Origin of the sequence: Paenibacillus lactis (assembly GCF_017873605.1) — a bacterium.
Taxonomy (GTDB): domain Bacteria; phylum Bacillota; class Bacilli; order Paenibacillales; family Paenibacillaceae; genus Paenibacillus_AQ; species Paenibacillus_AQ lactis.
The window spans coordinates 1-57,671 of sequence record NZ_JAGGKI010000020.1 but is presented as its reverse complement, the minus strand read 5'-3'; the positions used below and the strand labels follow the sequence as shown (position 1 = coordinate 57,671).

Sequence of the window (57,671 nt, the reverse complement as noted above, 5' to 3'; positions counted from 1 at the left end):
TCCCCGTTTATTCGTCTTAGATTGAATCCCGTCCCGTCAATCCCGTCTGACGCTCGCTCCATTCCCACAGCCTAGCCGCAAGCTGCGGATCGCCGGCCTTCTCTGTCGTTCGAACCGGCTTGCACTTGACGAAATATTCGCCCGTCACCTGCTCCACCTCCGGAGCCGAAGCCAAATATACTGCGGTTTTGGCGCCTTCATCCGGCGTAAGGAAGAACGGCCGGAGCACCCGATGCACCGCCTTGCCGAACCCCGTCTCCCTGTTTACGCCGATGCTCGTGCTGACCGCGCCAGGATGAAGCGCATTGGCCGTCACCCCCGTCCCGGACAGGCGGCGCGCCAGCTCTTTCGTAAACAGGATATTAGCCAGCTTGGACTGGGCATACCCCTTCGCTACATGAAAGCCTTTGGACAGATTCGGATCCTCCCAATGAATTCTTCCGATTTTGTGCGCGCCGGAGGATACGTTGACGATCCTCCCCTGCTGCGCCTGTTTCAACGGACCGAGAAGCAGGTTCGTGAGCAGAAAATGGCCCAGATGGTTGACCCCAAGCATCGCTTCATATCCGTCGGCCGTCGTCTCCCGTTTGATCGTGACGACGCCCGCATTGTTCAGCAGGACGTCAAGGCGGTCATACTGTGCTTGGTACTCGGATGCGAACTGCCGGATGCTTGAGAATGAACCCAAATCAAGCTGCATCAGACGGATGTCACCGCATCCGTTACATGCCTGTTTCGCCTGCTCAAGCGCCGCCTCCCCTCTCGCCTGACTTCGGCAAGCCATAATCACATGCGCCCCCATACGGGCAAGCGCAATCGTGGATGCGAGCCCCATACCCGAGTTGGCCCCCGTAATGATCGCTATTTTCCCTGACATATCGCTCATCCTTGTTCCCCTCCTTCGTTCAATAGGCCTGATCCGACAGCAGGTTAGTTTCGTACCGTTCAATGCTATCTGCTTCTGACGGGCGTATTGGCTTCGTATCTTTGATAGCGAGAAAAACGTCTATCGACGCGCTCTCAAAGAAGGCAGACCGCGTTTAACGGTAGTTCCTGCTATATCAGGCTGCAGATCCGACGATGCTTATACCTTCGGATATCTAAAAAAATCCCGCCGCCAGCTTTGGAGACGAGATTCTTGGAATGTTATATGACCTATTCGCTGCTCTTATGCTTGGTCGCTGTTATGCGCCTAGGCACCGGCTTCATTCAAAGCCAGGATGATCGCCGTAAGGCCGAAGCACAGATTCAGAAGGCAGAGGAAAACCAGCGTCTGCTTCTGGTTAAGCCCGGTTGCGAGCAGGCGATAGTGCGCCTGCGAGGCATCCGCCTGGTAGATCGGCTTCGACTGCAGCATTCTGCGAATAACGACGATCACGTTATCGATGATCGGCACGCCCAGGGCAAAGATCGGGATGAACAACGAAGCCAGCGTCGCTCCCTTGAATGCCCCGTCCAAGGCGATAATGCCGAGGATGAATCCGAGGAAGGTAGCGCCCGCATCCCCCATAAACACCCGGGCTGGCGGCTTGTTATAGCGCAGGTATCCGAGCGCGGCGCCCACCAGAATTACAGCCAGCAAAGCGGATTCGCTCTGCCCCATCGTCATGGCGACAACAAACAGCGTTCCGCCCGAAATGGCGGACAGCCCGCCGGCTAGACCGTCAATGCCGTCCGAGAAATTAATAACCGTCGTAACGCCGAAAATCCAGAAAATGGTCAAAATCAGCTGCAGCCATTCCGGCAGGTTGATGTAATGGCCGGTGAACGGGTTGTTGAAGCCCTCGAATTGGATGCCGTAGCTGTATACAATGACGGCGGCGGAGATTTGAACGATCAGCTTCGGCAGGGAGGCGAGCTCTTTCCCCTGCGATTTGTACCAGTCATCGACAAGCCCGATGCCGAGAATCAGGACGCTCCCGATAAAAATCCCCACCGCTTCCCTGGAGATCGTACCGGTCAGTGCAAAATACGTAATGAAAAATCCGATGAAAATGGCGATTCCCGCAGTCAGCGGAATCGGTTCGCGGTGAATTTTCCGCTCGGAGTCAGGTCTTGGCTTGTCCACAAAGTCAATTTTGATCGCCAGCTTCCGAAACGGCGGAATCAGCACGAGAACCAGCACCATCGATATGACAAACGCTGTTAGATATAGCATGATTTCCTCCCAATAAATGATGAATGATGGAGAACATTGCAACCTCAGTATATGACTTTCGTCCAACTCTATCAACCTATCGACATAAGATTCTCTTAAGAAAATGCAATGAATTTTTTCATTTCTGTGGTAGGGTTCCCTTCCCAGCCGCAGTTATTCCTCCGTGCCAAGACACAGGGACATGAAAAAAAAGCCGCCGCCAGCACAGCAACTCTCTGCCTGGCGACAGCTCCTTCGGACCGGCGGACTAAGATTGTTTCTTATTCACCGCAAGCCCGATGATCATAATGATAAGTCCAAGCAAAGCAATCAACTGATCAATGGTCATGGCACAAGCCTCCCTCATCCAAGGTTGGCTCTTGACCGGCGATCTGCCTCTCCCATAAGCGTTGCTTTACCTTTCCCCATTATCATTCTATGAGGGGTATCAGCTGAAATATGACCCTTTTTTCATGCACAAAAAGCCCGCCCCTTCTCTTGCGCATCAAGGGACAGGCATAAGCTTGCTTGTTCTTCCGTTAAATGAAGGTAATCGCTAGCCCGGCATCACCGAATGGCTGTCGTTACCAAGCGCAGTGCACCCGAACGGCTCGAGAAATCCCGATTATTCCGTTACAATGTCGTACACCAGAACCGGTGCATCGGCATGATCGTCAATCCGGATGCTCTCATACAGCTTCTGCTTCACGTCTTCCACGTCTTCGCGGTTCGCGTGGATCGTCACGAGCGATTCGCCCTTCTTGACCGTATCGCCGACCTTCTTGTTAAGCATCAGGCCGACAGCCAGATCGATCTCGGATTCCTTCGTCGCGCGTCCGGCGCCGAGCCACATTGCCGCCGTGCCGATTTCGTCCGCGACGAGCTCGGCCACGACGCCGTCCCGCTGAGCCGGAAGCTCGATCAGATACTTCGCCTTCGGCAGCCGGTCCGGATCATCCACCACGGACGGGTCACCGCCCTGGTTCTGGATGAATTCCTTGAACTTCTCCAGTGCTTTGCCGTTGCGGATGACCTCTCTCAGCATCTCCTCCGCCTCTTCCAGCGACTCCGCCTTACGGGCGAGATAGACCATCTGTCGGCCTAATGCAAGGCACAGCTCCTCCAGATCCTTCGGACCTTCGCCGCGAAGGGCCAAGATCGCCTCCTGCACCTCCAGCGAATTGCCGATGGCAACGCCCAGCGGCTGGCTCATGTCCGAGATGACCGCCATCGTCTTGCGGCCGACATTGTTGCCGATGCTCACCATGGCATGCGCAAGCTCCTTCGCATCCTCCACCGTTTTCATGAAGGCGCCCGCGCCGGTCTTGACGTCCAGCACGATGGCGTCGGAGCCGGCAGCGATTTTCTTGCTCATGATCGAGCTTGCAATCAGCGGGATGGAATTGACGGTAGCCGTGACATCCCGAAGGGCATACAGCTTCTTGTCGGCCGGAGTGAGGTTCCCCGTCTGCCCGATGACCGCGATTTTATGCTGATTGACCAGGTTCACAAACTCTTCCTTGCTGATCTCCACATGGAAGCCCGGAATCGACTCCAGCTTGTCAATCGTGCCTCCGGTATGGCCGAGCCCGCGCCCGGACATCTTCGCCACGGGGATATCGAGTGCGGCCACGAGCGGTGCCAGGACAAGCGTCGTCGTATCGCCGACCCCTCCGGTGGAGTGCTTGTCGACCTTGATTCCCTCAATTGCGGACAGATCAATCGTTTCTCCGGAGTTCACCATCGCCATCGTCAAATCGGCCCGTTCCCGGTCCGACATGTCTTGGAAATAAATCGCCATATTCATGGCGCTGACCTGGTAATCGGGAATATCTCCCTTCGTGTATCCTTCGATAAAGAAATTGATCTCTTCAGTTGTCAGTTCCTTGCCGTCGCGTTTCTTCGCAATCAAATCAACCATTCTCATCGTACATTCTCCTCACTCTTATGCGATGATCGTAACTCCTTCATCCGTCAGCCTCGCTGTATGCATTGCAGCGAAACCAGCATACCGTGCCGTTCCAAACCGTAGGCGCGCCGTCCGGGCATCCGCGGCGATCATCGTGCTGCAGCCTCGTTACGGCGCGCCCTTGGCTTTAAAGCTGTCTTCCCCTTGCCTCGGGCCTTATTTATAAGGATATCGCCGTATCCAGCGCGACTTCCATCATGTCGTTAAACGTCGTTTGGCGCTCCTCGGAGGACGTCTCTTCCCCAGTCAGCAGATGGTCGCTTACCGTCAGAATCGTCAAGGCATTGACGCCGTATCTTGCGGCAATCGTGTAGAGCGCCGTCGTCTCCATCTCCACGCCAAGCACGCCATGCTGCATCAGCTTCTCAACGACCGATTTGTCCTCGCGGTAGAACACATCCGATGTAAAAATATTGCCGACATGCATATTGAGCCCTTTTTCCTTTCCGCGCTCATACGCTCCGAGCAGCAGCGGGAAGCTGGCAATCGGCGAATAATCGTAGCCGTTAAAGTGGTGGCGGTTCATGCCGGAATCCGAGCACGCCGCCTGGGCGAGAATGACGTCGCGGACGTGGACATGCTCCTGCATTGCGCCGCAAGTACCGACCCGAAACAGGTTTTTGACGCCGTACTCCCGGATCAGCTCGTTCACGTAAATCGCAATGGACGGCACACCCATGCCGGTGCCTTGGACCGATACGCGTTTGCCTTTATAAGTGCCCGTAAATCCGAGCATCCCCCGTACTTCGTTGTAGCAGATCACATCTTCCAGGTACGTGTCGGCGATGTATTTAGCCCGCAGCGGGTCCCCCGGCAGCAGGATGGATTCCGCAATCTCGCCCGGTTTCGCTCCAATATGTGTACTCATGTCCCATTCCTCCACTCATTCAATTGGTTTGCAGTTCGTTCAAAAAGCTGGTGCCGTGGTCCGGAAGCTTCACGCCGAAGTTGTCCGCTACGGTAGCCCCGATATCGGCAAAGGTACGGCGAAGCGGCAGCTCCCCGCCCCGTTCAAAGCGCGGCGAATATACGAGAAGCGGCACGTATTCGCGCGTGTGGTCCGTTCCCTTATAGGTCGGGTCGTTGCCGTGATCGGCCGTAATGATCAGCAGATCCTCCTCCGTCATCTTATCGAACACTTCAGGAAGCCGCTTGTCATAATCCTCCAGAGCCTGGCCGTAACCTTTCGGGTCGCGGCGGTGACCGTACACCGCATCGAAATCGACCAGATTGAGGAAGCTGAGGCCGGTAAACTCCTCGTCCATGGTTTGGATCATTTTATCCATTCCGTCCATATTGGACACCGTCCGCACGGCCTTGGTGATGCCTTCGCCATCATAAATATCCGAGATTTTGCCGAGGGCGATCACATCGAAGCCCGCATCCTTCAGCTCGTTCATCGTCGTTCTGCCGAACGGCTTAAGGGCATAGTCATGACGATTGGCGGTGCGCTTGAAGCTGCCAGCCTCTCCGACGAACGGACGGGCGATAATGCGGCCCAGCATATAAGGATCCTCCAGCGTGATCTCGCGGCAAAATTCGCAGATTTCATACAGCTCTTTAAGCGGAACGACGTCCTCGTGAGCGGCGATTTGGAGCACGGAATCCGCGGAGGTGTAAATGATCAAAGCACCGGTCTTGACATGCTCTTCGCCGAGCTCGGCAATGATTTCGGTGCCGCTGGCCGGTTTGTTGCCGATCACTTTGCGGCCGGTTTTCTGCTCAATGCGCTGAATGAGCTCATCCGGAAACCCTTCCGGGAACACGCGGAACGGGGTATCGATGTACAGGCCCATGATCTCCCAGTGGCCGGTCATCGTATCCTTGCCGTTTGAAGCCTCCTGCATCTTGGTATAAAATGCCCGCGGCTGATCGGCTGCGGGAATGCCTTCGATCTCACGAATGTTGGACAGGCCGAGCGAAGCCATATTCGGCATGTTCAGTCCTTTGCACTCCCGGGCGATATGACCAAGCGTATCGGAACCGACATCATCGAAGTCGGCCGCATCCGGCGCTTCGCCGATCCCGACGGAGTCAAGCACGATCAGGTGAATTCGTTTGAAACGTTCCATATCCAAGCTCCCCCTTAACATAATTGATGTTCCATCAAAAGTCATACGGTTACGGTGCTTCCCATGGTTTTGTTTGTGACGGTCCTACAGGAACAGGCCCGCAATGGTAGCGGAGAGCACGCTGACCAAGGTCGCACCATACAGCAGCTTCAAGCCGAAGCGCGCAACCACATTTCCCTGCTTCTCGTTCAAGCCCTTGACGGCTCCGGCAATAATGCCGATCGAGGAGAAGTTCGCGAAGGAAACGAGGAATACCGATACGATACCGATTGTACGCTCGGACAGGTTCGTAAAGTTGCCCAGATCAAGCATCGCCACAAATTCGTTGGATACCAGCTTGGTAGCCATGATGCTGCCCGCATCCACGGCTTCTGTCCAAGGTACGCCCATAACGAAGGCGATCGGAGCGAAAATAAATCCAAGCAGCTGCTGGAACGTAATCCCGAAGATGAGGTTGAAGATCCCGTTAATCATGGCGATGAGCGCAACGAATCCGAGAAGCATCGCCGCAACCGTGATGGCGACCTTAAAGCCGTCCATGATGTACTCGCCCAGCATTTCGAAGAAGGACTGCTTCTCTTCCTCCTGAACTTCCAGGATATCTTCATCTTTATCCACCTTATAAGGGTTGACGATCGATGCAATAATAAATCCGCCAAACAGGTTCAACACAATCGCCGTTACGACGTAGCGCGGCTCGATCATCGTCATGTATGCACCGACGATGGACATCGACACGGTGGACATGGCCGATGCGCAAAGCGTATACATCCGATGCTTCGGAATACGCGCAATCTGCTTCTTGACCGAAATAAACACCTCGGATTGCCCAAGGATCGCCGACGCTACCGCATTATAGGATTCCAGCTTTCCCATACCGTTGATTTTGCTTAAGATCAAACCGATATATCGTACGATAAACGGAAGCACCTTAATATATTGAAGTATACCAATCAACGCGGAAATAAACACGATCGGTAGCAGCACATTGAGGAAGAAAGGTCCGGCACCTTCATTGGCAATCCCGCCGAACACGAATTCAATCCCTTCCCCTGCATATCCAAGCAGCGCCTCGAAGGTATTGGCGATCCCTCTAACAAGATACTCACCGACGCCCGTATTCAGCAAAATAAATCCGAGAATCAGTTGAAGCAGAATCATGACGGCCAGCGGACGATAGCGGATGTTCCGCTTATCGTTGCTTATGATGAACGCCAGACCGAAAACGACCAGCAAGCCCAATATGGCGATTAAATATTTCATCCTCGTTGTTCCCCCATAGGTGATTTTTTTTGTAGAACATTACAGATTGCCTGAAACACCAATTCTAGCAGCTGATCCTTAATAGAACGTGTTCAATAAGTCGAGTTTTCAGCGGAAGGTCCGGCAGAGTTCAAGATTCGATGCCGAGTTACTTCTTGATTCATTTCGTGATCTAAAGACTTTTAGAACAACCTCTAATAGGATGACGTCGATTGTCCGCCCTCCATAATTTTAACGCCCGAGCTCGCGCCGATGCGCGTTGCGCCCGCTTCAATCATTCGCTCCATGTCTTCTCTGCTGCGAACGCCGCCGGAAGCTTTGACGCCTGTGCTCTCGCCCACCGTTTTCCGCATCAGAGCCACGTCCTCCGGTGTCGCGCCGCCGGTCGAGAAGCCGGTCGAGGTCTTCACATAATCCGCGCCGGCTTTAACCGCCAGCTCGCATGCCCGCACCTTTTCTTCATCCGTGAGCAGGCTTGTCTCGATAATGACCTTGACCAGCGCCTTGCCTGCCGCCGCATCCACCACGGATTGAATGTCGCTCTGCACCAATTCGTAATTGCCGTCCTTCAGCGCGCCGATGTTAATTACCATGTCCACTTCAGTGGCTCCGTTGGCAATCGCATCCTTCGTTTCAAAAGCCTTGACGGCCGAAGTTGTCGCACCCAGCGGGAATCCGATGACGGTGCATACCTTTACCTTCGTTCCTGCCAGCTGCTCGGCGCAAAATTTAACCCAGCCGGGGTTGACGCATACCGAAGCAAATTCATACTTCTTGGCCTCTTCCGTTATTCTCCGAATCTCTGTCTCGGTTGCGTCCGCCTTGAGCAGCGTATGATCAATCATTCCTGCAATATTCATTGCTGAAAACACTCCTTTTCGTCATCATTTCCAACCCTCTGTAAAGCGCTATCATTCTATCAAAAACCTATCAACGGGAACCATCATATCACAGCTCTGAACATATGTAAAACACCTTATGAAATTATGTTCATGCCGATTTATGGCAATGATCTTTATCATTGTTCGCCACTCGATGATCATTCCATACAGGAATTTTCTTACACAGGAGTCTGCTTATTATGCTCTATACCCTGTTCGGGTAAACATAATCAGACTAACCACCGCTTGATCAAATGGAAGGCGCCAGACGCAGCAAAAAACCTTATGAACCGGAGCTTAGCCGCATAAGCCTTCTTCCCCGTTCATAAGGTTTTCTTTACGAGCTATTCATTTAACGAGCTTCCCTATCGTTCAATCCGTTCCGAGCAGCGCCTGCGCCGTAAATTGATCCGTGACGAGCGTGTTCGCGTAGCCTCCGACCAGCGCCGCCCGAATCGCGGCCAGCTTCTTCCTTCCGCCGGCGACAAGGATGGATCTCTCCTTGTCCCGAAGAGCCTCCAGATCGATCCCCACCGTCCGGTTGTTGATCTCTTCGCTGCATATCCGGCCCTTCGCATCAAAGAAGCGGGAGCAGATATCCCCGGCGCCGACGCGCGCAAGCAGCTGCTGCTCCTCCTCGCTAAGATAGCCGAGCCGGAAGAGAAGCGCATCCTCATGGACGGTGCCGACCGTAAAGATCGCGATATTCGCCTGTTTGCCAAGCTGAATGATACGCTGAATATGACGGTCCCTCTCCACCATTTCCTTCAGCTCCACGCTGTCGAAAATGACCGGAAGCGGTAAATACCGGGCCAGCGTATGATACGCCTCAGCAAACAGATGAACCGTCTCGGCGGCATACGTATTGACCTGCGAATGGCTCACGCCGCCCTTCAGCTGCACTACCTCGACACCGCGGACCGGCTTGTCCCGCAGCTGAAGCGCGACCGCGTGCATCGTCGTTCCCCAGGTCACGCCGATAATGTCCGAGTCCTTCACGATTTCATGCAAATAGTCGGCGGCTTTCCTGCTGATATGCTTCTGAATCTCCCGGTATTCATTGATCGGCGAATAGCTCACCAGCACCTGATCCAGCTTGTACCGCTTCTTGACGCGTTCGCCCAGCGCATCCAGATCCTCCTGCGGATCCACGATCGATATCTGCACATATCCCTGCTCCTTGGCATGCTGTAGCAGCCTGGAGACCGTCGGACGGGAGACGCCCAATCTTGCCGCAATGTCCTGCTGGCTGTAATCCGATAAATAATATAATCTTGCCGCCTCGATGCTGAGGCGCTGCTTGTCCTGTTCCATGCTCCAACCCACTTTGCTCGTGTCGTTTACGAATTTTCGTACATTATACAGCGTTCCGGAGCAAATATCGATATCGGTTTATCTTAAGTGCATGAATGATTAATGACGTAAATCCGAATAGTTCCATCAATCGACCCTATTGCAGACAAGAATAAAGCACCTGGCGGGGGCCTTATTCACCGGGATGCCCGAGAAAATAACGCGCCTTAGCAGGTGCCTCTGCATATTCATTAGATCCATTGGATTTTGGCTGCTGGATGTTATGTCGTATGGCTGTATTCCAGCGGCGATACACGCCCGTAGGAGGTTTTCGACCCTTGCAGCGGCGCCGCCCAATGCACGGCATTGGTGATCACCTGCTGAATTTCCGGCTGATAGTAGGTCGGGAACGCCTCATGACCCGGCCGGAAATAGAACAGCTTGCCGCGCCCTCGTTTATAGCAGCAGCCGCTGCGGAACACCTCGCCGCCTTCGAACCAGGAGACAAAGACGAGCTCATCCGGAGCCGGAATTTCAAAGCGCTCGCCGTACATCTCCTCCTTAGGAATCTCGATATATTCCCCAAGTCCGCTGACGATCGGATGGCTCGGATCGATCACCCACAGCCGCTCCTTCTCCCCGTCATCCCGCCATTTGAGCGCCCCGGTATTCGTGCCGAGCAGACGCTGGAAGATCTTCGATGCATGGCCCGAATGAAGGACGATCAGCCCCATGCCGTCCAAGACGCGCTGGCGCACCTTCTCCACAATGTCGTCGCTCACTTCCCCATGGGCCACGTGGCCCCACCAGAGCAGGACATCCGTTGACGCCAGCACGTCATCCGTCAGTCCATGCTCGGGATCGTCGAGGACGGCCGTGCGCACCTTCAGCTCACCGTCCTTCTCCAGAAAATCCGCGATCGCCTGATGAATCCCCTTCGGGTAAATGCTTGCGATCGCCTCATTATGCCGTTCATGTCTGAATTCATTCCATACCGTTACGTTGATATTAGCCAATTGCTGAAACCTCCTTGGTTATCGGTATCCACCGTTCCTCCGTGAAGGACTGGATGATCGCGTCGATCGTTCTCTGATTGATGTATCCGTCCGTCATCGTCGCGTCCAATCCGTCTCCCTTCCCGTTCACGACATTGAAAAATGCCTGCATCTGATCCGCCTGATATTCCCTTGGAATGTCGACCTTCCGGAAGCCGGTATCCCCTTCATCCGCCAGATTCACGTATAAGCTGTCCGCTTCCTCCAGGTTATAGACCAGAGCTCCCTTCTCGCCATAAATCTCAAGCTGCTGGTAATTGCCCCGGCCGTAAGCGAATCTGGAGATCGTCATCGTCGAGGAGATGCCTCCTTCCATACGGGCAAGGACGTGGCAGTAATCATCGACGTCGACCGGGCCTTGTCCCCCGCCTTCCGGAAGCTCCCTCTGCCGGATGATCGTGCCGGCATCGGAGAACACCCGCTCCACATCCCCGACAAGGAACCGCTCCATATCGAGTATATGCGATCCCAAATCGCCTAAAGCACCCGATCCGGAAAATGCCTTCCGAAACCGCCACACCAGCGGCAGCTGCTCCGGGATCGCCCAGCTCTGCAAGTATTGGCTGTACACATGGCGGATCGCGCCAAGCTTGCCCTGCTCGATCAGAAACTTGGCATAGCGGACGGCGGCCTTATACCGGTAGGAGAAGCAAATCATATGCGGCAGTTCGTCCTGAAGGAGCAAATCCTTAAGCATCGCCGCTTCCCTGGTGTCCAAAGCGACGGGCTTTTCGAGCGCAAACGGCTTCCGGTGCTTGATCGCCGCATAAGCGATCGTATAATGATTGTGATTCGGCGTTCCGATCGTAACGGCATCCACGTTCGGATCGGCCAGCAGCGCTTCATGATGCAGATACCGGCGCGACTCCGGCACGCCGAGCTGGTCGCCCTTCGCCTGAAGCGCCTCCTCGCTGCTGTCGCAGATCGCCCACACTTCGGCATCAGGACTGGCCAGAATACCGGCGATATGGGCGCCTGAGATTCCGCCTAAACCGATCACGCCTATTCTGAGTGTCACGGTGAACCATCCTCCTGTACGTCCTTCGTTTCATTCACCATGAGTATAGGCTGTGTTACAATGAACGGGAATGTGTGAAAGTTACTCTTTTTGTACAAAAACGACTTCGCGTCATTGGAAAGGGTGCATTTCCATGCTGGTGATGAATGCCGATTACGTGCCGAGAATCAAGCTGATGGGCTTTGTCTCATACAAAAATCCCTGGATCCATTTCAAACGGAACACGCATGAATACATCCTTTATTTCATCAAGAAGGGCGAGCTTCATATTCGGGAGAACGGAATCCCTTACATCCTGCGAAAAGGCGATTTGCTCGTGCTGGAGCCGCATGTCGACCATGAAGGAATCGAGAAGCATACATGCGATTACTACTATATCCACTTCGAGCATCCCTGCATCGAGGCCGTGCCGGAGCAGCCGCTTTCGCTGCTGGCCGAGCAGTGGATCATGACAAACAGCCAGGCCCCTGGCGGCGGAAACGGGAGCAGGAAGCTATATTTTCCGAAGAACTGCTCCTTGACGCAGAAGAAGAGTCTCCATCATATGGTTCACGCGCTGGGAGAAATGCTGCAGCTCTATCGGCGGAAGCATTTTAACCGCACCATGACCGCCTTGAAATTCATGGAGATGCTGATCGAGCTGTCGCGCCACAGCCTGTTCGATGAGCTGGAGCAGAACAGTCCGTATACCAAAACCTACATGAAAGTGCATGCCCTTCTGGATTATATTCATGAGCACTACGCCGAGAAAATCACGAGCGCCGACATCGAGCAGCGTTTTGAATGCAACTACGACTATATGAACCGAGTATTTGCGAAGCTCACGGGCCATACGATCATGCGCTACGTGAACCAGGTCCGCATCAACCATGCTAAGGAACTGATCGAGGCCACCCATCTGAGCTTCGGGGAGATCGGATATTTAACCGGCCTGGACGACCCGTTCTATTTCAGCAAAGTATTCAAAAAATATGTAGGGATCTCCCCGAACCAATATTACAAGCAGGTGCATGAGGCGGAATGACAAGCGAGGATGGGGATAACTTTCTGGGCGAGCCGCCCATTCGCTTTGTTATCCTTGCACTTTTCCACATTTGTTCACAAATCCGGGATAACTCCCCCCTCTAATAGCGCCTGGGCGCTCAAATATCCATAGCATCCGTGGATGATGTTCATAACTCTGTGTATAACGAACTTTTTAGCGATGTTATGCACAGCGGAATTCAAGTTCCTCTCCGCGAGGCGCAACGTTTATCCACATACTGTGGCATGGATTTTTTCGCATCATACGCCGTGACGGCCATTGGGCCGATGGAGTATCCGTGTTGGAACGATGAGACGGCTGCAGAAAAACAAAAACTTGGGATGCGGCAGTTCTCTTGTATCTGATCCAGCTGTTCCGAATATGAGCATATCTATATAAAAAAGCCAAGGACAGCTATCCCCTGCCCTTGGCTTCCTTAAATCAATCCCGCATGCCGCAGCCCATGGCGAATGCCGCCTTCGTTCACATGCTTGGTGACGAAATCGGCCAGCGGCTTCACCTCTTCGTGCGCATTGCCCATGGCGATGCCGAGCCCGACGTACGCCAGCATTTCTTTATCGTTCAACCCGTCCCCGAACGCTACGGCTTCGGCCGGGGTAATTCCAAGATGCTTCAGCACCGCTTCAATCCCCTTCGCTTTCGAGCCGCCTCCCGGAATGACGTCCATCGCCACCCGATGCCAACGCACGAAGTTCAGGTTACCGAACGGAGCTTCGGCCGACGTGTACAGCGATTCCTCGTGAGCTTCGCAATACAGCAGCGCTTGGTACACCTTCGCCTCCTTCCAGTAGCTGCTTCTGTAGCCGGGCACCTCGACCCGCAGATCATGGAACGATTCGGCAACGAACGGATGCTCCTCGTAGTTGGCATACCCTGCTTCAGCCCCCTGCATCACGATTGGATGGTTGTTCGCAAGCGCGGTGCTTTCCAGCAATTCCAGCGTTTTTTCCGGAATCGGGTGCTCATGCACGACTTTTCCTTTGTACACGACATAAGAGCCGTTAAAGCTGACAAAGGAATCGATGCCGAGCGGCTTCGCATAGTGCTGAAAATAATAAGGCGCCCGCCCGGTTGCAATAAATACATCGATGCCGCTCTCCTTCAGCTGTGCAATCGCCTCGATCGTATCCTGCGGAATTTCCTTCTCTTCATTAACAAGTGTTCCGTCAATGTCGAAAAAAACGGCTTTATACTTCATTGTATGGCCTCCTCCTGATGTCTCTATTTATTTACGCCCGTAGTCGGCTTTAATTTCTCCCCAGCTCTTGGTCTGCCACTTGAGCAGCTTGTTGGAATACGTATTGTTACGCAGCCAGCTTTCGGCGCGATCCACCAGATCCCAGATTTCCTTGGTGGAGGCGTCCCTCGGCAGCGTCGACACCACCTTCTTCTGCTTCACCCATTTGATCGCGTTCAGGGAATCGCTGTACACCGTCTTGCTGCTGCCGATCTTCTTCAGATAGGCCAGGGCGTGGACGATCGCCAGAAACTCGCCGAGATTATTGGTGCCCTTCGCAATCGGCCCGCAGGAGAAGAGGATGTCCCCCGTTCGGGTATCTACGCCTTTATATTCGACCGGTCCGGGATTACCCCGTGTTCCCACATCAACCGAGATGCTGTCATAGTCGATCTCGCCCGGATCCTCCGCCGCCATGGAGCGGCTGCGCTTATATCCCGCGCTTCCTCCGGCTCCCGCGCTTCCCTGTCCGGCCGAGGATTGTCCCCAGTAGTTTTTATATCCTGCGGCAAAGGCCTGCTCCGCTTCGCTTCTAGATTCGAACGCCTTGAACTTTGCGCCCGTATATTGATTCACCTGCTGCTGGCACTCGGCCCAGCTTGTATAAATGCCGGGAACTTTGCCGACCCAGACCACGTAATATTTTTGCTTTGCCATGCTAAACCTCCATCCTGCTTGCTAACCTCTCTAGCGTACTATACCACAACCCGTAACCCAATAAAAAAAAAGCGCCATCGTCTCCGATCCGCTTTTTATGCTTGATCTTATTCAGCTGCTCCTGCTTGCCCGGCTTCACTCTCACATGCTGGGACAGTGCGCCGAAATCCTCGTTTGTCTTTCTCATCATGACGGCACTCCATGTGCCTGCGCGTTCCGCCTTGCGGCGCGCCTTCTGCGTCTTGGTACGGGCCATGCGCGTTCACACTCCTTGGTCTTATCTGCTTGCACCTTTATTGTACGTGAAATCCGTGCGGATTGGAATCATCCAACATGTTTACAACCTTGCTATGATATAATACGGAATCATTGGAGAATGAATCCGCATTCTCTTGAAAGGATGGTCTCATGAAGCTGGAACGGCTCATATCGATGATCTACATGCTCCTTAATAACGAAATTTTATCGGCGTCCGCCCTGGCTGAAAAATATAACGTATCCCAGCGGACCATATACCGGGACATTGACGCCATCTGCGCGGCCGGCATTCCGGTCGTATCGTACCAAGGCGTGAATGGCGGCTACGGCATCATGGAGCAGTACAAGATGGATAAAAGCCTGCTCGGTTCCTATGACGTCAGCGCCCTGATCACCATCCTGCACAGCATGTCGACCGTGTTCGAGGATGAGCGTGCGCTGGATACGATCCAACGGCTGCAAACGATCGATCGTTCCGGAAACACAGGGCCCCAGGGGCTTTCGATGGACATCGGCAGCTGGCGCACCCATAACGAATCGCTGAGGCTCCTTCGCGGCGCCATCACCAACCGGCAGACCGTGGCCTTCCAGTACATCAGCGCCAAGAACGAGCGCATCCACCGCAAGGTGGAGCCTCTGCGCCTCATGTATAAATTCGGTGCCTGGTACCTGTATGGATACTGCCGGACGCGGCAGGACTATCGGGAGTTCCGCATTTCCAGAATGTCGGAGCTGACCTCCTCGGCGGAGCCGTTTCAGCGCAACCATGCGGAGGAACACACGCAGGGACCGGGTCGTCAGGCTTCGTCAAGGGACGAAGAACGCCGCGCCTGGGAATCATCGCCCGATGCCCGGGAGGTCGTGCTGCATGTATCGCCTAACGCCCTCGCCAGAGCCATGGATCAATTCTATGACGTGCACCGTGAATTTCTGGAGGACGGTACGCTCCGCCTGACGTTCAAAGTTGAACAGCCGGAATCCTGGTGGTTCTGGTCAACCCTAATGAGCTTCGGGGACGATATCGAGATTATCGAGCCTGCCGAGCTTAGAAGCATGATGAAATCCAAATTGCAAAAAATGCTGCAACGCTACTCGTAAAGTATGACAGTCCGCTGTCATACTTTTTTGTTTACACTGGATTCAAGAACGAAACCCAAGCGTTAAAGGAGAGATGATTGAAATGACATATCCCGTAAAAATGTATCAATACCATGCATGGGCGAACCAAGCGATTTTCAACCGGCTGTTGGAGCTGCCCGGCGAGCTGTACAACCAAAAGATCCACAGCGTCTTCCCGTCCGTAGCCGCCGCATTGATTCATATCTATACCGTCGACTTCAGCTGGCTGAAGGTTTTGACAGGCTCGGATATGAAGGATGCGTTGACGGAAGCCCATCAGATGGGCGGAGAGCTGGAAGACCTCGGCGCCGAGGAGCTGCAGCTGCGGTTCATCGAGCTGTCCGATGGTTATCTGTCTTTTTTCCGCGGCCATTCGGATCTGGAGCAGGTCATCACCTTGGATAATCCGTATGCAGGCATTCGGGACACCCGCCTGTCCGAAATCGTGCTGCATGTAGTGAATCACGGCACGTATCATCGCGGCAATATTGCGGCCATGCTGCGCCAGCTCGGGAGCTCCTCCACCATGACGGATTACGCGTTTTTCTGGTATCAGGATGAGGAAGCGGTTCCCCCGCCGTTTGCTAAACGCTGACTTAGTGGAAAGAGACGACTAGCCTATCCGCAAAAGCCAGATAAATACCTATAGATTCCGCAGGGACACCAAGGGCTCGTTACTCGATATTTGCCGCCCGGCTGCAGCATCCCCCAACCTATCGCCCTTCCCAAAAGAAAAGCCCGCTTTTTGGAATTTCGGATTCCAGAAAGCGAGCTTTTCGCTATGAAGCACGTACCCTCTTCGGACCTCATTAATTACTGTCTCCGTCCCTCGGTCAATCTCACCCAGAAGCCGCCCTTAAAGTTCTTCGGTTCATGGGAAATGATAAAGGCCTGCGGCGAAAGCTTGTTCAGCGTCTCCATCAAGCGCCGCTCATTCTTTCGCTTCACGAGTACCTGCAGCACCAGACGTTTGCCATCCTTGCCGTCCGCCTCCCAGGAGGTGACGCCGTAGCCCTTCTCTCTCAGCTTCATTGCCAAATCCGTCTCCAGGGAGTTGACGATGACTTGAACGACAAGGTAGCCAAGGGCTAAGTATTCCTCGATCCGGCTTCCGATATAAACGCCAAGGCCAAAGCCGAGACAGTACGCTGCCATGTTAAAGGGATTGTCTACATTTTGAAGGACCAGGTTCAGACCAAGCAGATAGACAAAAACCTCCAGCATGGCCAGAAGAGAGGCAATCCCTCTTCTGCCTTTGATCATCAGGATCAGCCGCAGCGAAAAGATCGAGACATACACTACGTTGATGCCGATGATCGAGCCTATGAGAGACAGGTTGATCATAAATGATCACGTGCGGCGATATACTCCGGTCCAGGCTCCGCATGCTGCCTCGAAGGGGAAAGATCCATTTCCTTATCCCGTAAGGTCAATTCTTGGTTGTAGCTCATCACTTATCATCTCCTTAGTCCGTTAGCCCGTAATCGAGGATAATAGTGTGGTACATGCATTCTACGTCATGCACTTCGTAAGCGCCGCCTCCATGATGATGATTGCCGCCGGGAGCGGTAACCCGCTTCCGGGATCATCCGGCAGTTTCTCCATATATGCCATCGTGTCCAGGTCTTCATTAAAGTATCCGTCTTACGGCATATATCCCGAATGGCTCACACCGATAAAGCAAGCCTCAGAAAACCCTCCAACAACCACCCTGAACAGATCAGCCACTTATCATAAATTAACCAATATGGATGGTCCGCTACACTCTGAAATCAAGGACTCATCCAAGAAAAAAGCGAAATCCCCCCGCTTACCGTCATATGCATGCCGGAAACTTTGCATTCTCTGCATCATTCATACGGTTAACCTTCCGCTGAGAAAGGCGGCAAGAAGACTTCGTACCAGCCCCGAAAATTTCTTGTCATGCGCCGGATCACTTCCTAATGCTTGTCTTTATCCCCGTTCATTTCAGCCCGCGTCAGGCCTGTCTCAGACGGAATCGGTGGGCCCCCAACTATAGGGCAACCGTACATTCTAGCAAATAATAGGCGTCCATCTATCAGGAATACGCTATTAACCCATGCCCCCAAGGCAAAAGTTGCGTAGTATAGAACAAATCTAAAGGAGGTGCTTGAATTTGGATCGTTCTCTTAGAAAAAAGAAATTGTGCTCACCTAAAAAAATAGAGAAAAAAGTGCTTCACGCCAAAAAGAAATGCCACGATCATCATGGCAAAGGCAAACACGATCATGGTAAAAAGGATCTGGTGCTTGTGCGCCGCTGTCCAAGAGTTTCGCGCGGGCGGATTGGACCGGTTGGGCCTGTCGGACCGATTGGGCCGATCGGACCTGCGGGACCGCAAGGCATTCCAGGGCCTGCAGGACCACAGGGCATTCCGGGACCGGTAGGGCCTGCTGGACCTGTCGGACCTGCGGGACCTGTGGGACCTGTTGGACCTGCGGGACCTGCTGGACCTGCGGGTGTACCGGGCATACCTGGCGGAGGCGCCATCATTCCGTTTGCCTCCGGTATACCGCTTGCCTTGACAACGCTTGTCGGTGGGTTGGTTGGAACGGTCGGCCTGGTAGGCTTCGGCAATTCCGGACCAGCGGTCACCTTGGCTGGCGGAACCGTCGACCTTACCGGCGCTGGGGGAACCCTGCTTGACTTTGCATTCAACACGCCGAGAGCAGGCACCATTGATGCGATCTCCGCAACCTTCAGCACCACGGTAGCGCTCTCCTTAGTTGGAACAACCGTTACGATCACAGCTCAGCTGTACAGCGCCCCGGCAACAAGCAATATTTTCACACCAATTCCAGGCGCGGTTGTAACGCTGGCTCCTCCGCTTACCGGCGTTCTTGCCCTCGGAACAGTCAGCAACGGTTTTGTGGACGGTCTGGCCATTCCAGTAGCGGCCAATACCCGCTTGCTGATGGTATTCTCAGCTACGGCTTCAGGTATCACGATCGCTACTGCCGTAGCTGGCTACGGAAGCGCTGGTGTCAGCATAATATAATTCGCTCCCGATATAATAGAGCTTCCTTGGAATATGCAAAAAAGCCCCGAGTCCTCTCGGGGCTTTCTTGTGCAGGCATTTAAACCGCTGTATATCCTCCATCAACCAAGAGGGTCGTCCCTGTTATAAACGATGCATCATCACTGGCCAGAAACAAGACTGCCTTCGCTACCTCTTCCGGCTGTCCCAAGCGCCCCATCGGATGAAGGCTGACCAGATGCTGCGTAATGGCTTCCGTCCGTCCCTGGATCAGCGGGGTGTCGATATATCCAGGACATACGGCGTTAATCCGGATGCCTTTCGAGGCATAATCGGCCCCCATGGATTGCGTCAACAGCTTCACCCCGCCCTTGGCTGAAGCATAAGCGGTTACCCCGGATTTGCCGACATGGCTGTGGATCGAGCCGCAATTTACGATCGCGCCGCCGGTGCCTTGGGACAGCATTTGCTTGATCACGTACTTATCGCACAGAAAGACGCCCGTTAAATTAATATCGATCGTCCGCTGCCAATTGTCGAGCTCCAGCACATCGGCCGGTGCATCCTTCGCAATCCCCGCGTTGGCGAATAAAACATCAATGCGTCCATAATGGTTCACCGTCTGCTCGACCATGCGGATCACTTCCGATTCCTTGGTCACATCGGTCTTGACGAACAGCGCCTCATACCCGTCTTGTCTTAATTGATCCGAAAGGGTTTGTCCTCGATCTGAAAAATCCGCAATAACCACCTTTGCCCCTTCTTGTGCGAACAGCCGGACCGTCGCTTCACCAATCCCGCTCGCGCCGCCGGTTACAATGACAACCTTCGACTGAAATCTCATGTTCGTCCCACTCCTTGGCTTGAAAATTTTCGACTCCAAACAGCATGACTATGTCACACATTATGGTATTAACCTAGCGTGAGCATAATCCCCCATATCTATTCTATTTTCATCCGAAAATGGGCCTCCCATGAACAGATGGGACAACCTAATTATTTCCATTAGAATCTAAACATGGACAGACTGTATAATCATTCAGTACTACATCAACATGACATCATAAGGGAGGTCACAATGTCTATTGAATACGTTCGATAAAGGTACACGGTTCATTCAGGTAACCGGTACGCTGGAGCGGGACCGCTTCACATTCCACACCTGCGAATGGAAGCTGCTCGTTGAAACCAGCCGGTATTATGAAATCAAGCCGGACAGCGGATCTGTAAAGAGATTATATAAGGAAAAGCTGCATGTCATCCTGAATGACAGCAGCCATTACAAGCATGCAGCATTGTCCTGCTCCGCTTTTTGCATGAAAGAGCGGGAAGCCGAGATCCGGGTTCAAATATTGCACCATTTGAAGCAGCGAATACAGGAGCTTAAGCAGGATTTGCAGCATAACCTGGATGCGCTGGAACAAGCATCGGGCCAAATCACATAGACAAAAAAAAGCAAAGCCGCAGCCGTACGATGTCCATGACAGCGTAACCTCGCTGGGCTTTTTCCATTACCATCTGCGTCAAGAAGGAGTCGCCCCGATTCGAATATCAGCAGACTAAGCCTTCTCCCATTTTTCCTTAAAGAACAATTGGTACACTCTCTTTACGATAATCTTCACGATCATATAGATCGGAACGACAAGCAGGATCCCGATAATGCCGCCGAGGTCTTGTCCTACCAATATTAAAATGATGATTGTAACCGGATGAATATCCAGCTGCTTGCCGAAAATATACGGGCCGATCAAATTGTCCTGAATCTGCTGGGCGGCCAAAATGACCAGGAGCGACCATATCGCGGTTCCCGGCGACTGGATGAACCCGATAATGACGATCGGAATCGAGGATAGAATGGCCCCGATAAACGGAATAAAGTTGGCAATGACGGCAACCACCGTCAGCAGCAGCGCATACGGAAGCCCGATGATCAGAAAGCCGATGTACATCAGCACGCCAAGGGCCAAATTGACCAGCACCCGGCCGACAATAAACCCTTTCAGGGCGTTATTGATCTCATCCAGCACGGATGCCCCCTCGTCCTTGAAGCGGTTCGGAAGAAAGCCGACCAGCATTTTGCCGAATTTTCCCCCCTCCTTCAGCATGTAATACAGAAGAATCGGGAAGGTAAACAGCACGATCGCGAAATTCGACACAAAGGAGAACAGGTTCATGATGTAGTTGGTGAGGAATGAGAAGCCCCGGTTCAAGTAGTCGGTCAGTTGCGTCAACGGGGTAACGTCTCCGGGAAACAGATCCTGCAAGAAGCCGCTCTGCTCCAGCTCGTGCAGCTGATCGCCCAGTGCGGCGAACAGTGCCGGCGCATTCTGTACGAGCGCAACGACCTGATCCCTCAGAGAAGGCCACACCCACAGGATAAAGCCGGTCAGGATTCCCGCGAACACGACATACAGCAGCAGGATCGCCAGCGATCGGTTCAGCTTCCATCTTTCAAGCAAATCGACCAGCGGCCGCAGCAGGTAAAAGAAGAATCCCGCCAGCATCAACGGCACGAGCGTAATCGAGAAGAACGAGAGGACCGGCTTGAAAATAAAATCGACGAGCGATCCTAAATATATGATGGCCAGGATCAGAATGACGGCAAAGCACAGTTTGAAAAATTTGTTCATTCTTATCAAATAGGGTGCTCCTTATCTCCACAAAGTTTCATTCATCGTATCATGACAGACGGCAGGGATTCAAATGGCGAGCGCGCTGTTTCGCCGCTCCCTTACCTTATGAAACAGGCACTTGACTAAAAATCAAGCGATTAATCCATACTGCGGTTATATACTTCTCCTAACAGCTCACGTATAATATGAAGGATTGCAAGGGCGAGGCTGAAGTTTAGGAGGATTTTTTGCAATGCATGTGACATCCATTATTTTGGGTCTGGTCATCGTTCTGAATATCTTGTTCGCCATCGTGGTCGTTTTCAAGGAGAGACGCGATGCCGCTTCCACGTGGGCGTGGCTGCTGGTGCTGTTCTTCATCCCGATTCTCGGGTTTGCGCTGTACCTTTTATTTGCCCAAAACTTAAAAAGCGTGAGACTGTTCCATTGGGACGATCTTCAGAAGACCGGAATCGAGAAGGTGCTGCTCTCCCAGATGGATTCCATGTATCGGGGAGACTTTTCGTTCGCGAATCGGGCCGCACAGGACAACCGGGATCTGATCCATATGCAGCTCAACGAGAATCAAGCCATTTTTACGGACGATAACAATGTCGAGATTTTTACGGACGGCCGCGACAAATTCCAGCGCCTGTTTCAGGATATCGAGGAAGCGAAGGAATACATACATATTCAGTACTACATTATCCGGCGGGATCAGCTTGGCAAACGCCTGATCGCCCTGCTGACGAAAAAGGCCCGGGAAGGCGTCAAGGTTCGCGTCCTCTATGATCAGCTGGGCTCGCGAAAATTGACGAAAGGGTTCTTTAAGGCTTTTCGGGAAGCGGGCGGAGAGGCCGAGGCCTTCTTCCCTTCCAAGCTCCGCTTCATCAACCTGCGGCTCAATTACCGCAATCACCGAAAGCTGGTCATCATTGACGGCGATATCGGGTATGTCGGCGGTTTTAATGTCGGGGACGAGTATCTGGGGTTGAACTCAAGGTTTGGTTATTGGCGGGATACGCATCTGCGCATACAAGGAGAAGCCGTCTATGCGATGCAGGTCCGCTTCATTCTGGACTGGAATCAGGCATCGCATCACCATGACATCGTCTACGAGCCGAATCTGTTCCCCAAGATCAATTCACCGGGTAACGTCGGTATTCAGATCGTAACCAGCGGTCCGGATTCCGAGTATGAGCACATCAAGAACGGGTATATCAAGATGATCACTTCGGCCAAAAGATCGATCTATATCCAGACCCCTTATTTTATTCCTGATGCAAGCCTGTTTGACGCGCTTCGGATCGCTTCGTTGTCCGGGGTCAAGGTGCATCTGATGATTCCGGACAAGCCGGACCATCCCTTCGTCTATTGGGCGACATGGTCTTATATTGGAGAGATGCTGCAAACCGGGGCGAATGTGTATTTGTACAATAACGGGTTCATTCATGCCAAGACCATCATTATCGATGAGACCATCTCCTCGGTCGGCACGGCCAACATCGATGTCCGAAGCTTCCGGCTGAATTTCGAGGTCAACGCCTTCCTTTATGATGAGCTGCTGTCCCGGCGTTTGACGGAGATTTTCCATCACGATCTGCGCGTATCCAGCCTGCTCACCTTGGAGGAATATGAGAAGCGGTCCAGATGGATCAAATTTAAGGAGTCGATCTCGCGCCTGCTGTCTCCGATTTTATAGACTGCCTAAGGGTTCATATCGGAGGAAGGTTAAGTTAGCAATCCATAAGAAATTCGGGAGTATGGATACCTATATACTTGAATCAAGGAAAGGCTCCAATCTTACTTTCGAAAGGATGTTGATTATGGCGAAGTTGACACCGTACATATTCTCCGAGGATGCTAAAGCGCAGGCTGAGTTTTACACGAGCGCACTGGGAGGCGAAATCCTGTCCGTGAAAACCTTCGGCGAGCTTCCCGGCTCCAACGAAGAAATGAAGGACAAGGTTTTGCATTTAAGCCTTGTTGCCGGAGGGGTTCCCATTTACATGTCCGATTCCATGTATCAATCGCTGGATCGAGGGAATGGAATGCATCTGACCCTGGCGTTTGACAGCGATGCCGAGGCGCATGAAGCATTTGACCGGCTGTCTGAGGGCGGGAAGGTTGTCGATCCGCTGAAGCCCCAATTCTGGGGAGCGCTGTTCGGCGTAATTGAAGATAAATTCGGCGTATTATGGCAAGTGACGACCGAGGCGTCGGTCTAAACGCCGGTCCATTCCATTGAATCGGTAATACCAAAGCGGCCGCCAGTTCCTCAGAGAACTGGCGGCTGTTTCATTTTATCCATAGGGGATACCCGCTGATGCATATGTGCATGCACTCGTTCGTGTGTCCGTATACACATGTGCACTACTTGGTCGTATCCAGCTGATGCATACATACACCTACATTCGTTCATGCCCAGCATGTAACGTGTACTACATTCGTTCGCGCCCCAATTATGCATACGTGCATGTCATCCATTCGTGGTCCGTTATGCATACGTGCATGCATCCATTCGTGGTCCGTCATGCATACGTTCGTGTTCCGCTCGCGTATCATTCATCCCCCCATACATACTAAGGCTTCAACACCATCAGCAAGATCAGAATGACAATCCCCCCTTGAACAATGAGGATATGGGGCAATGCCTGCGACCATAACCGTCGGTAGGTTCGCTCCAGATCGGCTTGCGATACGGTGGATGACTCTACCAGCGTATACAAGGACCGAATTCGCGGCCTGACCGCAAATTTCATGTAAAGGCCGATGACGGGCACCAGCACAAGGGCCGCAACGTACCACAGCATCTGAAATAGAACCGGCTCCATCCATCCCATCAGCAGTCCCGTGACCAGCTGAAGGATCATACCCGTATCCGTCAAACGATCCAGCCTCCGGGCAGTCCCGTGCGCGTATCTCAGCGAACCGGCACCTCCTGCGGAAGCCTGCGGGAAAACAAGAAACCGCTGCAGATAAAATGCCGGGCCGATCATGGCGATGGCCGATATCACGTGAATGATCAAAATCATCGTATAAGCCATAATCACCCTCCCATCTCATTTTCAAAGATGATTTTATGACCTGAATGTTATCCCTGTCCGAAGGTCCTCGTCCCTAATCCAGTGCAAGACCGCCGACTCTGCAGCCTGGAAAGCTTCAGCCAAAATTTCACTCCGATCCAGGACCGCGTGCCCCTGCGCACGGATAATCCTGTAGTCCGTAATACCAAGAAACGCAAACATCGATTTCAAATATTGATGCGAATATTCAACCTCGCTGTACCAGTCGCCATTCGTATATATACCGTCACTTCCCTGGATAACTACGACGCTCCGGCCATCGGTCAGGAGTCCTTCCGACCCGTTCTCCGTATAACGGAATGTTTCCTTCGGGATGATAATATTATCCATATAGTCCTTGAGCTTGGACGGAATATTGAAATTATGGAGCGGCATGGCAATCACATATTTGGACGCCCATTTGAACTGCCGCAGAATCTCGGACATGCGGAGCATCAGATTCTCCTCGACATCCGTTAGCCTCTCCCCGGTCTCAAGCTTAGCCCAACCGTTCAGCATATCGGCCGTAATGGCCGGCACCTCCTCACGATACAGATCAATCTGCTGCAACTCATGATCGGGGTTTAGCTCTCTGTACTTGCTTATAAAGCGGTTAAGAACCTGCAGGCTAAGGGAATGATTGCTCGTAACGAGGGGATGGGCATTGATAACTAATACTCTTTCCATAGGAATCACACTCCTGTCATCATATATCTTCATATCAATCGGCGGTTTGCGAAGCATCTCAATCGTGCTTGATTCACCTCCTGAAACCGGAACTGAAAAAGGAAAAGAGCGATATCTAGAGGAGATTAATCATTGGTGATTTATATTTGTTGTTTGTACATACAACTATAATCGATTTCCAGTTAAAAGTAAAGCCAGTAATCTGGCCTCTTTAAAGTTTTTCTATGTGTGTATCTCAAAAACGAAAGCGGCAGGTACGCCCGATTATGTCTGGCGTACCTACCGCTTCCTATGCATGCTTTGCTGTCCCGTTAGAATACAGCAACCATCAAACCTTATGGAAGGTTATTATTGAACGTTGCTTGGATCCATGTACAATACTTCCCACAAATGACCGTCCGGATCCTGGAAGCTCCAGCTGTACATAAAGCCATGATCCACCGGATCATTGGAAGGCGATCCTCCTGCAGCCAGCGCATTGTTGACGATTTCATCAACCTGCTCCTTGCTCTCGGCCGACAACGCCAAGATTACCTCGGTCGTATTGGCCGCGTTGGACAGATCTTTTTTGGTAAAGGTTTTGAAATAGTCCTCCACCAGCAGCATCGCAAAGATGTTGTCGCCGATCATCAAACACGCAGCGTTCTTGTCCGTAAATTGCGGATTGAATTCAAATCCGATTTTCGTAAAGAAGTCCTTCGTTCTGTCCAAATCCTTGACCGGCAAGTTAACAAAGATATTACCACATTTCAGCGCCATATTTGATCACCTCATCCATTTGATAGGTCTATCTTAACATGGGTTCTTTAGCGGGATTTCTCTTTAATTGCTATGTTCGCACTCAGGCGGTTCACCTCTTGGTCATAGCGATGTAGATTAGGGTGCCTCTCGAACCGTTCGCTCTGTCTCGAGAAGCACCCTTAATCCTTTTGGGTGAGTCATCTAGTTCAGTAATCCAAGTGTGCGAAGCGTCCTCATTACGGTAACCACCGTCTGTGCCTTGGTCACATTGGATTTCGGATCAAATTTTGTTGTGGATACGCCATGCATGATCTTGTGTTTGACGACCATTGCAACGGCCGACTTCGCATAGGAAGAAACTGCGGAACGATCCTTAAAGCCATCGAGCACGGAGGCACCTGCATCCTTGGTCATGCCGGCATAAGCCAGCACGTTGTCTAGGATAACGGCAAGCTCCTCTCGGGATATCGGACTGCTCGGATCAAAGGTCCCCCCTGTTCTGCCCTTCACCAGTCCCGCTGCCTTAGCCGCAGCAATTTCTCCGGCATAGGCGGATTTTGGATCTACATCTGCAAAATTCGTATAGCTTTCATCCGGCAGAAGACCGAGCGCGCGAACGATGATCGCCACAATTTCAGCCCGGGTGATGGATTTATTGGCACCGAAGTTACCGCTATTATCCCCGGATATGACCCATTTCGCGGCGGCTTGTGCTGCATCCTCCGCTGCCCAGGCCGGGATCGCATCCTTGAACTTCATATCCTGCTGTGCCAGCACGTAGATGCCATTGCCGGTTTTCTTAATTTCCACGGTCACGGTACCGTCAGCGTTCACCTTAAACAGCGTCGGCACCGAACGCAGCTCGTTCAGCCCCGGAATATAAACGACGCCGGTTGCTCGCTTCGTGTTAATCGCTTTGGCATCTACCGTAATAAATTCACTTACGTATAATTTTCCGTAGTGCTTAAGTTCCGTAGCTGTTTGGTCGGCATGAAGCTGCTCCAGCTTGAACAGAAGCGGTGTACTTAGCACCTCTTTCCCTTTCAGAAGCGCTTCGGCTCCCTTGAGGTCTGCCTCGGAAGGGGCTGTAACCGATACCTTCACCGGGCCGGCAACCGTAATAAGCGCAGCCGGAATCCTGTACTCGGTTCCATTAACAAGGATCGACAGGCTGGCGTTTGGTCCTTTTTTCGCAACGGCTGCAATGACCTCTTGCGGTATTTCTGCCTCTGCCTGCTTTGCCTTGTCGCCGGCATCAATTCGGAAATTGACTGAATCCGAAGCGTTAATGGCCTGAACAGCCGCAGCTACCTGAATTGTAATGACGGCTTTATCTCCCGAAAGAACTACCTGCGCGTCCAACTGATCCTTCTCCTTAGGCGGCTGAGGTACAGGAGATGGAGCTGAGCTTGATCCGCTTGATCCGCCTGATCCGCCGGAGCTGTCCGATCCGCCCGAGCTGCTGCCGGACGTTGTGATACTGAGCTGCTTTGATGCGCTCGAGACACGATGAATCTCATCGCCTGTGCGGTCTACGGCCAGCACATGAATCTTGTAATTGTTCAGCGGCTGAAGACCCTGAATCGTGTAAGCGCCTTTGCCCTCAGTCAACCCGGAAAGCGCGTGGTTCACATACACCTCATAGGTGGAAGCTCCTTCAACCGGATCCCATTCAAGCTGAACGGAATTGGATGTAACGCCAGACACCTTCAGATTGCTAGGTGCTCCGAGTGCAGCATCATTCGACTTGCCGTTAATCGGCAGGTCTTTAACAAGCTGATTCGTCAGCGTATAGTTCCGGTCACCGCTAATATCCCAGCTCATGACCCCGGCGATATCAAGGGTTTTGACGAGGGATGCGGTGTACATCATTGTAGTTTCGTCATTGTACGTGATAAATACGTTGTTCTGATCATTATAGAGATAAGGCACTTTCGCATACTCGTTCCAGTATCGCTTGTAACCGTTCTTGCCGATATAATCGTTCTCAAGATGGCTGAAGTCGAACAGGGCACTCTCCCATGTTCCGACGCTTGAGCCCCCCTTGCAAGCCTGGTACTGCCCATTCGGTCCGCATCCGTCCCAGCCCTTGCCATAGTAAGGAACGCCGACAATCAATTTATGCGGAGGCACGCCGCCGTTCAAATGCCCCATCAGCCCGCCGAGCACATGATTTCTTGCTGCCGACCTGGTTGGCAGGGCCTTATCATAGAACAGCGGTGCATTATGGTGTCCTAATGTATCGGTCTTTCCGCTATAGTCGTATGTCATGATATTAATAAAATCGAGATACTGCACGGAATTCTCAAAATCGGCGTTCACCGTGAAATTGTCGCCTTGACCCGACGCGATCGTCAGCAGATAGTACTTTCCGTCTTCACTGCCTGCTGCATCCAACGCCTCACGGACTGCTTTCATGAGCAGCGTGAAGTTTTCCTTATCCTCAGGTCCCCGGGAATTGGTCTCCAAACCGCCTTCCACAGGATATTCCCAATCGACATCCAGGCCGTCAAGGCCGTATTCCCGCAGGAAATGGACCGCCGAGTTCGCGAATGCCCTGCGCGTCTCCTCCGTCCGTGCGATGTTCGAGAAATTGCCGGACCATGTCCAGCCTCCGACCGACACCAACAGCTTCAAATGCGGATTTGCTGCTTTAATCGATTCAAATGCCTTGAAGTTCTGAAAATCAAAGGTCGGATCGCCGATGACGATTTCTCCGTCATACACGTACCGGTTCTGGGCGGGAATGTTAGGATCTTCGCAGGCTCGCGCCCCGCTTCCGAACTTCTTCCAGCAGATGTCGGCAAAAGCATAGTTGATGTGCGTCAGCTTGGACACGTCCAAATCGTCAGGCTGCAGGTTGCGGGCATTGGAATCGGTACTCGCGGACCACGACGTGTAATACGTAATATTGTTATAATTGCTGCCAGGAACGACAGTCACCGCATCGCTCTCAGGAGAGGTCCACAGACTATTTGCTCCCGTCACCTTGAAGGAATAGGTCTTTCCTTCTTCGAGCCCAGCAACCGTATACCGGTTCTGCTCGCTGGTGCCGATCTTTACGCCATCCTGGTAAATATGATAGGTTGTGGCGCCTGGAACCGGAGCCCAGCCTAGCGATACCGTCGACCGCGTCGCCGTTACAACTTGCAGCCCCTCAGGCTGAGCCAGCTCGCCCCATGTGATCGTAACCGTATTGCTGTTCGCGGACGTCTCGAGCGCGCCGTTCACTGTCCGCTGTGCACCAACCATAAATTTATATGTCTGCCCTGCTTCAAGAGGGGAGTAGGTCGATGAGGTTGCGGTATTCTCCCAGGTTCCTCCTGCCCATGCCCCATCGACGTAAATGTCGTAGGCGGTAGCCCCCGGACTTGAGCCCCAGTCCAGCGTCACGGAATCCTCTGTTACGTCCGTAATTTTAAGACCGCTTGGCGGCGTTAACGGAGCTTCTTTATACTCGGTGACATCCCTCGTTGTCGTGAACTCCAGCACATTGCTCTTATGCTCCTGTTTCGTATCTTCATTCCATGTAATATAGATGCGGTAGGTGGTTTCCGGGGATAAGCCTGTCACGGCCCGGGTCCAATAGTTCCCCCAAGTCAGCCATTTGCCTGCATCGGCATCCCACACCTGAATATTGTTATCGTCCTCTTTAGGTCTGAAATCCCACTCAAAAATCGCCATATTATGGGAGACGCTGACCAATCTTAAATTTTGCGGGGCTTTCGGATCCTGGTTAGCTGCTATATCGTTCATGGAGGACGGATTGTTGCCGTACGTGGAATTTGTTACCGTGATGGGCTCCGCTGACAAATCCGCAGCAGGAGCCGTTGCCGGAGGGGGAAGATCGCCCTCCGCAGCATATACTGACACAGCAGGGGCAAGCGGAGTAAGAACTAGGAGCAGGACAAGCACCCCGGTGAGCCATTTCGAAAACCTTTTGATCATGAATGGCATGACCGTTTCACCTCAATTTCTCAAATTTCGATTTGCATACAGCATTTTTCATAAATGTCTGTTCTGTCCGTGATGTCATCGCATAACCGGCTTGCAGACGTCACAGCCAAAGCCGTTAATCATACATGAAACGTCTCTGCTAGGCGTTCATTCTTGATGACTGGTCCAGCTTCGCAAGGTGATCGAAATCCTATGATGATTGAAAGCGGTTACCGTATTTTTCGTCTCAAAAATATGTACGGCAGACTCATCTCCCTTCTCCATGTCCAAACCTTCAATTTGGCCCCGAGCCCTGCTACAGCCTCCTTCCCCTGCTTTCAGCGGTTACATTTTTAATTTTAAATCTATTTGTATCATGGAACCTTACCTAGCAATTGAGAAGGGATACATTTCCATAGAACAGGGATAAAATCTTGTAATTTTATATTCTGTTAATAAATTGAAATCTCAGGAGCATCCAGCCTCAAGGAAGCAATTCTCATACTCAAACGCTTCGTGTACAAACCGTTCTATTTTCGGTGTTATGTCTTGGTAACAGAAAAAAAAGCTGTCCCAAGCAGACACGCTACTAATGGAACAGCTCCCTTCACCTATATAGACGATTCCTCTACTTCAGCGGGCTAAGATGCTCATGCTTCAGCTTCCAAACTCCTTCCCCGTTCCGCACGAAAACATTGGTCGCTCTTCCCTTGCCGGTAGTAAACTTGCCTTGAGCATATCCCTCGTAGCGGTAGGTATAGATGCAGACCGCCGTCCCGGAATTCTCGGCAATCCACTTCACGTCGTCAGCGTAATAAACCTCGTCCCGAATGACGTCCCAGGCATGTTCGAAGTAAGCACGGATCTCGTCCTGCGTAACGCAGCTCCGGTCCGAGAACCAGTAAACTGCATTCTCATCCAGCAGTTTAACCACTTGATCGAAATCATGGGTGTTCGTTGCCGATATATATGCTTCCAGCGCTTGTTGGTACCCCATAAGTGTCTCCCCCTATTTCCGTCTCTTTGCCAATCCCATGTCCATGATAGCTTGCTTTCACCTTCGGCTCAATCCGTATCAAGAGAAAGAAGGGCATCCTGATCGTCATAAGATTTGTTCACATCTTGCCGTCCCCCCATGCTCCGGCATAGACAGGAAAGGGCCGAAGCGAATCCATCCCAATTCAGGAGATAGCGTGTGATAAGTATTGCCGCGAAGCGCACGAAAGAAAACTCTTATTTAGAAGTTGAATTTTAAAGCTCTTTACTATAAAATCTAATTAACATTAGTTAGATTTTATAAACCTATAAAGCTAATTACCATGAATTATAAGTTTTTTTTGCGACAAAAATCTAATGAACATTAGTTAGTTTTTTTGCTTGAACTATATAAAATAGGACGAAGGAGAGATTCTAATGGCATGGTTTTTTCTTATTCTCGGAGGAATATTTGAAGTGGGTTGGGCACTTGGTTTGAAGTATTCCGAAGGCTTCACTAACATTCCTGTTTTAATTCCTACACTAGCGTTACTGATATTAAGTTTTTGGTGTTTCGCTAAAACATTAGTGATTCTTCCTGTATCGACTGCTTACGCTGTGTTTACGGGACTGGGGGCGTTTGGGACAGCTATCGTAGGAATGACCTTGTTAGGTGATCCCGTGAGCGTTACAAAAGTTATTTTAGTATTAGTATTAATAGGCTGTATTATCGGTTTAAAACTACTATCAAATGAAACCGAAACAGAAAGTGGTGAATAATATGGGTTGGTTATTTATAATAATTGCAGGATTGTTTGAAGTTGGAGGCATTATTAGCCTTAAATTGACTGAAGGGTTTACAAAACTTAAACCTACCATATTTTTGATCATCTGTATGGGCTTGAGCTTTTTCTTTCTTTCAATATCATTAAAAGAAATTCCTATTAGTATTGGCTATGGCTTGTGGACAGGTATTGGGGCATCAGGAAGTGTGTTGCTTGGTATGTTCATCTTTAACGAGCCGAAAAGTATAAAAAAATTAGCATTAGTTGGCGGTATTGTAGTTTGTATCGTAGGGCTTAAGCTTGTGTCCTGATCATTCGTAAATTGAGGTGAGAAATTGAAAAAGGGAGAAGAAACTAAACAAAGCATTCTAGAACACGGATTAAGGTTGTTTTCCTCGAAAGGGTATGAGGAAACTTCTCTTAAGGATATAGCTTCTTGTGTAAACATTAAGACCCCTTCCATTTATGCTTATTTTTCAAGTAAAGATGAGCTCTTTGAAAAAATAGTGGATTTCGTTATAGATGACTATGTAAAATTCATTGAACATCAAGCATCTACTATGGAGTCACTTTCCATTAAGGATCAGTTATATAATTTGCTAGAAAAGTTAAATAAGTACTATTATATGAATGACAGAGGGATTTTTCTTAAAAGGTACGGTGTTTTCCCGCCTGAAAAATTCAAAGAGCACATCTTTCAAAATAATAGTATGGTTGAAAGTGAAATCAGAAAATTAATTTACACTATTCTAGATGCTAAATCAGAAGATCATAAATTCATTGATAGAGAGACCATTGCAACATCATTCATTTGCCTCTTAGATGGAATGTTGTTCTATTTGATGAATTGTTCTTATGAAGAATATGAGAGAAGATTAGAATCAACATGGAAAGTATTCTGGAAAGGAATATTGGAATAATTGTGCTCTTCCTCTCTATTTATTATGGGTTTTTACAAAATGAATCAGTAGAGCCGCATTAGGCTTAAGCTTAAGCCATTCTTGCGGCCCTCCTGCTTCTTCTCCTCTTGGCAAACGAAAGCGGTCAAACGAGCTTTAACCCCAATATTCCTCAAGCTGATTTCTTGAATAATGGCATATTTCTCTGAAGCACTTTGTTCTATTCTGGACAAAATGCTCCCCTCTCGAAAACAGGCTATTATTTACCTGTCTACCGTAAGGGGAGCATATCAAGTAGGGAATGACTTTTATTGAAGCCGCTTTTTATTTACGTGCTCGTCTCCTATCTTGATTTCACTAAACAAATTAACCTCCGGATCAGAGGGCTTCGGCTCAACAGCCGGATGTCCTGTACCTGCTCCGGTAAAGTATTGGGAGAGCAAATCCTCCAACTGTGACAAGGTTACCGGCTTTGCGGAATCCTGCAGTTCATAACCAAGCAGTCCGTTGGGCTCGATCGTTGCGGTCTTCACATCACTTCGTTTGGATATCCCTTGCTGCCGCAATTTCATCTCAAGCGCATCCACGGTTAACCTCAGCTTCTTCATATTCTGCAATTCAAGCTGACCATCCTGTATCACGATAATGGCGGGTCCCTTTATCCACCTCTCAAAACGGCTCCAACGCACTTGCATAAATTCGACCAGGATGAGAACCAGAATAAAGACCAGGGCCGCTGCAAAGGTCAGAACTAAATTTTCTTCGGCGATCGGTTGTACGATGATCGTTCCGATCGAAATCATCGTAATGGTTGTGGGTACGGTCATTTGGGAGATCGATTTTCGGCCGGATATTCGGAGCACCAGCATCCCAAAAATAATTAAAACAAGGGATTTCCATATCTCATTCCATAGCTCATTCATACGCTTGTCTCCTCAATCGTTCAATGGTTCCCTTATGTTTTGGACAACGAGTAACCATCTTATGCATGCCTTCCCTCCAAATCCTATATACCGCTCTCCAAAAGGCATCTCCCTTAAAAGAAAAATTCGCAAGAAACCTTTCGTTGCCCATCCGCGTAGAATACCTAAGTATAGATTAAGCTGCATCGTTTCAATAATCTCATATGACACTTCGAGGACTCTCAGACCCGAATCCGACAGCTAACCTCGTCAGCGTCTCAAGAGATAACGCCCGTGCAACTTTGACTTGTTTATTCGGAACACAGTCCAAAGCCTGGAAGCAGATTGTCTCTGCTACCGGGCTTTTTTCCTTGGGTTCAGAAGACTCAAGCCGCTTGATCAGAAAGGAGCAGATGCATTCATGATACATCATGAAAAAATTATGGTGTGTGTTTACTACGGGCCGAACGGCGAACGGCTGATTCGGAGAGGAGGCGAGCTCGCCAGACTACTGCAATGTCCCCTCTATGTGATGAGCGTCATTCCCTCGGCTGTGGATGAACTCGATCTGGAGCAAGAAAAGTTTATGGCCCTTTGGCAAACCATCTGTGATGAATATGGAGCTTCGTTCATCACCAAGCCTAATGATAATCGTCATAAAGCTTCGGACATCATCGCCGAGACCGCCAAGCATTATCAGATAACGCAGCTGATCATCGGACAATCCGGCCAAACACGGTGGCAGGAAATCACACAAGGTTCATTCGTCAATGAGCTGCTCAATCGAATCGGCGAGACGGATCTGCACATCGTGGCTGTGCAGCGAATGGATCAACACATCGTGGAGACTCACGAGCGTGGAATTCCGGTTGCGGTTGTCAGCAAAGATGGACTATATTTGATCCGTAAAGGTGAAGACGAAGGCGACGTTGTCGCGGAGGGGCTGTTCTTCAAGGAACTGAATACGGATTTCGAAACCGGTTTGTTGCGTATACAAACCGATCGGGAATTCAAGTATTTAAAGGTAAGTCAAGGGAAAGTCGTAGACACCTCGTTTTTCCTAAGTCAAGCATCACCCCCCCTTGGCCATGAGAAGGATTACGGATAGTAAAGCAACAACCCAACGATCCGCTCCCAGCAAAATCGAAATGTTCATCAAACGACACACTCTACATCGTCACAGGGACTGGTCAAACTATCCCTGTATAAGGTGCTGATCTCATTTGCCTTTGAAACGCTCGGAACGATTCTCCTCGCCATTCGATGGCATGAGATCGGCTGGGTACAAGCACTCTATTATGGACTTTTCCATTCCGTCTCTGCCTTCAACAACGCCGGTTCCTTTTGGTCGGACAGTCTCTCTTCCTTTGTCGGCGATCCTGTCGTCAACATAACGATTGTCTTGCTTTTTGTTATTGCGGACTCGGATATATCGTCATTGTAAGTGTCACGATGTCTGCGGGGCGACTGGGTCCATTAACGCTCGCTTATGCGCTGGCTCAAGATAAGGCTGTTTGTCGCTTGGCTTATAAATAATCCGCGAAAAGGGAAATGGTTCCAAGGACCTAGCGATTTTTTTACTATTCTGTTACTTGTTCCTTTTGTGTAGACGGATGACCTTTACTACAATAATTACATTAATCTGTACATTGTTGAGGTGAGTGCCGTGAGCAAAATATTAGTTCCTCCGGAAAGACTTATGGAGATATCCCGACAATTTGCACAGGCTCGGGAAATCGGGGTGCAAATTTGCAGCCACCTTACCCAGCAGATCCAAATCCTTGAAAGCGGTTGGGAAGGTACGACAAGGCAACAATTCTATCAAAACTTCCAACTGGCCCGCCAACAAATGGATAGCTTCACGGCAGCGGTGGGCTCGGTCAGCACGGAATTACATACCATAGTCAACCGCTTTACGGAGGCCGACTCCACTCAAACTTCGTTACAGGCAAGGACGGCCGCCGATCCGATTGATCAAACCCAGGACGTATTAAACAACACGCTGCAAGTGAGAGATAATTTGGAGAAGTGGGGAACTCTCCTTTACAGCTCTGTCGGCGCTTCCTTAGTCTTAACTAATACGGTACGGTTCAGGGTAGATCCCCGAAATCCGTCCCGAGCTAAAATTCATAATGCGCCATGGGTTAAAGGCAAAGGCAACAATACGTTCTTGAAGAACCTAGCAAGAGGCATCAATCGCCAGATCGTGAACCCGGGCTTCATTATGAAGGGCATCAAAGGCTTTGATAGAGTCGCTAGCAAATTCGGTCTCAATTTTGGGCTAGGCTTCAGTCAAGCCAAGAACTTTCCTCAATGGACCAGACAGGTTATAGCCGGTGTCGAAAAAGGCAGGTACGGGATCGAGACCAAGAAAATCCCTGGGATGATCGCCAAAAAGATATTCCCGATTAACGCAACCTTTAATGTGATCGGCGAGGCTTCCGGTCTTGTCAGCAAGTATCGTGAAGGCAAACTCAACGGGGAAGAAGTAGCTGTAGCCGCATCCAACGTTGTTGTAAAAACAGCCGCGACCTATGGCGGCGCTGTAGCAGGCGGAGCCGTCGGTGCAATGATTGGCGGTCCGGTCGGTGCGGCTATCGGTTCCTATGTAGGCGGTACGGTTGGAGCCTTTGTCGGTGATGGCGCGGCTAAAGTGGTCGAAAAGGGAGTTCGCTGGATTAGCGGACTGTTCAAATAATTTCAGGAAGGCGCTAAATCATGAACGCAATAACTTATCGGAAATCCGTAGCATGGGGGAAATCCCTTGGCAGTTTACTGTTTGTGCTGGCCTGCCTGTTTCTGCTGTACGCGGCTTTTTTTATGGATACTTCCTTTATTCGCAAGTTTTTTTGTATCACATCAGCTATAATCGGGATTCCGTTCTTTGGAGGATATTTGGTTGTCAGCTTACCCAAGGCGCTGAAATCAGACACGAAGCTGCTCACCTACGATCAACATTCCATTTCGGACGGTACGCGGACCGTATCCTGGGCGGAGATTACAAGCATCAGCTACAGCGGCCCTTCCATTCGAAAGTGGCTGCTTCCGAAATTGCCCGTGCTGATTTTTCATTTGAAGAACAGGGAGACCTGGACTGTGAATACGTATTATTTGTTGACCGATTCCGAAATTCAGTCTGTCATGAAGCGCCTGCGGGGGCTGATCAGCCGTAACGGAAAGGAAACGAAATAGATCTGTACTGGAGGATTTGCTTACATGAGCGAGCATACCTTTGTATTTTCATTAGAAGAGCTGGGATACGCCTTGGCCGTTCATCAAGGGGAGGAAATGGCTGCAGGACTTATGAAGGCATACTATGGAGATCTGTCTGAAGACAAATGGGAGCTTCTATTTCAGGCAGCTACACATAGCTTGATGTCCAAAGGTTTTATAGAATCGATGGATGAGGAGAATGGAGAGGTTCGTTTCACTTCCGAAATTACGCAAATGATTCAGCATTTGCTGCACAGCAATTATATGCTAAGAGGGATTACCGATCGGAATGCCAGCAAAGTACTCACGATCCATGAACTGCAGCAGCGGTATTTGTACCACTTGTCTGACAATCATACACTTCATTTTCTTACCTGGACAGAGCCGGCGGATTGGGAAGAAGAGCTAGCACATTTCTATGGAGTGAAGCCTTCGAAAGCCGAAGGGCTGACTTTATCCGAATCCAAGGCTGTGATCACGGAAGAATTGTGGAATCGGCTGACTTCAGGTGAATCCCCTGCCTCTCCTCTCAATGACGAGCTTTCATCCGGCCAGCAGCAGCTGATTGCAAAATGGCAGCAGGATTTTCAAAAAAATGCCCGTACCATGGACAATCTAAGCACCATAAGAATTGGCAGCGGAAATCAGACGGCAATCGAGGATATTTTGTTTATACTTCCTTCTAATGAAGGGGTCTGGATTATACGTAACCAGGAAGCGGACAGAAATGCGGTGCCACGGATTTGCATTGAGCTGCAATCCTTCTCGGCATGCAAAAAGACGCTCGGCGCTTTTGCTGGTGCTTTGGCTTAGTCAAGCGGTAGATCTAGTACCGCTCATCTAAACGGTCTTCTATGCGGGAGCATCTTAAAACCTGACCAAGTCTTAAGTCTCCGTTGTCCCCAAATAAAAGGATGCAGCGTTTCCCTAGTAAGCGCTGCATCCTTTTTTATTGATTAGCGATATCGGTCATTTTTTCGTAATCAATGAAGGCTATTATAGTCCCCCCCTCCTTCCAGCCTTTTATTAATATCTTCATCCGAATCTACGAAACCATTTTCCGTTAATTCAACGAAAACTGTACGATCATATTTATAACTTTCTAAAGAAGAAGGATCTATATTTGCTACTTTCTCTAAAAATTCATTCACCTTTATATATTCATCATCATTAAATATCCAATACGTTGCGGAAATCGAAGGGCCGTTAAACTGATCATAGGATTGCTGAACAATCGTTTTTAATTTCTCTGCTGTAATACTTTCATCATGTCTCATGACAATTTCAACATGGATATACTCTGCTTTCGATTTTTCAAGATAGTCTTCAATCGTCATATCTTTCGTTACTTCAATAGGTTGTTTCGGATGGATATTGACCCACGAAGATGCATCTAGCCCTTGATTTTCAATCGCCTTATTAAAAACGGAGGCAAATTTATGCATTAACCGCATCTCCGGATAATTTTCAACGATGTTTTCCGAGGTATCCATTACGGCAGTAAACATGATGTCTGAATCTAATGCTTTAACATATGTAGTTACTGTATTATTGCTTTTCGTCCCCCATCGTTCCCCTATGTATTTTACTTCAAAGGATTCATTGTATTTTTCGGATAACCTTTCCTCGATGATTTTGGCAGTTTTTTTATTTAACTCGCTGCATCCTAATAAGCTTAATATGGATATTCCCATTACGACCATGCATACTTTTCTTAATAATTTCCTCATATCCCCTTGCCTTCTTTCATAAAAATATGAACTCATAATCTATTATAACAACGGAATGATTTTCGATTGATCATCAAAATGCCCCGCCTCTTTATTTATTTACTTTCTTCACCCAAAATCTAACAGAAATAATTTGACAAAAAACTTTAAGTGTCGTCTAATGTGATATATAACAGGATTGCTCATGATCTAAGTATATTTTACTGCATTTTCATGGAGCGAAGGGGGATGGGGATTGCTTTGACGAAAGTATCCTTGATCTCGGAGTCTAAAAAGAGATGTGAGAAGCTAGGTATTGATCCACGGGGGGTTCCCTCTTTTTCGACCTTTTTATCAGAAGGCGATTTGAATCTAAAACGGGCCGAATACGAAGAAATATTGTCGGTAATCAATTTTTTTGTACATAAGATGTTGGAGCTCATGAAAGGGATTCCACTGCTGATCCTGATTTCCGATGAGAATGGCTGTATTCTGGAAATGGCCGGGGATGAAGCGATCAAGAGTGTGGTTCAGCAATCGGGCATACAGATTGGCCTCGTGTTCAACGAGCAAGAAGCCGGAACTAACAGCATTAATTTGGTTTTGGATCATCGTCAGCCCATTCAGCTTGTCGGGGACGAGCATTATTATGAGTTTTTGTGGTCCTCCGCGTGTTATTCCGTCCCCTTCCAATATACAGATATCTCCAACCTGCTTGGAACCATTACGATTATGACGACGATCGATCAGCATAACCCATTTTTGCTGGCGATGCTGAGTACGGTCGTAGATTCAATCGAAAGAGAGCTCCTGCTGAAAAAGCAAAATAGACGATTGCACATATTGAACCAGGTGGTTATCGAAACAACAAGAAACGGCATCATCATTACGGATCGGGATGGGAACATAACCGAGTTTAACAAGTTTGCTGAAATTTTAACGGGTTCCAAGAAGCAGGATGTTACTAATAAACCTATTCCGGATGCCAAAACAAATGAGTTCATTAAAGAGGTCCTTCAAACGGGAAAAGAATACGAAAATATGGAATTCATGCTGCACCCTCGGACGGGCCAAGATGAGCTGGTCTGCCTGTTTGACGCCTTCCCTATTCGTGATGAGAATATGCAGGTCATGGGCGCATTTGCACAGTTTCGGGATATCACGGAGCGTTATCATACGCAAAAGCAAATCAATTATTTAGCCTATCATGACGATTTAACCGGTTTGCCGAATCGAAGATTCTTCACCAGGCATATTGATGAGCTCCTGAAGCATGGGGTGAACGAAAACAGTATCTTCGCCGTCATGTTTCTCGACCTGGACAGCTTCAAGAAGATTAATGACACGCTGGGTCATAACAACGGTGATGTGCTGTTGAAGCTGGTTGCCGAACGTCTGAAAACTTGCTGTCATGCTCCGAATCAACTGGTTTCCAGAATGGGCGGGGATGAATTCACGATCCTCCTGCAAGAGATTACGGATCATACGGAAGCCATTCATGTTGCCGAAGAGATTATAAAAGCATTTGAGAAACCATTTGCGGTAGACGGCTATGAATTCTATATAACGGCCAGTATCGGTGTTGTCTTCTATCCTCAAGACGGCACGAATGTCGAGGTGCTCATGAAGAATGCCGACATTGCTCTTTACCGGATGAAAGACGACGGGAAGAACAATTATAACATTTTCAAACCTGTGCCAAACAGCAGCGGTATTGAAAGACTTACCTTGGAGCATTCAATCCGTAAAGCGTTAGACCTAGATGAATTCGTGGTATATTACCAGCCCCAAATCGATATTCTGACTGGGAACATCATCGGTACCGAGGCGCTCGTTCGTTGGAATCATCCGACTCTCGGCTTGGTCCCTCCAACTAAGTTCATCCCGATCGCCGAGGAAACAGGACTCATTGTCCCCCTTGGGGAATGGGTGCTCAAAACCGCGTGCCTTCAGAATCAAATATGGAAGGATAAGGGGTTCCCTCCTATGAGCGTATCGGTCAATCTCTCTTCTCGCCAATTCTCAAGATATAATTTGGTAGACACCATCAAAGAGATTTTACTCGAAACCCACATCGATCCCCAATACCTGGAGCTCGAGATTACCGAGTCGATGACGATGAATGTCGATGTTGCGATCGAGGTACTCGGGAAACTGAAGGAACTAGGCATACAAATTTGCATCGACGACTTTGGGACGGGTTATAGCAATCTTTACTACTTAAAATTGTTTTCGATTGACCGGCTGAAGATTGATCAATCCTTTGTCAGGAATATTATGACGGATTCGAATGACGCGGACATTGTGGCTACGATCATAGCGATGGCTCATAAGCTTGGCATCGATGTTATCGCAGAAGGCGTAGAAACCAAGGATCAGTTGGATTTCCTGCGTAGTCAAAGCTGCCATGAAGTGCAAGGGTTTTATTATTACCCACCTTTACCCGCAGAACAAATCGAGCGGTTGTTGAACAAAACGGCGACAATAAAAACCAATTTGCAGGGGTGATAGGATGAAAAAGAGAGTGTATACCCTATTAGTCGAGCATTTTAAAAATTGGGGGATTTCTCACGTATTCGGAATTCCCGGAAAGTCCATTTCTCCGCTGATGCTGGAGCTTGAAAGCCATGGTATTCAATATGTGCTGGGTCGTCACGAAGCTGGCTCTGGGTTTGAGGCGTCAGGCTATGCACTGGCGAAAAAAACAATGGGGATCGCGATTGGTACTTCCGGCCCGGGAGGAACGAATCTGATCACAGCCGCCGGGCAGGCCAAAGAGTTCCAGTTACCGGTATTGTTCATCACCGGACAGCCATCGATGCGGGAGACTGGGCGCGCTTTAAGTCAGGATTCAAGCCAGTTTGGGGCCGATTTGGTTAAGATGTTCGAGCCCGTTACCTTGTTCAGTGCCCGCATCGAACGTGGGGACCTTCTTTACTTGTACCTTAAACATGCCCTGGAAAAAGCCTACACGGGTGAAAAAGGCCCTGTTCATCTTTGTATCCCATTTGATGTGCTGATGGAGGAAGTCGAGAGCTTCTACCTGCCTTTGCCAGACCACATTTCACCAGTTGTATCCCCCGATATCGATAAGGCGATATCGATGCTGGGCGAGGCTAAGAAGCCCGTCCTCTTTCTGGGCAAAGGCGCCGTCATGGCGGATGCCTATGAACCATTGCGGATCATGGCCGAGCATTGGGGGATTCCTGTAATGACCACGCCGGGTGCGAAAGGAGCATTTCCTACCAGCCACCCCTTATACCTAGGCGGGTATGGTCTCGGCGGTTCCAAGCATGCAACCGATTATATGAGATCCGGCATTGACCTGATGATCGTCGTAGGCAGCAAATTGTGCGATATGTCCTTGTCCGGATTTACGCCCGATATGGAGCCGGAAAAGGTTTTGCAATTTGAGTATGACCTTAAGTTCGCAGGTAAAACCATTCAGGCGCCGACGCAACTGATTCTTGGCGATATCCGCTCTAACCTGACTCAACTCATCTCGCAAAGCGGGGCATCGTCCAAAGAGCATGAGATGCTGATTGCCCGGGCACAAGCGGCAGCAGCGACCTCCCAAGCGGAATCCGTGTTGTCAGCGGGAACGGCGTTCCGAAGCTTGCGATCCGTGCTCCCGAAAGAGGCAGTTCTCTTCGGGGATGCAGGGAGTCACTCCTTTCATGCCGTACAAAACTTCGAGATCATCGAGCCCGGGACATTCTATTTCGATGAAGTGTTCATCGCTATGGGGGCAGCGATCGGCTATTCGATCGGAGCGAAAATTGCCATGCCCGATCGCCCTGTCGTCTGCGTGACCGGCGACGGCTGCATCATGATGCACGGCACCGAGATATCGACAGCCGTGAACCATGGAATTCCGGTTATTTTCTTTGTACTGAATAACTGCCGTTTAGATATGGTGGAAAAGGGAATGTCTTATAACACCGGGCGTTCGGTAGGCGCTGTCTATGAACGACCGCTGGATGTGAGCTTATTTGCCCAATCCATGGGCGCCATGGCATTCCGCTGCGAAAATGAAGCCGACATTACGAGGGCGGTTCAGTCAGCCTTGCAGTCCCATACGGCTACGGTAATCGAGGTCATGGTGGATCCGCAAGAAATCCCGCCGATTCTTACCCGATTGCTTAGTCTAGATTAAAGCTTACGGAGGACGTTTATGGAGTCGAATCGCTATAATAAAGGAATCGAAGTTTTGCAACAGATGGTAAGTGAAGAACGACTGAACGCAACGGTCAAACAGATGGAAAAATTCTCACCGGATATGGCCAGGCTGATTGTCGAGTTCCCTTATGGCTCGCTGTATTCCCGTCCAGGCCTGGATCTAAAACAAAGGAGCCTGCTTACCATAGCGGCTATGCTTGCCTCAGGCGCAGCGGCTCAGCTCGATTTTCATATCGAAGCAGCCTTGAATGCCGGGCTTACGCCAAATGAGATTGTAGAGGCCGTCATGCACTGCGTATCTTACGCAGGCTTTCCCAAAGCGCTGGATGCCATGTTTGTGGTCATGAAAGTGTTTAACGAACGGGGAATTCAATACGAAGAACGATAACCCCCTGCTGCCCTACTTTATTTCGGCCAACTCGATTCAACGAGAGTAAGCCTGAGAAGGATTTTGACTTAGTCGAGGATGGATGCGTCACCGTGGTTTGGCCAGGCTCAATCATTCACGGCTATTTTGACTTTACATAATGCTTGGCCTACCCAAGTGTCCTTGATTTCTGCAATAACAAGAGCCCCTCTGTTAAATAACTTGAGGGGCTCTTGTGTTGCTTATCATATTATTCAGTTTAGAAAGAATAATTAACTTTCAGACACTTCACTTCTTCTGTGTTTTATTAAGTCTCTCTAACCTTGTCTCTTAATTGAACTGGTTAAATCTTTGGAGATAAAAGCTCTGGTTTATCCCTTGCCCAAGTATCCTTAACTGTTGAAAAATTCGACCAGTAAAGGAACGAGAGCCGCAGGATCGACATTGTGATCTTGTCCCGCAAGCACTCGATCCTTCGCCTTTACGAGATGATGGGCCAATGTTTTCGCAGCTTCATGGAAGAAAGGCTCGCTGTTTGCGCCGGAAATTACCACTGTGGAGGACGTTACTCGAGCCCATTTGCTGGTTGGCAGCGGCTTGCCGATCATCACATCATGTGCGATCCTTCCATCATATGCGAGCGTATGCGCAACAGCCAGAAAATCTCTCCATATCGGACTTTCCTTCTGCGGAGCCAAGTATTCTTCCGGAATAAGCAGCGCCTGTGTCATGAAAATTTCCAAAGCTTTGTCGCGTTGTCGGGACAAGATAGCCTCGTCCAACTGCTCGACGTAATCCAGGGGAAGAGGCGGACGGCTTGCGTCAAGGATGAGGGGCGGTTCATACAGCGCCAGCTTTGGGATTTTTTCAGACAACTGATCAGCGGCCTCCAGGGCGAGAATTGCTCCGGACGATACACCATACAAATAGGCGCTCCCGCCCACGGATTCTATTAGTGCATCGATATCTTCAATCTCGCGCTCCACCGCATAGGGCGGTGTGTCGTCACTGTCTCCCCGCCCACGTCGGTCGTAATTGATCACGGTATAATGGTTCGCCAGCAAATCTGCCAGTTGCTCTTGCGAAGGGAACTTGCGATACCCTAGAGCGCCAGTTACCAGGATCACAGCCGGACCGTTGCCGTATTGGTCATAGGCGATGGCCGTTCCATCTTTGGATATAACGTTGTTCATCAGTTCTCGCCCCTCTTTTTTCTTAAATTATTTTCGCTGGTAATGCAAGCCGACGACGCCGTTCTTGTATGTTTTGGAGCGGATCAACCGGAGGGACTGCTGCTTGTTGGCCAAAGCGAACAAGCGCTCGCCGCGGGAAGCGATGACGGGATGAACGAGCAGCCACAGTTCGTCGTAAAGTCCGCTGTGGATGAAAGATTGCCATGTCTTTACTCCGCTTTCGACGGAAATTCGATTGACCCGGCTTTTCAGTGCTTCCAGCTCGCGAGCGAGCGAAGTATTGCCACTCCCAATCTGCTGCGAGTTTCTCCAGACCAAATCGACTTTGGAGCTGGAAATGACCACTTTGGAGATCTCGTTCATGCGAATGGCGATGGCCCGTTCCAGCGCATTGGAAGAATGCTCCGCCTGCTGCCAATGCTGGGCTAACGAAGCGTACGAATTTCTGCCTACGATAATCGTATCGACAGTATTGTAATAATCCAAGTAATCCTCAAAGATCTCTTCGCTCAATGTCATCCACTGATTTTCATCCGATACGACGCCGTCCAGCGAAAGCTGCATTGTTAAAATCACGTCACCCATTCCTTCAATCACTCCTTGCTTTCATGATTTACGAAACAAATATATCATTTTCCCGGTTCGAGCATTTCTTATCAATTGCTATTATGTTCCAGTTTTAATCTAGGGAACCTAAAGGTACAACAAGATTCCTAGAATGCTGTTAGCCTTTTTTATATTAAACCCTCTGATTTTCTTGATTAAACAACAAAAGAGCTCAGACTAATCTGAGCTCTTTTGGTTTAGAAGTTACAATCCATGGTTTCCATATGCATACTTCTTTTATTGGTTACAAGCTTTATTATTCAGTTACAAAGAATATTTAATACATTCACACAATTACGAGCAAAGCCCACGCTTACTCTACCGTCACGCTCTTCGCCAGGTTCCGCGGCTTATCCACGTCATTGCCTCGAGCGAGGGAAGCATAGTAAGCAAGCAGCTGCAGCGGGATCACGGACAAGGCGGCAGTCAGCACCGGCAGCGTCTTTGGAATCGCGAAGGCTTGGTCGACCGACTTCAGCAGGTCAGCCACATGCTCCTCGTAGGTAATGGCCATGACTTCCGCACCCCGCGCCTTCACTTCCTTAATGTTGCTTACAGTTTTCTCCAGCACCGCTTCCTGGGTTGCAAGAGCAATCACCGGAATCCCTTCCTCAATTAAAGCGAGCGTGCCGTGCTTCAGCTCACCGGCAGCGTAGGCCTCGGAATGGATGTAGGAGATCTCCTTCAGCTTCAGGGAGCCTTCCTGGGCTACCGCATAATCTTGGCCGCGGCCGATAAAGAACAGGTGCTCATGCTTGGCGATCTGCTCGGCATAGGCTTTGATCGATTCGGCATTCGCCAGCATCGCTTCCACCTGCTCCGGCAGAGCTTCCATCGCAGCAATCACTTCGGCAACAGCGTCCTCCGTCATCGTGCCGCGTACCTGAGCCAGATACAGACCAAGCAGATAGAATGCGATCAGCTGGGAGGTGTAGGCTTTTGTCGAAGCAACCGCGATTTCAGGTCCTGCCAACGTACCAAGCACGTCGTCGGCTTCACGGGCGATCGAGCTGCCGACCACGTTCGTAATCGCCAGAACATGGGCGCCGTGGCTCTTCGCTTCACGAAGGGCTGCCAGCGTATCTGCCGTCTCGCCGGACTGGCTCACAACGATGACCAGCGTCTCAGGCGTGACAATCGGCGAACGGTAACGATATTCGGAAGCCACGTCGTTCTCGACAGGTATACGTACCATTCCCTCGATCACGCTGCGTCCGACAAGACCGGCATGGTAAGCCGTTCCGCAGGCAATGATTTGGACATTGCGAATATTCGCGATCTGCTCGTTCGTCAGCTTCAGCTCAGGGAGGACGACTTTCCGTCCGCTCTCATCCACGCGGCCCAGCATCGTATCCCGATAGGCCTTCGGCTGCTCGTGGATCTCCTTCAGCATAAAGTGATCGAACCCGCCTTTTTCCGCCGTGACGGCATCCCAATCGACACGAATCATTTCCCGAGAAATAAAATTCCCTTCGATCGTCATCAATTCGACAGCATCTGCAGTGAGCAGCGCCATCTCGCCGTCATTCAAAATATATACGTTCCGCGTATATTTCAAAATCGCCGGAATATCAGAACCGATAAAGTTCTCGCCTTCACCAAGGCCGATAATGAGCGGGCTGGCTTGACGAACGGCAACCAGCTTATCCGGTTCGTACTCCGTTAGTACGCCAAGAGCAAAAGCCCCTCTCATATACTTGATCGCCTTCTGCACCGCCTTCACGATATCTCCGTCATATTCACGGGCGATGAGATGCGAGATCACTTCCGTATCGGTCTCGGACACAAAGTGATGCCCTTGCTGGATCAGCTCTTCCTTCAGCTCCAGGTAGTTCTCAACGATCCCGTTGTGTACGACCGAGAACTTCTGGCTCTCGTCCGTATGCGGATGGGAGTTGACATCCGATGGACGGCCATGCGTAGCCCAGCGGGTATGACCGATCCCGGCCGTACCAACCAGCGGCGCTGTTTCCAGCCGTTCCTCAAGATTGGCCAGACGTCCCTGTGCCTTGGCTATGCGAAGCCCTTCATTGGTAAACACTGCGATTCCTGCAGAGTCATATCCGCGATACTCGAGCTTTTTGAGTCCTTCCAGCAACACCGTTTGCGTCTTCTGATTTCCAATATATCCGACAATACCACACATTGTATGATTCCTCCGTTCGGTTTCCAAAAGTAATGGTTATGCGAAAAGAAGAATGCGCACCTGCTGAGCGGCATTACGAAAGAAGAATGATCTATTCAATTATCAATGTTCAACGATAGCATTCTCTTAAGCTATTGAACAATCATGAATGCACTCTTCTTCCACCGCGCTGTACGCACACTTGATTCGCACATTCATGTTTTTATGAAATACGATGAGCACCTGCTGATGCGTTGTAAGAACGGTCGCCCATTCCTTTTCCGCGTTCAGCTTACGGTTCTGGTGCAATCCCGGGAGGTCCCCGCCGAACAATCCGAACACCTCCACCTCGTCAGCTTGATTGTGCCGTTTCGTTATCACATCGATTCGTCATAACGATTTCCCCGCGCATTTTTCAAGCTCTGGCGCTTATGAAGCTTATGGTCTACCTCACAACCCTCTCTTTCCATTCTTGAATGACATTCTATATTATATTCACCCGAATAGGGTTTGGCAACTTTAGTGGCTAGCCTTCTCTTTCGAGCTCCACCAAGAATCGGCCTTCCAGACTACTTGAATCCATGCATCAGGAATGCGGAGCCTATACCTGCAGCATATGCAGTCATAGCAAGGCTTGCTTCCGCTTTCATGCGCTGCATCATACCAGGAATATGCGGGCCAGTTATCAGCTGTTCTAGTTCACTGGCCCTTACATAAACTGGTGTTCCACCCTTGAAAAATCCAACTTTAGCCTTAGGCTAATTCCCGCTTCACGACATCGGCAATCTGGGTTACATAGCGATCCAGCTCGTCTTTATCCGGACCTTCGGCCATAACCCGAATGAGGGATTCCGTCCCGGAAGGGCGAACCAGTACCCGGCCGTTATCTCCCAAAATCTGCTCTACCTCGGAAATCGCAGACTCGATTGCCTTATTTCCTTGATACTTCGTTTTATCGCCAACACGCACGTTAACAAGCACTTGAGGATACTTGCGCATGCTGTTCTTCAGTTCATGCAGCGGTTTGCCGGAAGCTACGATGGTGTCCACCAGCTGAATGCCTGTCAGAATTCCGTCACCGGTTGTGTTATAGTCCAGGAAAATAACATGACCGGACTGCTCGCCGCCGAGGTTAAATCCGCCGCGACGCATCTCTTCCATCACGTAGCGGTCGCCAACGGCCGTCTTGGCCGTTTTCAGCTTCAAGCTGTCGCAAGCTTTGTAGAAGCCGATGTTGCTCATGACCGTGGACACAATCGTTCCTGCTTTCAGCTTGCCAGCACGATTCATTGCATCTCCGCAGATGCACAGGATGAAGTCGCCATCAACCTCCTCGCCTTTCCCGTCAATGGCGATCAGACGATCCGCATCTCCGTCAAAAGCAAGTCCCAGATCCGCGCCGTGGGCAAGGACGGCTTCAACCAGCTTCTCCGGATGTGTCGATCCGCAGCCATCATTGATGTTTAGACCGTTAGGCTCAGCGCCGATCGTAATAATCTCCGCACCAAGCTCGCGGAACAGCTTCGGAGCGAGCTCGTAAGCTGCGCCGTTCGCGCAGTCCAGCACGATTTTCAGGCCGTCGAAACGGTTGCTGATAGTTGTCTTCAAATACTCCAAGTATTTAAATTTCGATTCATTATCTACGCGAAGCTCGCCCAGTTCGGCTCCGATCGGACGCGGAAGCTCGTCCTTCTCCGCATCCATGAGCTCTTCAATCTTGAGCTCCGTTTCATCGGACAGCTTGAAGCCGTCTCCGCCAAAGAACTTAATTCCGTTATCTTCAACCGGATTGTGCGAGGCCGAGATCATAACGCCGGCATCGGCTTTCAACAATCTTGTAATGTACGCTACCGCAGGGGTGCTAACAACCCCTAGACGAATAACATGCGCACCGATCGACAGTAGTCCTGCCACCAATGCAGATTCCAGCATAGCTCCGGATACGCGCGTATCCATGCCAATCACGACAGTCGGCTTCTCCTTATCCCCCGTTAGTACATAGCCGCCGCAGCGGCCGATGCTGTAAGCCATTTCGGCAGTCAGCTCTTGATTGGCAATCCCTCTTACCCCATCTGTTCCAAAATATTTCCCCATGTGTTCTCTTCCCCTTTATCTACATTTCTTTATGTTTCACTCATTCGGTGTTTCTGTACCCGTATCCCCATCGTCAGCACTTCCATCTGCCGGTGGATGGGCCGGTTCCTCTTCGTTTCCGCTGGCATCCGTTCCCGAATTTACGGGCGGCGCTACGCTTTGATTCCCCTGCTCATTGCCTGTTCCGGTACTCGGCGGATCGGTCTGGTCTTTATCCTTGCCGTCATCCTTCGGCGTGGTTCCCGGGTTGGTTGTAACCGGCGTAGAGTTGTCCTTCAGCTCGATCTTCACAACCAGTCGATTCCTGTCGGCTCGATTAATGAAATCCGGAAGCGTAATTTGAAGCGGAATTTCATGCATACCCGCCTTCAACCCGGCTAGATTGGCCTGAGCCCCGATATCTTCGGGAGTCAGACTATTCAGCAGGTCGGGCGCTCCGGTAAGCGTAAGTGATATCGACTTCTCCTCGGGCTCAAGGATAACAGCTTCCAGGCCCGAAGCTACTCCCTTTAAGGTTATCGGGATTCCGCTAATGACCCGTTCGCCATGCGATACGGCCGTAACCTCAACTTCGACAGAGCTCGGCTCGATTTTCTCAAAACCTTCAGGCGGCGTCAAGTCGGCCGTAAGTACTGTTGTTCCTGATTTGTTAATTTCAGACAAATCCACAATCGCTTCGATATAGGTCTCTGCTCCTGCAAGCGCCTCTTTGCTCCCGAACAACTTGACTTCCTTGACCTTTTGATCCACCTTGGAAAGCACAAGCCCTTCGGCCAATCTTCCCGTATATTTCAGCTCCAGCGGCACCGTCACAAAGGCAGGCTCAATCGGCACTTCGGCCGCTACGCTGCTCGGCTCGATGACCGCATCCTCCATCACAACGCCTTCCTTATCATATGCCGTCAGCTTGACGCGTTTCTCCGTAATGTTCTCCTTGGCTCCGTCCAGCTCAATATTCCCCTTCACCTGACCGAGCTTCTCCATCCTGGATTCCGGCAGCGTCACCGTGACTTGGCGTGGGTCGATCAGCACGGGTGTCCCGGCCCGGTAATCTTTGGCTGGCTCGCCCTTCGTGCCAATACTTACCGTCACCGACTTGGAGACCCGCTTCTCTACGGTCACCGTAACCATGCTGGGATCCATCGATACGACCTCCACTCCGTTCGGCACGGAAGCAGTTAAAGGAAGGGTATGGGTACCGGGCTCCTTCACATTGCTAAGGTCAAGCTTTACTTTGTACTCATCCGTAAACAGGGTGATGTTGGACCGTTTGCCCCTCACTTCCAGCGTCACGCGGTCTTTGTCGATACCCGTTAAAGCATATTCGCCATCATCGAACCCGTAGGTTTGAATTTTGACCCCTTCAATCACACGGGTATCGTAGAAGGTTGTCGGGGGAGGAGGCGAGCCGCTGTCCATATGAACCATCGCCCACAACAAGATGCTGACAGCCAATGCAATCAGCTTGCTGACTGTATTGTTCTTAATCCATTTATCCATTACGGCCCTCCTTCCGTTTCCAGAAGAACGTGCGTTTCTCCTTCGTGGATGCGGCAGGACGCATCTCCTCATACAGCTTGGAGATGAGGGATTCTTCCTTGATATCCCGAACCACTTGCCCATTCAATGCTAACGATACTTGACCGGTCTCCTCCGATACGACCACCGAGATCGCATCCCCCACTTCACTGATTCCTATGGCTGCGCGGTGTCTGGTACCAAGCTCTTTGCTTATAAAAGGATTCTCCGATAAGGGTAAGTAACAGCCCGCCGCGGCAATCTGTCCGTTCTGGATAATAACCGCTCCATCATGAAGCGGCGTGTTCGGTATGAAAATGTTAATGAACAATTCCGAGCTGATCACCGATCGCATCGGAATGCCGGATTCGACATACTCATTGAGACCGGTTGTCCGCTCAAATACGATGAGGGCACCGATTTTTCGCTTCGACAAATAATTAACGGCCTTAATGGTTTCGCTAATTAATTTATGGGTCTCTTCATCGGCGTCCGCCGTTCGTCCGAAGAACTTACCGCGGCCAAGCTGCTCCAGTCCACGTCTAAGCTCTGGCTGGAAAATAATAAAGATGGCCAGCACCCCGAACGTGAAGATCTGATTCATCAGCCATTTGAGCGTGTACAGATCGAACCAGGTGCTGAGCGCCCAAATAACGACCAGTACCAAGATTCCTTTCAACAGCTGCACAGCTCTTGTGCCCCGAACGAGCAGAATCATTTGATATATAATATAGGTAACGATAAGAATATCGATTATATCCTTGATGGTTTCTCCCCAGGTCATATCCGTGAAATACTCCATACAGCAACCCCCGTCAATTCCATTAAGTGCGGGTTCAAAAAATCTGCCCCTCACTGGGAACTTTTTGAACGTCCTCATGCATAACGCTTGAGACTATATATGTAGTATGTACTCTACACTCTCTAGGTTATAACGTTAATCTTTCCGATGCAAGCGAATGCCTCGTCCATAACCTGCTTTCTGCAGATTTTTGTAATAAAAGAAGCGCCGTCTTTTCACTGAAAAGAGGCGCTTGTATTCAGTAAGGTGCAGGCGATTCTTATCGGTAAGCGACATCTGTGAACAGATTGGAGATTTTGTACCATATCCAATCCATTGCCTTATCAATATCTTTAACTTGACCTGCTATATGAGCGGTGGAGGCCTGGAACAACTCCCCGTCAATGACCGTGAGATTGCCATTCACTTGGCCATAGACCTTAGTCTTCCCATTCTCAACGGTTATATCTCCCGCAATGACCTGATCGGCAGGAATGATGACCGTGTCACCTTCAATCACCAGCTTCTCGAATTCATCACTCTTCACAACCAGCTGGTTCTCTTGGTTCCAGAAGCTGATGGTGCTAAAGAGCATGACCACGACAAACATGGCTGCCGCCGTAAGCGCAGGATGATTCCTAACCCAGGTAACCCATGCCTTCTGCTTCTTCGGCTTAGGCAGCATGCCCATAATGCGGTCTGCTAGATCATCTGATGGCTTCGTCGCATGATGAGTTAAGGAAAATAGAAGCATATCGGTATGCTCCAGCTTCTCGAAATTGACTCGGCACTCGGAGCATTCCTGCAAATGCTGCTGCAATTCAAGCTGCTTCGGCTCGGACAAGTCATTATCCAGATAATCATGCATCAAAGAGACGGCTAATTTGCAATCCATTTGTGAGCCAATCCTTTCGTTCAATCTCTTTGCTGGGTCCATTCCCCGACCGGGGACATAAGACTTGCTTATTGTTCATACGTGCAGGAGTCACGGATGTTTCAAATATTTTCGGATAAAAAACAATTTTGTCTGCAGAGTCCGCTGAATCGTGGGAATCAGCCCTTACCGATTCTTGGCCCGCATCATAAGCGACAACGTCAACTAAGGCGCCGTCTTGAGGTCAGCAAGAAAAAACCACCCTCCGGTGGCCCGGCTTTTTCTTACAATTTATGCTCCAGCTTTTTCCTAAGGAACTCACGTCCACGGTGGACTCGCGTTTTGATCGTTGTTACAGGCAAGTCCAATATCTCGCTAATCTCTTGCAGCGATAAATCCTGTATATATCTCAGGATCATGATCGTTTTGTACTTGGCCGGAAGCCCCTCGATCGCCTGGTGGATGATCCGCTGCGTTTCCGACAGAAGCGTTTCACTCTCCGGTGTGCGATTGTCACTCGGGATGAGGGAATAACCGTCCATACCGTCACTGTCGTTCAGTTCCGCATCCAGCGAGAAAGAAGGCTTGCGTTTTCGCAGCCGGTCTATACCAAGATTCGTCCCGATCCGGTAGATCCAGGTCGAGAATTTCTGGTTTTCGTCATAACGATCCAGGTTTTTATAGACACGCAAGAACGTCTCCTGTACGACGTCCTCCGCCTCATGGCGGTTGCTTAGCATTCGGTATGCTAAATGAAAGATCTTATCCTTGTACAGTTCCACAATTTCGGCAAAAGCTCGCTGATCGCCTTTGCGGGCTAGCTTTGCCAGTCTTACATCCAAATTTTCCACCATAACTCCCCCAGAATGGTCTGATGGGTAACGTTTTAAAAGCATCATTCAAATGGTAATTCAACTGTTTCTAAAAATCAACAACTATTAGAAATCCAACCGAAAATTTCGAATGGATCAAAGTCTATCATGCCCCATTCTCCCCAAGATGAATAAGGAGCGATCCATCCGGTATAAAAAAAGGCGAGGCTCGAGTGAGCCTCGCCTTGTTCATCGAGATCTTTGTCTTGCTGTGCTATAACGATCGATCCCAGCCAGGGCCCGCATCAGCCCGTATTCCGAAGCCCTGCGGCAATGCCGTTAATCGTGAGCAGCACTTCGCGAAGCAGCTCCGCGTCATCCTGCCCCTGCTCTCTTAAGCTGCGGAGCTCGTTGAGCAACTGTACCTGCAGGTAGCTAAGCGGATCGACGTAAGGATTGCGGAGTCGAATCGATTCCTGCAGGACCGGTTGATTATCCAGGATGTCCTGCTGTCCGGTAATTTTGAGGACGAGGTCCTTCGTCAGGTTGAACTCTTCCTGGATCATTCCAAAGATGCGCTCGCGTGACGTATCGTCCTTCGTCATTAAGGAGTACTCCTTAGCGATGATAAGATCCGCCTTGGCAAGTGCCATCTGAAGGGTATCAATCAGCGACGTGAAGAACGGATAGTCCGTGTACATCTTCTGGAGCACCTTCAGATTCTCTTCCTTGCCTTGGTAGAAGCTCTGTAAGCCCGTACCAGCCGCATACCATGCCGGGAGGAGGTAACGGCTCTGGGTCCATGCAAACACCCAAGGAATGGCTCTCAGGTCCTCGAAACGGTCGCTGTTCTTGCGCTTCGATGGGCGGGAACCGATATTCAGCTCGCCCACTTCCGGAAGCGGCGTCGATTCTTTGAAAAAGCTAAGGAAATCCGGGTCGCCGAAGATCAGGTCCTGATACTTCTTCTGCGCTGCCTCCGAGATCCGGGAGGCGATTTCCTCCCATTCTTTATCGACAGATTGGGTTTCAGGATATCGTGCATTGATCGATGCCGTAATGAGCGCGGAGGTGGCTTGCTCCAGGCTTCGATAAGCAATCCCTTTCAGGGAATAGCGCGACGAGATGACCTCGCCCTGCTCCGTAATCTTGATGCCGCCGGCAATCGTGGACGCCGGCTGTGCCAGAATACTGCGGTTCAGCGGCATGCCGCCGCGTCCCAAGGATCCGCCCCGCCCATGGAAATACTTCACCTTGATGCCAAATTCGTTGGCAACCGCGGTGATTTCCTTAAGCGCTACTTGAAGCTCCCAGTTGGCCGTAATGGCTCCGCCATCCTTGTTGCTGTCAGAGTAGCCGAGCATGATCTCCTGCAAGTCATTCATTGCGCTTACGGCTTCGCGGTAGATCGGAAGGCTAAAGAGCTTACGCATGATCTCAGGCGCAGCGTGAAGGTCCTCGATCGTCTCGAACAACGGTGCTGCCTGCAAGGTGGCAACTACCGTACCGTCCGTATCCTTCCGGAACAATCCGGCTTCTTTCGCAAACACCATCACTTCCAGAATATCGCTTGCACCCTCCGACATACTGATCAGATAGCTCGAAATGCACTTCACGCCAAATTCCTTCTGAGCACGGAATACGGTACGGTACACTTCCAAGCATTCCTCCGTACTGTCGCTGTACTCCTGATAAGGGGTCGTCAGCGGACGCGGGTCGTTCAGCAGGTCGTTCAGCAGCGCAATCTTCTCATCTTCGCTTAATTGCACGTAATCACTGGTAACGTTCATTTTGTGCAAAATCTCAGCCATCGCATTCTCATGCTCTTTGCTGTGCTGTCTGATATCCAGGGTTGCGGTATGGAAGCCAAACAACTCGACCTGGCGAATCAGCTTCTGGATGTACGTATCGGCGACATAGTCAGCAAAATGGAAGCGCAGGCTGCGGTCAATGATCTTCAAATCCTCAATGAATTCTTCCGGTGACTCGTAGCGCTCGCTGCCGGTCATTTCGTCTTCGAGAATATGACTGATTTTGGCCAGCATATAAACGAGCTTAATACGATACGGCTCTTTCTCATTGTGCCAAATTTCCATCTTCTTCAGCGTGACGTTTTGGCGGTCCTTCTCAATGGACGCAATCAACTCGTCGGATACGTTGACAATGGTCGAGCTGAAGCTGAGATACTTCATGAAATCACGCAGGATCCGCTGGTATTCACGGATTGCCAATTTACGCTGCATCTCAAGGGTTTTCCAGGTCACGTCCGCCGTCACCGAAGGATTACCGTCCCGGTCTCCACCGATCCACGATCCGAAACGCAGATACGTCGGAACATGCCAATGATGGCCCGGATAATACTTATTCAGGCAACGCTCCAGTTCTTGATAAACCTCTGGCAGAATGTGAAACAGCGTCTCATGGAAATAATACATTCCGTTTCGGACCTCATCCAGAACGGTCGGCTTACGGTCGCGAAGCTCATCGGTTTGCCACAGTGTAATCACTTCATTCAGAAGCTTCTCCCGAAGCTGTTCTCTTTCGCGGAATGTTAATGTTGGGTTGTCCAGCAGCATCACATCCTCGGCGATCCGTTTATGGATATCGAGAATGGCTCTGCGCATCGCTTCAGTAGGGTGAGCTGTCATGACCAGCTCAAGGGATAGATTTTCGAGAATTTCTTGAACTTCTTCAAAAGGAATGTTGCGTTCTTTCAGATCCTGGACCGCACTTTCAATGGATCCCGGCTGAACGCCTTCACCAGCGGAGCGCTCATAATCGCGTTTCCGGCGGATTCGGTGATTCTGCTCGGCGATGTTAACCAATTGGAAGTAAATCGCAAATGCGCGGATCACTTGATGGCGGATGTCCGGTTCCAGCGTGCTGATGATTCTCTTAAAATCTGCGAACAATTCAGGAAGAAATACGGATCGCAACGATTTGCTCGTTTCGCGAATTTTCTCAACTATATCTAAAAGCTCGTTGCCTCCTTGGTGGACAAGAACTTCTCCAAGAATATTGCCAAGGAACCGTACATCTCGCCGCAGCAGATTGTTGGAATTACTCTTTGCGGTTACTGTAAGTTCAGTCATGCTACTCCTCCCATCTCAAAGCCCTTTTTACGCGGTTTATCTCTAGAACATAACGCCTTCCTAACATAATACAATAAATGCGGGCGAAAATCTTCACTTTTCAACCGAAAAAATTAGCCAGATCGACAAAATTCATTCCCTTGAAAAGCGCCAACATCCCATATACGACAAGCCCTGAAGCCATTGGCAAGTCTCCTCTTTAATACATTAACACTTCGCAGAAACATCGTGCGGATATGTAAAAAAACATCACACATGGTGATGTCCTGCTATATTATGGAGCGGGTGATGGGAATCGAACCCACGCTACCAGCTTGGAAGGCTGGAGTTCTACCATTGAACTACACCCGCATATCAACCCACAAAAGTAAAGACTAAGCTTTGAAACATATGCCGATTACTTTTGCGGGAACCGAATTCTTAAGCAAATCGGGATGACACGATTCGAACATGCGACCCCCTGGTCCCAAACCAGGTGCTCTACCAAGCTGAGCTACATCCCGATATGAACTTAAAATGGCACGCCCTGAGAGATTCGAACTCCCGACCTTTTGATTCGTAGTCAAACGCTCTATCCAGCTGAGCTAAGGGCGCAAATGGAGCGGACGACGGGAATCGAACCCGCGACCCTCGCCTTGGCAAGGCGATGCTCTACCGCTGAGCCACGTCCGCAAATATGGTGCGCGTGGAGGGACTTGAACCCCCACGTCAAAGACGCTAGATCCTAAGTCTAGTGCGTCTGCCAATTCCGCCACACGCGCACAAGATAAAACACTGGTGAGCCATGAAGGACTCGAACCTTCGACACCCTGATTAAAAGTCAGGTGCTCTACCAACTGAGCTAATGGCTCGCATTCAAGGCGTCGCCGAGATTTCGGGTTCACCTTCAAAGCTGCTCTTCACCTTAATTGAGGTGAAAATGGCTGGGGATATAGGATTCGAACCTATGCATGACGGAGTCAAAGTCCGTTGCCTTACCGCTTGGCTAATCCCCAATAATTATCATGTTACTAGCATGTCCAATTCCAGATTGAAACATGAATGGTGGAGGCTGAGGGGATCGAACCCCCGACCCTCTGCTTGTAAGGCAGATGCTCTCCCAGCTGAGCTAAGCCTCCATGTTGGTGACCCGTAGGGGATTCGAACCCCTGTTACCTCCGTGAAAGGGAGGTGTCTTAACCCCTTGACCAACGGGCCACATGTTTAAGCTGCTTCTAAGTTGCTAAAAGAAGATCTGGAGCTTCCAACCGGGATCGAACCGGTGACCTCATCCTTACCATGGATGCACTCTACCTACTGAGCTATGGAAGCAGGTGGCTCCCCGAACAGGACTCGAACCTGTGACAACTCGATTAACAGTCGAGTGCTCTACCAACTGAGCTATCAGGGAATATGTATTCGCTTGGCGGCGTCCTACTCTCCCGGGACCCTTCGGTCCAAGTACCATCGGCGCTGGAAGGCTTAACGGTCGTGTTCGGTATGGGAACGCGTGGAACCCTTCCGC

50 protein-coding genes, 11 tRNA genes and 1 rRNA gene are annotated in these 57,671 nt (G+C 50.4%); 17 read left to right on the top strand and 45 right to left on the bottom strand.

Going from position 1 to position 57,671, the window contains the following annotated elements; all coding sequences use genetic code 11:
* Positions 1–16: 16 nt before the first annotated feature.
* The 10 genes from J2Z18_RS25615 to J2Z18_RS25570 all read right to left on the bottom strand — a co-directional run bounded on the left by J2Z18_RS25615 (position 17) and on the right by J2Z18_RS25570 (position 11,688).
* A complete protein-coding gene (locus tag J2Z18_RS25615) occupies positions 17–886 on the bottom strand; it encodes an SDR family oxidoreductase (RefSeq protein ID WP_007131762.1) in 870 nt (289 codons plus the stop codon).
* Between the two features lie 306 nt (positions 887–1,192).
* Positions 1,193–2,158, bottom strand: a complete 966-nt coding sequence (locus J2Z18_RS25610; RefSeq protein WP_028405059.1) for an MraY family glycosyltransferase — start codon at positions 2,156–2,158, stop codon at positions 1,193–1,195.
* Between the two features lie 604 nt (positions 2,159–2,762).
* A complete protein-coding gene (locus J2Z18_RS25605; protein WP_007131764.1) occupies positions 2,763–4,064 on the bottom strand; it encodes a pyrimidine-nucleoside phosphorylase in 1,302 nt (433 codons plus the stop codon).
* Positions 4,065–4,266: 202 nt separating this feature from the next.
* Positions 4,267–4,974, bottom strand: coding sequence for a purine-nucleoside phosphorylase (gene deoD, locus J2Z18_RS25600; protein ID WP_007131765.1), 708 nt, complete (start codon positions 4,972–4,974; stop codon positions 4,267–4,269).
* 19 nt (positions 4,975–4,993) lie between these two features.
* Positions 4,994–6,178, bottom strand: a complete 1,185-nt coding sequence (gene deoB / locus J2Z18_RS25595) for a phosphopentomutase (RefSeq protein WP_007131766.1) — start codon at positions 6,176–6,178, stop codon at positions 4,994–4,996.
* Between the two features lie 84 nt (positions 6,179–6,262).
* Entirely contained in the window at positions 6,263–7,441 is a 1,179-nt protein-coding gene (locus tag J2Z18_RS25590) for a NupC/NupG family nucleoside CNT transporter (RefSeq protein WP_144869790.1), read from the bottom strand.
* A 194-nt stretch (positions 7,442–7,635) separates the two neighbouring features.
* Positions 7,636–8,301 (bottom strand): deoxyribose-phosphate aldolase, encoded by a 666-nt coding sequence (gene deoC / locus J2Z18_RS25585; protein WP_144869788.1) that lies wholly within the window; start codon positions 8,299–8,301, stop codon positions 7,636–7,638.
* 393 nt (positions 8,302–8,694) lie between these two features.
* Positions 8,695–9,636, bottom strand: coding sequence for a DNA-binding transcriptional repressor DeoR (gene deoR / locus J2Z18_RS25580; RefSeq protein ID WP_007131769.1), 942 nt, complete (start codon positions 9,634–9,636; stop codon positions 8,695–8,697).
* A 260-nt stretch (positions 9,637–9,896) separates the two neighbouring features.
* The gene (locus tag J2Z18_RS25575; protein WP_007131770.1) at positions 9,897–10,631 is read right to left on the bottom strand and encodes a ThuA domain-containing protein; all 735 of its coding nucleotides are present in this window, start codon (positions 10,629–10,631) and stop codon (positions 9,897–9,899) included.
* Positions 10,624–11,688 carry a Gfo/Idh/MocA family protein gene (locus J2Z18_RS25570; protein WP_007131771.1) on the bottom strand — a complete coding sequence of 355 codons (1,065 nt, stop codon included), beginning with the start codon at positions 11,686–11,688 and terminating at the stop codon, positions 10,624–10,626. Before J2Z18_RS25570 ends, J2Z18_RS25575 begins: the two co-directional genes overlap by 8 nt.
* A gap of 133 nt (positions 11,689–11,821) precedes the next feature.
* Here J2Z18_RS25570 and J2Z18_RS25565 point away from each other — a divergent pair, with 133 nt between their 5' ends.
* Positions 11,822–12,712, top strand: coding sequence for an AraC family transcriptional regulator (locus J2Z18_RS25565; protein ID WP_210095562.1), 891 nt, complete (start codon positions 11,822–11,824; stop codon positions 12,710–12,712).
* A gap of 436 nt (positions 12,713–13,148) precedes the next feature.
* Here the strand turns inward: J2Z18_RS25565 and J2Z18_RS25560 are convergent, their stop codons facing one another.
* From J2Z18_RS25560 to brfA, 3 genes are read right to left on the bottom strand one after another with little or no spacing between them, the layout of a single operon-like run.
* Complete coding sequence (locus J2Z18_RS25560; protein WP_210095561.1) at positions 13,149–13,931, bottom strand: Cof-type HAD-IIB family hydrolase; 783 nt, start codon at positions 13,929–13,931, stop codon at positions 13,149–13,151.
* A gap of 27 nt (positions 13,932–13,958) precedes the next feature.
* A complete protein-coding gene (gene rnhA / locus J2Z18_RS25555; protein ID WP_210095560.1) occupies positions 13,959–14,627 on the bottom strand; it encodes a ribonuclease H in 669 nt (222 codons plus the stop codon).
* Position 14,628: 1 nt separating this feature from the next.
* On the bottom strand, positions 14,629–14,883 hold the full coding sequence (gene brfA, locus J2Z18_RS25550; protein ID WP_051425117.1) for a ribosome rescue factor BrfA: 255 nt from the start codon (positions 14,881–14,883) through the stop codon (positions 14,629–14,631).
* A gap of 152 nt (positions 14,884–15,035) precedes the next feature.
* Here brfA and J2Z18_RS25545 point away from each other — a divergent pair, with 152 nt between their 5' ends.
* Both J2Z18_RS25545 and J2Z18_RS25540 read left to right on the top strand, forming a co-directional pair.
* Complete coding sequence (locus tag J2Z18_RS25545; protein WP_028405070.1) at positions 15,036–15,983, top strand: helix-turn-helix transcriptional regulator; 948 nt, start codon at positions 15,036–15,038, stop codon at positions 15,981–15,983.
* 82 nt (positions 15,984–16,065) lie between these two features.
* Positions 16,066–16,599 (top strand): DinB family protein, encoded by a 534-nt coding sequence (locus J2Z18_RS25540; RefSeq protein ID WP_028405071.1) that lies wholly within the window; start codon positions 16,066–16,068, stop codon positions 16,597–16,599.
* A 218-nt stretch (positions 16,600–16,817) separates the two neighbouring features.
* Here J2Z18_RS25540 and J2Z18_RS25535 read toward each other — a convergent pair whose 3' ends face one another.
* The gene (locus tag J2Z18_RS25535; RefSeq protein ID WP_028405072.1) at positions 16,818–17,348 is read right to left on the bottom strand and encodes a DUF2179 domain-containing protein; all 531 of its coding nucleotides are present in this window, start codon (positions 17,346–17,348) and stop codon (positions 16,818–16,820) included.
* Between the two features lie 793 nt (positions 17,349–18,141).
* Here J2Z18_RS25535 and J2Z18_RS30840 point away from each other — a divergent pair.
* The gene (locus J2Z18_RS30840; protein WP_280922114.1) at positions 18,142–19,023 is read left to right on the top strand and encodes an exosporium glycoprotein BclB-related protein; all 882 of its coding nucleotides are present in this window, start codon (positions 18,142–18,144) and stop codon (positions 19,021–19,023) included.
* Between the two features lie 79 nt (positions 19,024–19,102).
* On the opposite strand, the gene J2Z18_RS25520 is transcribed toward J2Z18_RS30840, so the two are convergent.
* Complete coding sequence (locus J2Z18_RS25520; RefSeq protein ID WP_210095559.1) at positions 19,103–19,846, bottom strand: SDR family NAD(P)-dependent oxidoreductase; 744 nt, start codon at positions 19,844–19,846, stop codon at positions 19,103–19,105.
* A 241-nt stretch (positions 19,847–20,087) separates the two neighbouring features.
* Between J2Z18_RS25520 and J2Z18_RS25515 the strand changes: the two genes are divergently transcribed.
* The gene (locus J2Z18_RS25515) at positions 20,088–20,447 is read left to right on the top strand and encodes a hypothetical protein (protein WP_210095558.1); all 360 of its coding nucleotides are present in this window, start codon (positions 20,088–20,090) and stop codon (positions 20,445–20,447) included.
* A gap of 114 nt (positions 20,448–20,561) precedes the next feature.
* Here the strand turns inward: J2Z18_RS25515 and J2Z18_RS25510 are convergent, their stop codons facing one another.
* Complete coding sequence (locus J2Z18_RS25510; protein WP_007133223.1) at positions 20,562–21,641, bottom strand: AI-2E family transporter; 1,080 nt, start codon at positions 21,639–21,641, stop codon at positions 20,562–20,564.
* A gap of 226 nt (positions 21,642–21,867) precedes the next feature.
* Here J2Z18_RS25510 and cls point away from each other — a divergent pair, with 226 nt between their 5' ends.
* Positions 21,868–23,316 (top strand): cardiolipin synthase, encoded by a 1,449-nt coding sequence (cls, locus tag J2Z18_RS25505; RefSeq protein WP_007133222.1) that lies wholly within the window; start codon positions 21,868–21,870, stop codon positions 23,314–23,316.
* Between the two features lie 124 nt (positions 23,317–23,440).
* On the top strand, positions 23,441–23,842 hold the full coding sequence (locus J2Z18_RS25500; protein WP_210095557.1) for a VOC family protein: 402 nt from the start codon (positions 23,441–23,443) through the stop codon (positions 23,840–23,842).
* A gap of 354 nt (positions 23,843–24,196) precedes the next feature.
* Here the strand turns inward: J2Z18_RS25500 and J2Z18_RS25495 are convergent, their stop codons facing one another.
* The 5 genes from J2Z18_RS25495 to J2Z18_RS25475 form a co-directional block, all read right to left on the bottom strand.
* Positions 24,197–24,661 carry a DUF2269 family protein gene (locus J2Z18_RS25495; protein WP_051425118.1) on the bottom strand — a complete coding sequence of 155 codons (465 nt, stop codon included), beginning with the start codon at positions 24,659–24,661 and terminating at the stop codon, positions 24,197–24,199.
* Between the two features lie 33 nt (positions 24,662–24,694).
* Positions 24,695–25,366, bottom strand: a complete 672-nt coding sequence (locus tag J2Z18_RS25490) for an FMN-dependent NADH-azoreductase (protein ID WP_210095556.1) — start codon at positions 25,364–25,366, stop codon at positions 24,695–24,697.
* 348 nt (positions 25,367–25,714) lie between these two features.
* Positions 25,715–26,125, bottom strand: coding sequence for a VOC family protein (locus J2Z18_RS25485; protein ID WP_028405077.1), 411 nt, complete (start codon positions 26,123–26,125; stop codon positions 25,715–25,717).
* A 183-nt stretch (positions 26,126–26,308) separates the two neighbouring features.
* Positions 26,309–30,064, bottom strand: coding sequence for a glycosyl hydrolase family 18 protein (locus J2Z18_RS25480; protein ID WP_210095555.1), 3,756 nt, complete (start codon positions 30,062–30,064; stop codon positions 26,309–26,311).
* A 607-nt stretch (positions 30,065–30,671) separates the two neighbouring features.
* On the bottom strand, positions 30,672–31,040 hold the full coding sequence (locus J2Z18_RS25475) for a YybH family protein (RefSeq protein WP_028405079.1): 369 nt from the start codon (positions 31,038–31,040) through the stop codon (positions 30,672–30,674).
* Positions 31,041–31,456: 416 nt separating this feature from the next.
* Between J2Z18_RS25475 and J2Z18_RS25470 the strand changes: the two genes are divergently transcribed.
* Genes J2Z18_RS25470 through J2Z18_RS25460 form a run of 3 tightly spaced genes read left to right on the top strand, consistent with a single transcriptional unit; the run spans position 31,457 to position 32,723 of the window.
* Complete coding sequence (locus J2Z18_RS25470; RefSeq protein WP_007133214.1) at positions 31,457–31,798, top strand: DMT family transporter; 342 nt, start codon at positions 31,457–31,459, stop codon at positions 31,796–31,798.
* A gap of 1 nt (position 31,799) precedes the next feature.
* A complete protein-coding gene (locus J2Z18_RS25465; protein WP_040740412.1) occupies positions 31,800–32,114 on the top strand; it encodes a DMT family transporter in 315 nt (104 codons plus the stop codon).
* A gap of 24 nt (positions 32,115–32,138) precedes the next feature.
* A complete protein-coding gene (locus J2Z18_RS25460) occupies positions 32,139–32,723 on the top strand; it encodes a TetR/AcrR family transcriptional regulator (protein ID WP_007133213.1) in 585 nt (194 codons plus the stop codon).
* A 287-nt stretch (positions 32,724–33,010) separates the two neighbouring features.
* Here J2Z18_RS25460 and J2Z18_RS25455 read toward each other — a convergent pair whose 3' ends face one another.
* Positions 33,011–33,625 (bottom strand): DUF421 domain-containing protein, encoded by a 615-nt coding sequence (locus tag J2Z18_RS25455; RefSeq protein WP_007133212.1) that lies wholly within the window; start codon positions 33,623–33,625, stop codon positions 33,011–33,013.
* 400 nt (positions 33,626–34,025) lie between these two features.
* On the opposite strand from J2Z18_RS25455, the gene J2Z18_RS25450 reads away from it, so the two are divergent.
* From J2Z18_RS25450 to J2Z18_RS25430, 4 genes are all read left to right on the top strand, one after another.
* Positions 34,026–34,712, top strand: coding sequence for an adenine nucleotide alpha hydrolase family protein (locus tag J2Z18_RS25450; RefSeq protein WP_007133211.1), 687 nt, complete (start codon positions 34,026–34,028; stop codon positions 34,710–34,712).
* Positions 34,713–35,270: 558 nt separating this feature from the next.
* Positions 35,271–36,302, top strand: coding sequence for a WXG100 family type VII secretion target (locus J2Z18_RS25440; protein ID WP_007133210.1), 1,032 nt, complete (start codon positions 35,271–35,273; stop codon positions 36,300–36,302).
* Positions 36,303–36,322: 20 nt separating this feature from the next.
* Entirely contained in the window at positions 36,323–36,796 is a 474-nt protein-coding gene (locus tag J2Z18_RS25435) for a DUF5381 family protein (RefSeq protein ID WP_007133209.1), read from the top strand.
* Between the two features lie 24 nt (positions 36,797–36,820).
* Positions 36,821–37,630, top strand: a complete 810-nt coding sequence (locus J2Z18_RS25430) for a YfjC family protein (protein ID WP_007133208.1) — start codon at positions 36,821–36,823, stop codon at positions 37,628–37,630.
* Positions 37,631–37,800: 170 nt separating this feature from the next.
* On the opposite strand, the gene J2Z18_RS25425 is transcribed toward J2Z18_RS25430, so the two are convergent.
* Complete coding sequence (locus J2Z18_RS25425; RefSeq protein ID WP_007133207.1) at positions 37,801–38,547, bottom strand: hypothetical protein; 747 nt, start codon at positions 38,545–38,547, stop codon at positions 37,801–37,803.
* A gap of 420 nt (positions 38,548–38,967) precedes the next feature.
* Between J2Z18_RS25425 and J2Z18_RS25420 the strand changes: the two genes are divergently transcribed.
* From J2Z18_RS25420 to J2Z18_RS25410, 3 genes are read left to right on the top strand one after another with little or no spacing between them, the layout of a single operon-like run.
* Entirely contained in the window at positions 38,968–41,034 is a 2,067-nt protein-coding gene (locus J2Z18_RS25420; protein WP_245256201.1) for a putative bifunctional diguanylate cyclase/phosphodiesterase, read from the top strand.
* Between the two features lie 4 nt (positions 41,035–41,038).
* Positions 41,039–42,682, top strand: coding sequence for a thiamine pyrophosphate-binding protein (locus J2Z18_RS25415; RefSeq protein ID WP_007133205.1), 1,644 nt, complete (start codon positions 41,039–41,041; stop codon positions 42,680–42,682).
* Positions 42,683–42,700: 18 nt separating this feature from the next.
* Positions 42,701–43,093, top strand: coding sequence for a carboxymuconolactone decarboxylase family protein (locus tag J2Z18_RS25410; protein WP_007133204.1), 393 nt, complete (start codon positions 42,701–42,703; stop codon positions 43,091–43,093).
* Positions 43,094–43,464: 371 nt separating this feature from the next.
* On the opposite strand, the gene J2Z18_RS25405 is transcribed toward J2Z18_RS25410, so the two are convergent.
* The 22 genes from J2Z18_RS25405 to rrf all read right to left on the bottom strand — a co-directional run.
* On the bottom strand, positions 43,465–44,265 hold the full coding sequence (locus J2Z18_RS25405; RefSeq protein WP_007133203.1) for an alpha/beta fold hydrolase: 801 nt from the start codon (positions 44,263–44,265) through the stop codon (positions 43,465–43,467).
* A 27-nt stretch (positions 44,266–44,292) separates the two neighbouring features.
* The gene (locus tag J2Z18_RS25400) at positions 44,293–44,850 is read right to left on the bottom strand and encodes a dihydrofolate reductase family protein (protein WP_007133202.1); all 558 of its coding nucleotides are present in this window, start codon (positions 44,848–44,850) and stop codon (positions 44,293–44,295) included.
* Positions 44,851–45,184: 334 nt separating this feature from the next.
* Complete coding sequence (gene glmS / locus J2Z18_RS25395; protein WP_007133201.1) at positions 45,185–47,017, bottom strand: glutamine--fructose-6-phosphate transaminase (isomerizing); 1,833 nt, start codon at positions 47,015–47,017, stop codon at positions 45,185–45,187.
* 126 nt (positions 47,018–47,143) lie between these two features.
* Complete coding sequence (locus J2Z18_RS25390; protein ID WP_138919369.1) at positions 47,144–47,377, bottom strand: hypothetical protein; 234 nt, start codon at positions 47,375–47,377, stop codon at positions 47,144–47,146.
* Between the two features lie 372 nt (positions 47,378–47,749).
* Positions 47,750–49,090, bottom strand: coding sequence for a phosphoglucosamine mutase (gene glmM, locus J2Z18_RS25385; protein WP_007133199.1), 1,341 nt, complete (start codon positions 49,088–49,090; stop codon positions 47,750–47,752).
* A gap of 36 nt (positions 49,091–49,126) precedes the next feature.
* A complete protein-coding gene (locus J2Z18_RS25380) occupies positions 49,127–50,590 on the bottom strand; it encodes a CdaR family protein (protein ID WP_007133198.1) in 1,464 nt (487 codons plus the stop codon).
* Positions 50,583–51,410 (bottom strand): diadenylate cyclase CdaA, encoded by an 828-nt coding sequence (cdaA, locus tag J2Z18_RS25375; protein WP_007133197.1) that lies wholly within the window; start codon positions 51,408–51,410, stop codon positions 50,583–50,585. Before cdaA ends, J2Z18_RS25380 begins: the two co-directional genes overlap by 8 nt.
* Positions 51,411–51,669: 259 nt before the next feature.
* On the bottom strand, positions 51,670–52,284 hold the full coding sequence (locus J2Z18_RS25370) for a zf-HC2 domain-containing protein (RefSeq protein WP_007133196.1): 615 nt from the start codon (positions 52,282–52,284) through the stop codon (positions 51,670–51,672).
* Positions 52,285–52,547: 263 nt separating this feature from the next.
* The gene (gene sigW / locus J2Z18_RS25365; protein WP_034274467.1) at positions 52,548–53,117 is read right to left on the bottom strand and encodes an RNA polymerase sigma factor SigW; all 570 of its coding nucleotides are present in this window, start codon (positions 53,115–53,117) and stop codon (positions 52,548–52,550) included.
* A 263-nt stretch (positions 53,118–53,380) separates the two neighbouring features.
* Positions 53,381–56,167 (bottom strand): phosphoenolpyruvate carboxylase, encoded by a 2,787-nt coding sequence (ppc, locus tag J2Z18_RS25360; RefSeq protein WP_210095554.1) that lies wholly within the window; start codon positions 56,165–56,167, stop codon positions 53,381–53,383.
* A gap of 277 nt (positions 56,168–56,444) precedes the next feature.
* A tRNA-Gly gene (locus tag J2Z18_RS25355) sits at positions 56,445–56,518 on the bottom strand.
* A 78-nt stretch (positions 56,519–56,596) separates the two neighbouring features.
* Positions 56,597–56,670: transfer RNA gene (locus J2Z18_RS25350), tRNA-Pro, on the bottom strand.
* Between the two features lie 14 nt (positions 56,671–56,684).
* Positions 56,685–56,761, bottom strand: a tRNA-Arg gene (locus J2Z18_RS25345).
* Between the two features lie 3 nt (positions 56,762–56,764).
* A tRNA-Gly gene (locus tag J2Z18_RS25340) sits at positions 56,765–56,839 on the bottom strand.
* A 5-nt stretch (positions 56,840–56,844) separates the two neighbouring features.
* A tRNA-Leu gene (locus J2Z18_RS25335) sits at positions 56,845–56,928 on the bottom strand.
* Positions 56,929–56,942: 14 nt separating this feature from the next.
* Positions 56,943–57,018, bottom strand: a tRNA-Lys gene (locus J2Z18_RS25330).
* 69 nt (positions 57,019–57,087) lie between these two features.
* A tRNA-Gln gene (locus J2Z18_RS25325) sits at positions 57,088–57,162 on the bottom strand.
* Between the two features lie 47 nt (positions 57,163–57,209).
* A tRNA-Val gene (locus J2Z18_RS25320) sits at positions 57,210–57,285 on the bottom strand.
* Between the two features lie 4 nt (positions 57,286–57,289).
* Positions 57,290–57,364 (bottom strand) — tRNA-Glu (locus tag J2Z18_RS25315).
* Positions 57,365–57,402: 38 nt separating this feature from the next.
* A tRNA-Thr gene (locus tag J2Z18_RS25310) sits at positions 57,403–57,478 on the bottom strand.
* Between the two features lie 3 nt (positions 57,479–57,481).
* A tRNA-Asn gene (locus tag J2Z18_RS25305) sits at positions 57,482–57,557 on the bottom strand.
* Positions 57,558–57,567: 10 nt separating this feature from the next.
* Positions 57,568–57,671 (bottom strand): 5S ribosomal RNA (gene rrf / locus J2Z18_RS25300); the annotation flags it as partial.

Bases quoted from the DNA above. Each gene is read 5' to 3' on its own strand.
- J2Z18_RS25615 (WP_007131762.1), bottom strand. From the start codon at position 886: ATGAGCGATATGTCAGGGAAAATAGCGATCATTACGGGGGCCAACTCG.
- J2Z18_RS25610 (WP_028405059.1), bottom strand. From the start codon at position 2,158: ATGCTATATCTAACAGCGTTTGTCATATCGATGGTGCTGGTTCTCGTG.
- J2Z18_RS25605 (WP_007131764.1), bottom strand. From the start codon at position 4,064: ATGAGAATGGTTGATTTGATTGCGAAGAAACGCGACGGCAAGGAACTG.
- deoD (WP_007131765.1), bottom strand. From the start codon at position 4,974: ATGAGTACACATATTGGAGCGAAACCGGGCGAGATTGCGGAATCCATC.
- deoB (WP_007131766.1), bottom strand. From the start codon at position 6,178: ATGGAACGTTTCAAACGAATTCACCTGATCGTGCTTGACTCCGTCGGG.
- J2Z18_RS25590 (WP_144869790.1), bottom strand. From the start codon at position 7,441: ATGAAATATTTAATCGCCATATTGGGCTTGCTGGTCGTTTTCGGTCTG.
- deoC (WP_144869788.1), bottom strand. From the start codon at position 8,301: ATGAATATTGCAGGAATGATTGATCATACGCTGCTCAAGGCGGACGCA.
- deoR (WP_007131769.1), bottom strand. From the start codon at position 9,636: ATGGAACAGGACAAGCAGCGCCTCAGCATCGAGGCGGCAAGATTATAT.
- J2Z18_RS25565 (WP_210095562.1), top strand. From the start codon at position 11,822: ATGCTGGTGATGAATGCCGATTACGTGCCGAGAATCAAGCTGATGGGC.
- J2Z18_RS25560 (WP_210095561.1), bottom strand. From the start codon at position 13,931: ATGAAGTATAAAGCCGTTTTTTTCGACATTGACGGAACACTTGTTAAT.
- rnhA (WP_210095560.1), bottom strand. From the start codon at position 14,627: ATGGCAAAGCAAAAATATTACGTGGTCTGGGTCGGCAAAGTTCCCGGC.
- brfA (WP_051425117.1), bottom strand. From the start codon at position 14,883: ATGGCCCGTACCAAGACGCAGAAGGCGCGCCGCAAGGCGGAACGCGCA.
- J2Z18_RS25545 (WP_028405070.1), top strand. From the start codon at position 15,036: ATGAAGCTGGAACGGCTCATATCGATGATCTACATGCTCCTTAATAAC.
- J2Z18_RS25540 (WP_028405071.1), top strand. From the start codon at position 16,066: ATGACATATCCCGTAAAAATGTATCAATACCATGCATGGGCGAACCAA.
- J2Z18_RS25535 (WP_028405072.1), bottom strand. From the start codon at position 17,348: ATGATCAACCTGTCTCTCATAGGCTCGATCATCGGCATCAACGTAGTG.
- J2Z18_RS25520 (WP_210095559.1), bottom strand. From the start codon at position 19,846: ATGAGATTTCAGTCGAAGGTTGTCATTGTAACCGGCGGCGCGAGCGGG.
- cls (WP_007133222.1), top strand. From the start codon at position 21,868: ATGCATGTGACATCCATTATTTTGGGTCTGGTCATCGTTCTGAATATC.
- J2Z18_RS25500 (WP_210095557.1), top strand. From the start codon at position 23,441: ATGGCGAAGTTGACACCGTACATATTCTCCGAGGATGCTAAAGCGCAG.
- J2Z18_RS25495 (WP_051425118.1), bottom strand. From the start codon at position 24,661: ATGGCTTATACGATGATTTTGATCATTCACGTGATATCGGCCATCGCC.
- J2Z18_RS25490 (WP_210095556.1), bottom strand. From the start codon at position 25,366: ATGGAAAGAGTATTAGTTATCAATGCCCATCCCCTCGTTACGAGCAAT.
- J2Z18_RS25485 (WP_028405077.1), bottom strand. From the start codon at position 26,125: ATGGCGCTGAAATGTGGTAATATCTTTGTTAACTTGCCGGTCAAGGAT.
- J2Z18_RS25480 (WP_210095555.1), bottom strand. From the start codon at position 30,064: ATGCCATTCATGATCAAAAGGTTTTCGAAATGGCTCACCGGGGTGCTT.
- J2Z18_RS25475 (WP_028405079.1), bottom strand. From the start codon at position 31,040: ATGGGGTACCAACAAGCGCTGGAAGCATATATATCGGCAACGAACACC.
- J2Z18_RS25470 (WP_007133214.1), top strand. From the start codon at position 31,457: ATGGCATGGTTTTTTCTTATTCTCGGAGGAATATTTGAAGTGGGTTGG.
- J2Z18_RS25465 (WP_040740412.1), top strand. From the start codon at position 31,800: ATGGGTTGGTTATTTATAATAATTGCAGGATTGTTTGAAGTTGGAGGC.
- J2Z18_RS25455 (WP_007133212.1), bottom strand. From the start codon at position 33,625: ATGAATGAGCTATGGAATGAGATATGGAAATCCCTTGTTTTAATTATT.
- J2Z18_RS25450 (WP_007133211.1), top strand. From the start codon at position 34,026: ATGATACATCATGAAAAAATTATGGTGTGTGTTTACTACGGGCCGAAC.
- J2Z18_RS25435 (WP_007133209.1), top strand. From the start codon at position 36,323: ATGAACGCAATAACTTATCGGAAATCCGTAGCATGGGGGAAATCCCTT.
- J2Z18_RS25430 (WP_007133208.1), top strand. From the start codon at position 36,821: ATGAGCGAGCATACCTTTGTATTTTCATTAGAAGAGCTGGGATACGCC.
- J2Z18_RS25425 (WP_007133207.1), bottom strand. From the start codon at position 38,547: ATGAGGAAATTATTAAGAAAAGTATGCATGGTCGTAATGGGAATATCC.
- J2Z18_RS25420 (WP_245256201.1), top strand. From the start codon at position 38,968: ATGAAAGGGATTCCACTGCTGATCCTGATTTCCGATGAGAATGGCTGT.
- J2Z18_RS25415 (WP_007133205.1), top strand. From the start codon at position 41,039: ATGAAAAAGAGAGTGTATACCCTATTAGTCGAGCATTTTAAAAATTGG.
- J2Z18_RS25410 (WP_007133204.1), top strand. From the start codon at position 42,701: ATGGAGTCGAATCGCTATAATAAAGGAATCGAAGTTTTGCAACAGATG.
- J2Z18_RS25405 (WP_007133203.1), bottom strand. From the start codon at position 44,265: ATGAACAACGTTATATCCAAAGATGGAACGGCCATCGCCTATGACCAA.
- J2Z18_RS25400 (WP_007133202.1), bottom strand. From the start codon at position 44,850: ATGGGTGACGTGATTTTAACAATGCAGCTTTCGCTGGACGGCGTCGTA.
- glmS (WP_007133201.1), bottom strand. From the start codon at position 47,017: ATGTGTGGTATTGTCGGATATATTGGAAATCAGAAGACGCAAACGGTG.
- glmM (WP_007133199.1), bottom strand. From the start codon at position 49,090: ATGGGGAAATATTTTGGAACAGATGGGGTAAGAGGGATTGCCAATCAA.
- J2Z18_RS25380 (WP_007133198.1), bottom strand. From the start codon at position 50,590: ATGGATAAATGGATTAAGAACAATACAGTCAGCAAGCTGATTGCATTG.
- cdaA (WP_007133197.1), bottom strand. From the start codon at position 51,410: ATGGAGTATTTCACGGATATGACCTGGGGAGAAACCATCAAGGATATA.
- J2Z18_RS25370 (WP_007133196.1), bottom strand. From the start codon at position 52,284: ATGGATTGCAAATTAGCCGTCTCTTTGATGCATGATTATCTGGATAAT.
- sigW (WP_034274467.1), bottom strand. From the start codon at position 53,117: ATGGTGGAAAATTTGGATGTAAGACTGGCAAAGCTAGCCCGCAAAGGC.
- ppc (WP_210095554.1), bottom strand. From the start codon at position 56,167: ATGACTGAACTTACAGTAACCGCAAAGAGTAATTCCAACAATCTGCTG.